Below are 56005 nucleotides of genomic sequence, written 5' to 3'. Positions count from 1 at the left end.
GTACGACGCGCACTGGGAGGAGTTGGCCCAGGTGCAGTGCCCGGCGCTTGTCGTGCGCGGGCTTGATGGGGAGTTGGGGCGGGCCGAGGCGCAGGAGATGGTGCGGGTGTTGCCTCTCGGGGAGTATGCGGAGGTGGCTGATGCCGGGCATCTTGTCCACTATGACCAGCCGGAGGGGTGGCGCGCGGCGATTGAGCCGTTTCTGAACGCGCTGTGAGCTTCGGGCGCCTTCTCGTCTGCTGGGTGCTGTTCATTGGCGACTGCGGGTTGTCTGTGGCTTGTCGCGCAGTTCCCCGCGCCCCTTAGGTGCGCTGCTCCGCCGCGTCCTTTCAGGTCCCCTCAGCCCTTGCTCACCGCCGTCAGGATCTCCGGCAGTCGGGCCGCCGTGCGCGGTGCCGCGAGCCGTAGCCCGAGCACGGTGATCGCGGCCCCGTACGCGACACCCACCGGCAGCAGCACCCACGTCCAGTCGCCGCCGTCCGCGCTCACGTTCAGCCAGATCGTCACGGCGATGACCGGAGCGCACAGCAGCGCGGCCGCGACCATGCCGCCGAAGATGGCGATCCAGGCGAGCCCGGCCTGTCCGGGGGCGACGTTCTTGTAGCCCTCCTGCGGGATGGAGTACGGGAAGCGCGCCGACGTCCACGCCCCGGTCGCCAGCATCGCGCCGAGCAGCGCGAAGGACAGGCCCAGCACCTCGGGCAGCTTGGCCCAGTCGCCGAGCAGCGCCGTCGTCAGCACGGTGACCAGCGCGGCGTACGGCAGCGTGATCACCAGCAACGCGAGGGCACGCGCGCGCAGTTCGACGTACGCATCCTTCGTGGACGAGATCGTCATCGCGACCATCCAGAACGCGGAGGTGTCCTGCCCGAACTGGTTGTACATCTGGATGCCGAGCATCCCGGCGGCGAAGCAGGCGAAGTAGATCGAGCCGGTGCCCTGGAGGGCGTTGAACACCGGCACGATCAGACCGATGGCCAGCGAAGTCACCCAGGCGGCCTTGGTCTTGGGGTCGCGCCACACATAGCGCAGGCTGCGCTCCATGACCGTGCCGGTCCGGCCGACCGGCAGGAAGCGTGACAGTCCGGTCGAGGTCCGCTCGCGGGCGGCGCCCTCGGCGCTCTGGAGGGTGGACCCGTCGGGCGCGGTCATCAGCCGGTTCAGATGCCCCGACCACTGTCGCAGCAGCAGCCACAACGCCATGGCGCTCAGGGCGAGTTGGAGGAGAGCGATCCCGTACGAGCCCTCGCTCGCGGAGTCCGCCGCCCCGATCGCCGACGCGGGCGGCACCCACTTCAGCACATCCGCGAACGGGTCGAGCTGCCCGAGCCCGGCCGAACCCAGCCGCTGCGCCCCGAAGTTGACGAGCTGCGCCCCGATGGCGATCACCAGACCACTGAGCACCGCGAGATCACGGCCCCTGCGGCTGGTCAGCAACCGGATGTTGGCGGCGGCGACGGCCCGCGCGAGGGCCACGCACACCAGCAGCGCCAGCACCACACCGACGACTCCGACGACGTACGCCACACCCCCGTGCGCCACCGCGACGACGGAACCGGCGAGCATGCACACCGTGAACAGCGGCCCGATGCCCACCAGCGAGGCCACCAGCAGCGCCCGCACGAGCGGCCCGGGACGCAGCGGCAGCATCACCAGGCGGGTGGGGTCGAGGGTCTCGTCGCCGCTGGGGAAGAACAGCGGCATCACCGCCCAGCCCAGCGCCAGTACCGCGACGAGGAGCACGACCACCGACGTGGCGTGCTCGTTGCCGCGCAGCAGGATCAGCCCGAGCAGTTGCAGCACGGCGAAGAGCAGCGTGACGACGGCGGACGCGATGTAGGCGGCCTTGCGCCCACCGGACTGCCGTAGCCCGTTGCGCAACAACGACAGCTTCAGCCGTACGACGACCGGGGTGATGTCGGCGGTCATCGCGCCCCGCCGCCCAGCCAGTCGAGATCGGACCCGGTGTTCCGCCCGTTCGCCCCCACGAGCTCCAGAAACGCCTGCTGGAGCGAGGCGGCGTCGCCCCGCACCTCGGCCAGCGGCCCGTGCGCCCGGATGCGCCCGGCGGCCATCACGGCCACCCAGTCGCACAGCGACTCCACGAGCTCCATCACATGCGAGGAGAAGACGACGGTCGCCCCGGAGCCGGTGTACCGCTCCAGCACACCCCGGATGGTCTGCGCGGACACCGGGTCGACACCCTCGAACGGCTCGTCCAGGAACAGCACTTCGGGATTGTGCAGCAGTGCCGTCGCGAGCCCGATCTTCTTCCGCATCCCGGTCGAGTAGTCGACGACCAGCTTGTGCTGGGCCCCGGCAAGATCCAGCACATCCAGCAACTGCGTGGCCCGCTTGTCCACCTCGGCACCGGGCAGCCCCCGTAACCGCCCGGTGTAACCGAGCAGTTCCCGCCCCGACAGCCGCTCGAACAGCCGCAGCCCCTCCGGCAACACCCCGATCCGCGCCTTCACCTCGACGGGGTCACGCCAAACGTCGTGCCCGACGACCTCGACCGAGCCCTGATCGGGCCGGAGCAGCCCGGTGACCATGGAGAGGGTGGTGGTTTTCCCGGCACCGTTCGGGCCGACAAGCCCGATGAACTTCCCCGCAGGCAACTCCAGATCAACCCCGGCAACAGCAACCTGCTGCCCGAACCGCTTCCAGAGCCCACGCACACTTACAGCCGACGTCATGGTGCCAACCTAAGGGGCGCGGGGAACTGCGCGACAAGCCGCGACGAACCCGCAGCCGCCGTCGGCGAATGTGAGGCAGATCAGTAGGCGCTACCGATCCCGCCCACACGCATAGGCGAGCGGCGAGATCAATTCCTCCGCATCCGGCAACCACCGATTCGCCGGCGTAGGCCGACAGGCCCACTGCACAGCCCCCCGAGACCCGAACCGCGTAGGCGGCGCAGCCACCCACGCCCCCTCCCCGAGCGCCACCAGATCCAGCGAAGCGACCGCCCACCCCAGCTTGCGCACCAGATCGGGAACCTTCACCGCGGCCCCCGGCAGCACGAAGAACTCCATCCGCCGGTCCGGAGTCAGCGTCACCGGCCCCAGCGACAGCTCCATCCGCTCCATCCGGGCCAGCGCCAGAAACCCCGCCGTCTCCGGAACGGAAATCGCGTCGAACGTACGCCCCGTCGGCAGCAGAATCGACGACGTCGGCTGCTTCTGCCACATCCGGCGCGCAACGGTCGCACTGCCCGTCGCCTGCGTCGCCCAGTCCGGCCGCGTCGGATGCGCGCCGGGCGCGGCGCACGCGACGTCGCCGCACGAGCAGCGCTGCACCCCGTCGACGGCTTCCAGCCAGGCGCCCGGGAAGACGTCCCAGTGGCGCTCCTCGGCGTAGCGAACGGCGGTGTCCAGCAGCGATTCCCCACGCTGCTGCGGAATCTGGGCGGCTTCGGTGCTCGCGATCGTCTCTTCCACGCTCATCACAACTCCCGCACCCACCTCCGGTTACGGCTGTAGCGCGCGCGGGGGAGGAGCACTGATTCCGCAACTGGGGCGCATGGGTGCATGTGTGGGGGCGCGCAGGAGGATCCATGGCCTCAGCTGGGTAGCCAGGAGTGGGGTCGGCTTCGGCCTTTACCCCGGCAATCCTCGCAAGCCTCGCATTTTCGTCATGTCGGCGGGGCATTGATCTTCACGGCCGGATTCTTTCGCTCACCGGAAGGCGTCCGGCCGGGGAAGACACATCAACTCGGTGCGTGGGCAGGCACCGCAGCCACAGGGGGTACGCCATGGCCGCAAGGCCTCTCGTCGCGCGGCAGCCGAACGAACGGCTGCAGGCGCTCATTCAAGAAGCGGGTTGCTCGAACGCCGGGCTGGCCCGCCGAGTGAACATGTGCGGTGCCGAACACGGCCTCGACCTGCGCTACGACAAGACGTCCGTCGCCCGCTGGCTGCGCGGACAGCAGCCACGTGGACGCGCTCCGGCGATCATCGCCGAGGCGCTGGGGCGCAAGCTGGGCCGTACGGTCACGATCGACGAGATCGGCATGGCCAACGGCAAGAACCTCGCCTCGGGCGTCGGCCTCCAGTTCTCGCCGACGGTACTGGGAGCCATCGAGCAGGTCTGTGAGCTGTGGCGCAGCGACGTCGGCCGGCGGGACTTCCTGTCCGGCTCCTCCGTCGCCGCGTCCGCGCTCGTGGAGCCGAGCCGGGACTGGCTGATCTCCTCGCCCGACTCGCAGGTGGCGCGCTCGGCGGGCCCGCGGGTGGGGGAGTCCGACGTGGCGGCCGTGAAGGCCATGACCCAGGCGCTGGTCGACCTGGACCACCAGTTCGGCAGCGGGCATGTGCGCCCGGTGGTCGTGCACTACCTGAACAGCGTGGTCTCCGGTCTGCTGGCGGGGTCGTACCGGGAGGCCGTGGGGCGTGAACTCTTCGCCGCGGTGGCCCGTTTGACGGAGCTGGCGGGCTACATGGCCATCGACACCGGGCAACCGGGTCTGGCCCAGCGCTACTACATCCAGGCGCTGCGGCTCGCGCAGGCGGCGGGCGACCGGGCGTACGGCGGGTATGTGCTCGCCGCGTCCATGAGCCATCTCGCCGCGCAGCTCGGGAACCCGCGGGAGATCGCGCAGTTGGCGCGGGCGGCGCAGGAGGGGGCGCGGGGTCGCGTGACCCCGCGCGCGGAGGCCATGTTCTACGCGGCCGAGGCCCGGGGGCACGCGTTGATGGGGGACGCGCGGGCCGCCCACGCGGCGTCCGGGCGTGCGGTGAACGCGCTGGAGTCGGCCGACCCGTCCTCCGGCGACGACCCGGCCTGGATCGCCCACTTCGACGAGGCCTATCTGGCCGACGAGTTGGCGCATTGCCACCGTGACCTGGGACAGGCCGAGGCGGCGGCACGGCGGGCGGAGGAGTGCCTGTCCGGGCTGCCCGAGTCGCGGGCGCGGCGCCGGGCGATCGGCTACGTCCTGCTGGCCACCGCGCAGGTCCAGCAGCGCGAGGTCGAACAGGCCGTGCATACGGGACTGAAGGCCGTGGAGCTGCTGGAGACCCTGCGCTCCAACCGGGGCGCCGAGTATCTGGAGGACTTCCAGCAGCGGCTGGAGCCGTTCCGGGACGAGCCGGTGGTAAGGGAGTTCGGGGCGCGGCTGGATGTGCAGGCGGCGGCGTGAAAGACGCGGATACGCGCGAGTGAACGGGTGGGAAACGAAGGCGCTGGTGGTGAAGGAGGGGCGTATATAGCGGATGAGGGCCCGGTTTTGTTACGGCGGTCACAGGGAAGGAGGTCAGGTCCTGTGCTGCATGGCACCGGGCTCTGGGGACCCGGTAGCGTGAGCCGACGATTCCGAAGGTCCCCCATTCGTAGGAGTCCCGGTGACGCAGAGTGGACAGGGCGAGGAGCCCTCGCCGCGGCAAGCGCGCGAAGGCATCGTGCTGCCATCGGACGGTGGCGAGCCCCTGCTGCCGGGCACGACGAACGGACAGGGCGGTCCGCAGTACGGCCGCCCCGTACCGCCGACTCCGGCCCCGCCGCCCGAGGGCCAGGCCTGGGGCACCCCCTGGGGCCCCGACCAGCACCAGCCCCCGCCCCCACCGTCGGGCCAGGGCTGGGGCTCCGGCCCCGCCGAGCCCTGGGGCTCCCCGGAGCCGTACCAGCAGCCGGCACCGCCCGCCTGGGGCACACCGGACCAGGCGAACGCCATCCCGGCCCAGCCGCAGCCGACGCAGGAGGCGGCATACGGCGGTGAGGCGCTGCCGGGATCGGGCGCGCAGCCGACGTATGCGCCGCACGAGCCCGCACCTCAGCAGTCGTACACGTCACACGCGCAGGCACCCCAGACACCGGGCGTGCAGCAGCCGTCGTACACCTCGCAAGCCCCGTCCGCCGAGGCGTCGTACACCTCTCACGCGCCGACCGCCCAGTCGTCGTACGCGCCGAACGGCCAGGCCCCGAGCGGCAGTCAGGGCCGGCATGCGGCAGGAGGCGCTCTGCCGCCCGCGGAGACCGGCGGATACGGTGCCTCCCCTTCCGGGTCGATCCAGCCGCCCACGCCCGGCTACGGCCCTCAGGCGGCCGCGCAGCCCCCGGCCGCAGCCGATGGCTACGGCAGCCCGGCCCCCGTCGCGTACGGCTCCGGTGCCGCCGCGCCTCTGCCGCCTGCCGGATCCGGCAGCTTCGGGGCGCCGTTGCCGCCCGCCGACGACGGCGCGACCCAGTACATACCGCCGGTTGCCGGTGGGGGTGCGCCCGCGTATGCCTCGCCGGACGGGGCGACGCAGTACATACCGCCCGTCGCCGCGGCGCCTTCCGGCCCCGGCGATGAGGGTGCGACGCAGTACATCCCGCCGGTGGGGCCCGGTGCGCTGCCGCCCGAGGTGCCTGCCGGGGCGGCCGGTGAGGAGACCCGCTATCTGGGGCGGGCGCAGCAGAACCCGGGCCCGTTGCCGCCGGCCAATCCCGATGCCGAGGCGACGCAGTACATCCCGCCCGTGGCGGCCGGGCAGGACCGGAAGCCGCCCGCCGAGTTCGACAGCCTCTTCCGCAGTGAGCCGGGGGCGGAGCATCCCGCCGCGGCCACCCAGCAGTTGCCCCGCTTCGAGCCGCCGCAGGCGCATGCCCAGCCCGCCTACGTCCCGCCGGGCGCCGACGACCACCGCGGGCACGGTGGCCGCGGCGGCCGTACCGGCTCGCGGGTGCCGCTCATCGCGGCCGTCGGGGTCGGCATCGCCGTCCTCGGCGTCGGCGCGGGCGCGCTGCTCGCGGGCGGTGGCGGCGACGACCAGGGCGACGACAAGAACCAGACGGTGTCCGCCACCGCCCCGGCGACCGAGGGTTCCGCCTCGCCGTCCGTCGACGCGGCCAAGCAACAGGCCGTCGCGCTGGACAAGTTGCTGGCCGACAGCGGCGACAGCCGGGCCACCGTGATCAACGCGGTCGCCGATGTGAAGACGTGCAAGAACATGGGGCAGGCGGCGGCTGACCTGCGCGACGCGGCCAAGCAGCGCGCCGGCCTGGTCACGAGCCTGTCGAAGCTGTCCGTCGACAAGCTCCCGAACCATGCCGCGCTGACCTCGGCCCTCAACAGCGCGTGGCAGGCGTCGGCGTCGGCCGACAACCACTACGCGGCGTGGGCCGACCAGGTCGCGGCCAAGAAGGGCAGCCTCTGCAAGAAGGGCCAGGCCCGCACCACCGGCCAGACCGCGGCAGGCAACACTGCGAGCGGCACCGCGACCACGCAGAAGGCCAAGGCGGCCCAGCTGTGGAACGCGATCGCCAAGACGTACGGCCTGACCCAGCGCCAGTCGACCCAGCTGTGACGGCCGGAGCCGGCCGGCTCGTGTGGGAGTGGCGCACACGAGCCGGCCGGCTCCACCGGTCAGCTCACATCCGCCCGCTTCAGCGTGTCCGTCATGTCGGTGGAGCCCTTGCGCGCCGCGACGAGCTGGCCCTTGCGTACGACCTGGAGAGTCACATCGGCGTTCACCATGCGCGGGAGGCCGATGGAGGCGAGCTTGTCCTGGAACTGCCAGCGCAGGGTCGGTGTGAGCCCGTCCGTGGAGACCTTGAGGCCGCCGTCGAGGGCCTTGCGCACGGAGTCGGCGCTCACCTCGCCGTCGCCGAGTGACTCCACGACCGCCTTGAACACGGTGTAGGCGATCCATGTGGTCTGCACGCCGACATCCCCGACGTCGATGCGGTTGTCGCCGAACGCGTGCTTGTTGATGACCTGCTTCATCTCGTCCCACCGCTTGTCGGTGGAGACCGGGTACCAGCCCGTGATGAAAGACCCCTCGTACGGCGACGAAGCACCGCCGCTCTGGTTGATCACCGACTGGTCGACGCTGCCGAGCACGGTGCCCGCCCGTACGTCGGGGTAGTCCGCGCGGGCGCGCCGGAAGGAGTCCATGAAGGTGCTGGTGCGGTCGCCGAGGGCAGGCACCACGCAGCCGGTTTCCGTCGAGTCGGCGGTCGCGTACTCGAGGGCCCGCTCGGCCGGCACCGAGTACTCGGTGGCGTCGTCCTTGGCCAGCTGGTTGCCGGCCGACGCGTGTCCGCCCGACTTCAGGCCGGAGTTGAGCATCGCGGGCAGTTCGTCACCCGCGATGGTGTCGGGCCGGACCAGGGAGACGCGTCCGCAGTTCTTGGCGAGCGCCTGCCCGAGGCCGGCCAGCAGGGCGGGCTGGCCGCCGTTGACCGGGTAGGACAGCGGGCTGGTGAACTCGGACTCGGTGAGGCCGTAGCCGCCGATGTACGGGATGCCCGCGCCCTCCAGGGGAGGGAAGAACGAGTCGGAGTACTGGCTGTAGGAGCCGACGACCGCGACGACGTTCTCCTTGACCGCGCGCCGGCCGCAGTTGGCCGCGTCCACGGTGTCGTTGTGGTCGTTGCAGATCAGGACCTTGAGCTTGTGGCCGTTGATGCCGCCGTTGGAATTGACCCAGCGCGCGTAGGCGAGGGCGAGGGCTGGCATGCCGGGCTTGTTCGTGGCGCCCGTCTCACTCGGCGCCCAGGTCATGACGGTGATGGTGTCGTCCCCGGCGCCCCCCGAGACACCGGGGACGACCCCGCAACCGACGGCGAGCGACGCACACGCGACCAGGGCCGCCGCTCTGCGAACGGTGGTTTTGACGGGTCGGGTGAGCGTGGGGAGGTTGCTCTTGCGGTGGTGGCGCCTGCCGGTCATGGACACGCACGATTCCGCCACATCGCTAACCCGGGAGTGACTCTCGGTCAACGGTGGGTGACGTAAAGGTGAATTGCGGGGGTCCCTGAGAGTCGTATGAGAAAGAACGTACGATCGGTGACCGTGCAAGGTTCGGAGAACTCTTCCCGTCGCGGCCGTCGCTCCTCCACCATGGGCGGCATGCCACTGAACGACATGCCGTGGTGGCGCTGGCGCAGCAATGTGCGCTCCGCGCTGCACATGCTCTCCGATCCGGTGTTCCAGCGAGAGGTCTGGCTCGCCGGAGTCGACGGGTACGGAGACGTCACCGACGCCGTGTACCGCCTGGTCGAGGACACCTGGCTGGACAACTGGTCCGCCGAGAAATACGTGGGCACGATCTTCCGGGACTCCCAGGAGGCGGCGCTCGTCGACACCGCCGTCCTGCGCGTGCTGCGGATCATGCACCAGGTCGGGCCGGACGCCCCGGTCTCCGCCTACGTCGAGAACCAGGCGTGGCCGGAGGCGGTACGGGCGGCCCGGGACGCGCACGTGCGCCTCTCGGTGAGTGACGGGGACGACCCTGACGCCCCTCCCCGGAGTCTTGAGGTGCTGCAGATCATGACCAGGTCCGCGTAGCGGACGGGGTCCGCCTGGGCTGGGCCGATATGGGACCCTGTCCTGCATGAACGAGCAGTCCAACCGACCCGCGGTCGCGCCCGACCAGTACGTCCTCACCCTGTCCTGCCCCGACAAGCAGGGCATCGTGCACGCCGTGTCGAGCTACCTCTTCATGACCGGCTGCAACATCGAGGACAGCCAGCAGTTCGGCGACCACGACACGGGACTGTTCTTCATGCGCGTCCACTTCTCGGCGGAGGCGCCGGTGACCGTGGACAAGCTGCGGGCGAGCTTCGCGGCGATCGGTGACGCCTTCCACATGGAGTGGCAGATCAACCGGGCCGACGAGAAGATGCGCGTCGTCCTGATGGTCAGCAAGTTCGGCCACTGCCTGAACGACCTGCTGTTCCGGGCGCGGATCGGGGCGCTGCCGGTGGAGATCGCCGCCGTGGTGTCCAACCACACCGACTTCGCCGAGCTGGTGGGCTCGTACGACATTCCCTTCCACCACATTCCGGTGACGAGGGACAACAAGCCGCAGGCCGAGGCGCAGCTGCTGGAGCTGGTGCGCGAGGAGAACGTCGAGCTGGTGGTGCTGGCCCGCTATATGCAGGTCCTCTCCGACGACCTCTGCAAGGCGCTCAGTGGCCGCATCATCAACATCCACCACTCCTTCCTGCCGAGCTTCAAGGGCGCGAAGCCGTATCACCAGGCTCATGCGAGGGGCGTGAAGCTGATCGGGGCGACCGCGCACTATGTCACCGCGGATCTCGATGAGGGGCCGATCATCGAGCAGGAGGTCGAGCGGGTGGGGCATGACGTCACGCCGGATCAGCTGGTGGCGGTGGGGCGTGATGTGGAGTGCCAGGCGCTGGCGCGGGCGGTGAAGTGGCATGCGGAGCGGAGGATTCTGCTCAATGGGCGACGGACGGTTGTGTTCGCCTAGGAGCTCGGGGGTTCGGTTTCAGGGGCGGCTGCGGGTAGTCGTGGGCTGGTCGCGCAGTTCCCCGGGCCCCTAAAGGGGCGTCCACTGCACGTACTCAAGGGGCGCGGGGAACTGCGCGAACAACCCCCACACACCCGCAGCCGCCCACGAAGCCCCAACCAGCCCCTACATCCGGCTCAAGCTCGCCGCAGCAAACAGCACATCCCTGATCGCCTCCCGGTCCCCCACCTGCCCCGCCGCAGCCTCCTGCGGCGACACATGACCCGCCGCCAACCGGCAGAACTCCACCCCGTCCAGCGCGACATGGGCGACCTCATGCTCGGCGGAGCCCACGGCCCCCAGTGAATCCAGCGGAATCAACCACTCCCCGCCGCCCAGCCCCTCGATCTCCAGCCGCAGGCTGCGGCCGGGCTCGCCCACCGGAACCAGATGCCGGCGGCCGTCACGGCGACGTGCGGCCAGCACCGCCGGCAACATCCGCGCCGCGAGGTCGATCATGCCGTGCAGATGACGCGGCGCGGGCGGCTCGTACGGGTAGTCCACCGCCTCGGCGATGTCCTCCGCGTGGACCCAGCACTCGAACGCCCGGTCCAGCATCGCGTCCCGCAGCGGCAGCTCGAACGCGCCGTACGACACCGGAAGCGAGCCGGAGCTGCTGCCGGTGAAGGACACGGTCCGCACGAGGTCATGGCTCTGCTCCCGCCAGGGACCCCGCACGGACCGGGTGGGCGGGAAGTGGGAGGCCGCCCAGTACGCCTCCGTGCGCTCGGCGGGGGTGGGTGCCGCGGACGGGATGTCGCCCAGGGGGTCGTCCAGGCCGAGGGCGAGCGCGACGAGGCCGTCGACGGTGAGCAGGTGCGCGATGACCCCGGCGACGGTCGTACGCCGGGTCGTCTCCTCGTCGGCCTCGAACCACCGCAGCCGCACGGGCGCGTGCCACTCGGCGTCCCCTATGTCCTGCAGCAGCGCGTCGAGACGGGCGGTCTCGGCGTCGTACGGACCGGCCCACTCGGGCACCGGGATGCGCGGTGGCCGCCGGTCGAAGGAGACCGTCAGGACGCGGGTGCGCAGGCCCGGGTCGAGGTCGAGGCTCTCCGCGGGGTGCAGCAGTCCGACGGCCTCCCGCAGCCGCAGCGCCTCGTCGGCGCAGGTGCCGCAGTCGCCGAGGTGGTCCTCGACGGCCGCCGTCTCCTCCGGTGAGCAGGCGGCCAGCGCCCACGCGCCGAGCAGCGCCTTCAGGACGTGGTGCTCCAGCGTCAGCGGGGCTGGCCGCGGCGCCAGGTCGCCCAGTTCCTCCAGCGACGGCAGCGGCCGTCCGTTGTCCTCTACGGAGGAGCGCGGCAGGGGTATGCGGGGCGGGTGGCCGGGCTCCTGCCCACGGCCGGGGTCCTCTCCGCCGCCGTTGCCCGGGCCGCCGGGCTCGGTCACCTCCGGGCGGCCCTCGTCGTCCGGGATGCCGTGCTGCTCCTTGTCGTCGCCGGGGCCGTCGTAGCCGCCGTACCCGGCGTCGCCGTATCCCTCGTGGTCGTCGAACGCCTCGAACCGCTCAGGCCCGGTCACACGGCACCCCCGTAGCCCGGCGGCGCCCCGGGGGCGCCGGCGTCATGGGCGGTGGACAGGAGTTGCAGGCCGAGGCGTAGGCGGCGGCGGGCCTCGTCCTCGGTGACGCCGAGGTCGGCGGCGGTCTGGCGGTAGTCGCGGCGCTGGAAGTAGGCCAGCTCCAGAGCGGTGCGCAGGGGGACGGGCATGGCCTGGACGATGTAGTCGGCGCGGGCGGCGACGGAGGCCTGGCGGACCTTGCGCTCCAGGTCCTCGGTGGAGCCGCCGCCCTGGGTGAGGGCGGCGGTCTCGGTGGCGCGCAGCCGCTGCACGGCCAGGCGGTGGGTCAGCGTGGCGACCCAGGAGCGCAGCGGGCCCTGCTTGGGGTCGTACGCCTCCGGATGCTGCCAGACATGGGCGAACACGTCGCTGGTGATGCCGTCGGCCGCGTGCTCGTCGCCGAGGACGCGGTGGGCGAGGCCGTGCACGAGCGAAGCGAAACGGTCGTACAGCTCACCGAGGGCCGCCGCCTCTCCGCGTGCGAGCCGCTGCTGCATCTTGCGGTCCCAGCGGGGCGGTGCGTCCTTCTTCGCCATACGGCCCCCTCACCCTGCTCTTCTCCGGTCCGGCCCGCGTCCACCGTCATCTCGAATGTAGTCGGCGCCTCTGACAACGCACGCCCCTTTGTGGCAATGGGCGCTCCCCGCGGAGGCGCAGGTGGTAGTGGACCTTCCCGGCCCGTTCCGGCCCTTGTGTCATCGCGTGCCTACCCACTCCCGGGGCGACCAGACTCGATCGAACAGGATCGAATACGACTGAAACAAGCCTCTTCTGATTGGTTTCCGTTTCCAGTACCTGGTTTCGGGGAACGGCCGCTGGGCAGCCGCGCTGCAAGGAAGCGTAGGTGGGGCTTCCGTTTCCGGCGAGCGAAGGGCTTGGTGGTGGCGTTCTACGTGACCGGCGACAAGCAGGGCGAGTGGGCCGTGCTCCAAGTGTCGGGCGAGCTGGACCTGGTGACGTCGCCCGTGCTGCGTCAGCGGGTGCACGATGTGGTGGCCGAGGGTCGGCACAGTCTCGTCCTCGACCTCTCCGAGGTGCTGTTCTGCGATTCCAGCGGCGTCGGCGTGCTCATAGCCTCCCGCCGCCTCATCCGCTCCTGCCAGGGCAGCCTGCGCCTGATACTGCCCGCTCAGGGGGCTGTGGACGGCTCCCACGTCAACAGGGTGCTCGGCGCCCTCGGCGTACGCCGCCTGTTCGAGGTGTACCCGGACGTGGCGGCGGCGGTCGACGAGGGGACCGAACCGCTCTCGGCGTGACCCGCCGCTACCGGACCTCCGCACTCGGTGCACGTCACACCGCCGCTCTGCCACGTCGTTGTCGCAAAATTAGCCCGGTCTTGGCACAAGCGACGTTTTCCGCGCCAAGGCCGCCCCGGGCGTCGTACGCTCCGTGCCAGTACGCACCCCACGTGACGTAAGGCGGCACGAAGAGACATGGTCAGCAGCGAGTACGAGCGCAGGATCGCCGCCCGGTTCGCCACCTTCGACCAGGACGGCAACGGCTACATCGACCGTGAGGACTTCAGCGCGGCGGCCAAGAGGCTGCTCGCGGAGTTCGGTACGGCGGCCCGCTCCGACAAGGGACAGGCCCTGTACGGCGGAGCCGAGGCGTTCTGGCAGGGCATGGCCGGCATAGCGGACCGGGACGGCGACCAGCGGATCTCCCGGGACGAGTTCGTCGGCGGCGCGGTCAAGCGCCTGCGCGACAACCCGGACCGGTTCGCCGAGATCGCCCGCCCCTTCCTGCATGCCGCGCTCGACCTCGCCGACCGGGACGGCGACGGTGCGGCCACCGTCGGTGACACCGCGCGCGTGCTCACCGCTCTCGGCGTGAGCCAGGACGTGGCCGCGACGGCCACCGCCACCCTCGACACCGACGGCGACGGCAAGATCGGCGAGGCGGAGATCGTCTCTTCCTTCGCCCGCTATTTCACCGTGCCCGAATGACGTCACCTGTCTGAGTCGTCATCTGTCTGAATAGCGCTCGCGCAGCTTGTACTTGAGCACCTTCCGCAGAGTCTCGTTGCGCGGAAGGGCGTCGACCACTTCGAGCCGCTCCGGCAGCTTGTGCACCGACAGCCCTTCCGCGCGCAGGTACGAGGACACCGCCTCCAAGGTCAACTCCCCGGCGCCCGGCGGCTGTTCCACCACCGCGCACACCCGCTCCCCGCGCTCGGCGTCCGGCAGCCCGATCACGGCCACGTCCCCGACGTCCGGGTGCCGGTGCAGCAGATCCTCGATCTCCTTGGCGGAGATGTTCTCGCCCTTGCGGATGATCACGTCCTTCAGCCGCCCCGTCAGCACCAGATGCCCGCTGTCGGTGAGCCGCCCGAGGTCACCGGTCCTGAGGAACCCCTCCCCGTCGAACGCCTCCGCCGTCTGCGCCGGATCCAGATACCCCCGGCACACCGCCTCCCCGCGCAGCCGCACCTCCCCGTCCACGATCCGAATCTCCATGCCTTCCGGTGGCCGCCCCTCGGTCGTCGCCAGGTTCTCCACCGTGTCGTCCGGCGCCCCCATCGTGATCATCGGCACCTCGGTCATGCCGTACCCATGGGTGAGCTGCACGCCCATCTCGCGCACGACGGCGTGATAGACCTCCGGCGGCTTCGGCGCCCCACCGCCCGCGAGCAGCCGCAGGCTCGGAATGAGCTTTTCCTCCGGCTGCTTGCGCTGCTCGGCGAGGAACATCGAGTAGAACGCCGTCGACCCGCCCGCCACCGTCACCCCGTGCTTGCGATACCCCTCCAGCGCGTCCGGCAGCGCGAACTGCTCGAACATCACCGCCGGGAAGCCGTACAGCAGGAGCATGACGGTGTAGTCGGGGCCGGCGATGTGCGCGTATGGAAAGGCCATCGAGCCCACGTCGCTCGCCGACAGGTGCAGCGCGTGCGCGAGGCACGACCCGCCCGCGATGAGTGAACGGTCCGTGTGGAGAACGCCCTTGGGGTCGGAGGTGGTTCCCGAGGTCCAGTAGATCCACCGGACGGAGGTGCCGTCGGTGGGCGGGGCGGGCAGTACGGCCGGGTCGCCGTCGGGGAGACCGTCGTACGCCTCGAAGATCCCCCTGGCGCCGAGCCGCCGCGCCATCTCCGTGTGGTCGAAGCCGCGCCAGGTGCCCGGCACCGCGAAGAACTCCGCCTTCGACTCGCGCAGGGCGAAGCCGACTTCGCGGTCCCGGTAGAACGGGATGACCGGCGACTGTACGGCGCCCAGGCGGGCCAGCGCGAAGGACAGCAGGGCGGTCTCGATGCGGGTGGGCAGCTGCCAGGCGACGACCGTGCCGGGGCGTATGCCCATGGCGTGGAGGCCGGCCGCCACCCGCTCGGCACGGTCATGCAGCTCACCGAAGGTGAGCGTGCGGTCGTCCTGGAGGAGGACGGGGTGGTCGGGGGTCAGTTCGGCACGGCGTGTGACCAGTTCCCAGAGCGTGCGCGAGGAACCCAGGGCGTGTGCGGTGTCGTTCACGACGACCCCCTTGGCTGACGGTGTGTCAGATCGTGCGGAGAGCGTAGGGCTCGATGCCTTGTCGGTCCAGGGGTGCGGGGCTAGCCTGCTGCTGAATCTGACGGATCGTCAGGCAGGTGATGGATGGACCTCACGTACACGCCCGAAGAAGAGGAGTTCCGGGCGCGGTTGCGGGAGTGGCTGGGGAAGGTCCTTCCGACGCTGCCGCCGAAGCCGTCCCCGGCCGACTGGCCCGCGCGCAGGGCGTACGACCTCGGCTGGCAGCGCATGCTGTACGACGCCGGGTACGCGCACGTGCACTGGGACGCCTCCCCGACCGTGCGGCTGATCTTCCTGGAGGAGACCGAGAAGGCGGGCGCGCCCTATGTGGGGGCGGGCTTCGTCGGGCTGCTGCACGCGGGCCCGACGATCGCCGCCGAGGGGACCGAGGAGCAGCGGGCGCGCTGGCTGCCGCCGATCCTTCGGGGCGAGGAGGTCTGGTGCCAGGGCTTCAGCGAACCGGACGCCGGATCGGACCTCGCCGCGCTGCGCACGCGCGCGCGTAGGGACGGCGACGACTACGTGGTGAGCGGGTCCAAGATCTGGACCTCCCATGCCGAAGTGGCCGACTGGTGCGAGCTGTTGGTCCGCACGAACCCCGCCGCGCCCAAGCATCGCGGCATCACCTGGCTCGCCATGCCCATGGACGCCCCCGGCATCACCGTACGTCCCTTGCGCACGCTCGCCGGATCCGCCGAGTTCGCCGAGGTGTTCCTCGACGAGGTCCGTATCCCGGTCGCCAACCGTGTCGGTGACGAGGACGACGGCTGGCGCGTGACGATGGTGACCCTCTCCTTCGAGCGCGGCACGGCCTTCGTCGGCGAGGTGGTCGCCTGCCGCCGCGTCCTGCGCGAACTCGCCGGTGAGGCACGGAAGAACGGCCGCTGGGACGATCCCGTGCTGCGGCGCGGGCTGGGCCGGCTGAACGCCGAGTTCCGCGCGCTGTGGCGGCTGATCCAGTGGAATGTGAGCGAGGCGGAGAGTGGAGTCCCCGGAGTGGGGAGTTCGATTTTCAAACTGAGGTATTCGCAGGCACGGCAGGAGCTGTACGACACCGCGGCCGACGTCCTGGGACCGGACTGCCTCGACCTCGACCGGCCGTGGACGCTGGACCGCCTGTCGTCCCTCTCCTACACCATCGCCGCCGGCACCTCGCAGATCCAGCAGAACATCGTGGCCGAGCGCATCCTCGGGCTGCCGAAGGGACGGTGACTGCGCGTATGAAATTCCAACTCACCGAGGATCAGCAGGCGTTGCGGGACGGCGTACGACAGCTGCTGGCACGGCGTTTCGACGCCGAGGCGCTGCGGGCTGCCGTGGACGCACCCGCGCTCGACCGTGGGCTGTGGCGGGCGCTCGGCGAGGCCGGGTTCTTCGCGCTGCGGCTGCCGGAGGCGGACGGCGGAGTCGGACTCGGGCTGCCCGAGGCGGTGTTGGCCTTCGAGGAGACGGGCCGGGCGCTGCTGCCGGGACCGCTGATCGCCACACATCTGGCGGCGGGGGAGGTGGCGGGCGCCGCGGACGGGGAGACCGTGGTCGCCGCCGTGGACGGCAGCGGGCTCGTGGAGTGGCTGGCCGAGGCGGACGTCGTACGAGGGGACGCCGCCGGGGCCGTACCGCTGCGGTCGGTTGATCCGCTGACTCCACTGCACCGGGTGGGTGAGGGCGGGGCGGCCGTGGACCCCGTCGCCGCACTCCTGACCGCCGCCGAACAGGTGGGCACGGCCGGGCGGGTGTGCGAGCTGGCGGTGCAACACGCCCGGACCCGTGAGCAGTTCGGGCGGCCGATCGGAGCCTTCCAGGCGGTCAAGCATCTGTGCGCCGGAATGCTGGTGCGGACGGAGGTGGCCCGGGCGGCGGTATATGCCGCCGCCGTCACCGCCGACCGGACGGACATCGCGGCGGCCCGGCTGCTCGCCGACGAGGCCGCGGTACGCGGCGCCCGTGACTGCCTTCAGGTGCACGGCGGAATGGGCTTCACCTGGGAGTCCGAGGTGCATCTCCATCTGAAGCGGGCCTGGCTGCGTGCTCGGCGTGGTGGAGCGAGCACGGAGAGTGAGGAACTGCTTGCGGCGGATCTGGTGGCCTGAGCGGCAAAGTGGGCGCTGGGCTGCGGTGTCGCGCACACAGTCGGCACGGATGTCGCGGATTGTGGCATACCGGAATTACGGAGCGTTGATATCGGGTTGTGTCCTAAGAGTGACTCGTCACGGCCTGGAGTCGCTGCGTTGCTCCGGTACCTTCTGTGGGATGCGAGCGGGTGCGAGCACAAATCATGTCGGTGTTGCCCTTGAGGCGGCCCCGGATCCGGCGATGTGCCCCTGTTCGACTCGCCACAACGAGCGTCGCACAGTATGCCGCACGGGTACTCCTTCGCGCTGGAATATGCCCGAAGCGCTTGTTGGGGTGACTGTACGTCAACCATGCTGTCTCGTAAGGGATTCACGTTCTGTGAACCCGGCTCTGACCATTGTTCTGGTCATGCAAAGAATGGCTACGATCGTGGCGCTCGTGTGGCGCGAGGTCATGTGTCCGCCGGTTCGGATGGTGTGAGCGGTGCAGGTGCTTCAAGTGCAGCTGGAGATCCGGCCCGACCCCGCAGAAGTGGGGCGCGCCCGGCGGTGGGCCCGCTCGCGGCTCGCCGGGTCCGGGATAGGGGCCGATGAGCCGCTGGCCGAGACGCTGATCCTGCTCGTCTCCGAACTTGTCACCAACGCCGTCGTGCACACCGGTTGCCCGGCCGTGCTCCGGCTGTCGCTGCCCGGAGAGGCGGCGGAGCCGGCTGCTCCGGTCCGGCTGGAGGTGGCCGACGCCAGCGACCGGGCCCCCGTCCCCCGGTGCGTGGACGGCGAGCAGACGGGCGGCCGCGGTCTCGCTCTCGTCGACGGCCTGGCCGACCGCTGGGGCTGGAGCCCCGAGGGTGCGGGCAAGCGCATCTGGTGCGAACTGGACCGCTGCACGGACCCGCCCCAGGCGGCGACGGCGTTCGGTGGCGGTGCCACGGCCTATGAAGGGTATGAGGGGCTGGCGTACGAAGCCGTATAGCCACTCGTGAGTGTGCCCCGGCGCATGGTCACGGGCATGGCGACAAACGCTTACCGCCCTTGTCCGGCCGACAGGGCGCATGCGCCCGGATGTGCTTCTGTGCGCGGCCAGCGAAATCGGGGCGTAAGTGATGAATCCCCTTTCGGGTGTTGACGCGACGTGACCGTTTGATCACGCTGGTGGTCAGCGATTCGCCGTGAGGGGACGACGAGGGTTCCGGTGACGGGAGCCCTCGGCGAGTGTGGGTCGTGATTCGGCGTCGGTTCTGCTTGGGGCCATGAGGAACCGGGGCGGGTGCGCCGAAGCCGGATGGCGGCGCGCGACACCGTGCTCGGGGCGGGCGCGGCGCGTCGCCAGCCGGCCGCGCCCGGGGAGGCGGAAGCGTGGCCGGCGACTAGAGAACGGCCACTGGGGCCACCGGAGTTCCCGTGGCGCCGACGAACGGCTCGGGCATCGCCGACAGCAGGAAGTCGTAGTGGCCCGCTTGTCCACAGGCTGTGGACAACTCTTCGAGATTCCAGTTCTGGCCCTGCAGCATCCCCATCTCCACGAGGTCGAGCGCATGCACGGGCAGCCACAAATCCTCGATCTCCGGCGGAAATATCTCAAATGTGAGGGTGTCGTTCGCGACGGCGGCCACATCGCGCGCGTGGAACCACTCCGGGGCGCGGATCGACAGCCCGGGTGACGGATAGGCGTACGCGTGCTTGTCCCCGGCCAGATACACCTGCACCTGTCCGGTCCGTACGAGCACGATGTCACCGGCACGCACGCGCGTGCCCGCGAGTTCCTCGGCGGCTTCCAGGTCCTCCGGGGTCACGGCATGCCCCCCGTCGAGGCGGTCGACGCCGTGCGCCTTCGCCACATCGAGGAGCACTCCGCGCGAGACGATGTGCCGCGCCTTGTCGATGCCGCTGAACTCGGCGCCGCCGTGCGGGGTGACGGTGTCGGCCGGGCGGCCGTTGTAGAGCCGGCCCGAGTGCGAGACGTGGGTGAGCGCGTCCCAGTGGGTGCCGGCCTGGAGCCCCATGGTCACCGCGTCGTCGCTGCACGCGACCGTTCCGGGGCCGAAGATCTCCTGGTTGATCTGCACCATGGCGTGCAGTGGATTGACGCGCCCCGGGATCATCCCGGTCTGGACGCCGTCCTGCCTCAGGGGGAGCGCGAGCGGAATCCTGCGCCCGCTGCGGACGCAGGCGGCTGCCTCCCGTACGACCTCGTCGGTGATGAGGTTGAGGGTCCCGATCTCGTCGTCGGCTCCCCAACGGCCCCAGTTGTTGACCCGCTTGGCGATGTCGTGGAACTCGGCCGGTAGTGACATGCGAGCCTCCCCGGGGCTTGTGTCCAGGTGTCTGACGGGACTTAAAATCTAACGGTCCGTCAGAAATCGCGGGAAGGGGCCGGGCGTGGGGAACTTCTTGGCAGGCAAGGTCGTCGCCGTGACCGGCGCCGGACGGGGCATCGGCCGGGCGGTCGCGCTCGCGGCGGCTGCCGAGGGAGCGAAGGTCGTGGTCAACGACTACGGCGTGGGGATCGACGGCGCCTCCCCGACCAGCGAGGTCGCCGAATCCGTCGTCAAGGAGATCGAGGCGGCGGGCGGTGATGCGGTCGCCGTGGCCGACGACGTCGCCACGATGGCGGGCGGGCAGCGCGTGGTCGACACGGCGCTGGAATCGTACGGCCGGCTCGACGGTGTGGTCTGCGTGGCCGGGATTCTGCGTGAGCGGATGCTGTTCAACATGACCGAGGAGGAGTGGGACCCGGTCGTGGCCACGCATCTCAAGGGAACGTTCACGGTGTTCCGGGCGGCGTCGGCGGTGATGCGCAAGCAGCGGGCCGGGACACTGATCGGCTTCACCAGCGGCAACCATCAGGGGTCCGTGTCGCAGGCCAATTACAGCGCCGCGAAGGGCGGGATCATCTCGCTGGTGCGGAGCGCCGCGTTGGGGTTGCACAAGTACGGGGTGAGCGCCAATGCGGTGGCGCCGGTCGCTCGTACGCGGATGTCGGCGAACGTGCCGATGGAGCTGGCGGAGATCGGGGAGCCGGAGGATGTGGCGGCGCTGGTGGTCTACCTGTTGTCGGACCGGGCTCAGGAAGTGACCGGGCAGGTGTACACGATTGCCGGGCCGAAGATCGCGGTGTGGGCGCAGCCGAGGGAACTGCGTTCGGCTTATGCGGAGGGGTCTTGGACGCCGGAGCGGATTGCGGAGTTCTTGCCGGGGTCGGTGGGGGTGGATCCGATGCCGATGCTCTCCGAGGTGGCGGGGATGGAGAGGGCGGCGGTTTCTGGGGTGCGGCCTAACGCCCAGTAACTCGGGGGGTGTCCTTGGTTGGCGGCTGCGGGTTCGTTGTGGCTTGTCGCGCAGTTCCCCGCGCCCCTGAAGGGGCGCTCTAACACACCGGTGATTTTGAGGGAGGCCCTCATGGACTTCGGTTTTGCGGCGGAGGATGAAGCATTCCGTGTGGAAGCGCGCGCCTGGCTCGCCGATCACGCCAACGGCCTGCAAGATCGGCGTAGTTGGGAACGTGTCCTCGGAGAGGCCGGGTGGATTGGGCTTTCCTGGGGGGAGACCGGGTACGGCAATCGGTCTGCCACGCTTACCCAGCAGGTTGCCTGGGCGGAGGAATACGCGCGTTCGGTGGCGCCTCCGCGGTCGGGGCATATTGGTGAGAATCTGCTTGCTCCCACGCTGATTGCTCATGGCACCGACGAGCAGAAGGGTCGGTTTCTGCCGGCGGTTGCCGCGGGGGAGGAGCTGTGGTGTCAGGGGTACAGCGAACCGGGCGCGGGATCGGATCTGGCTGGGATACGGACCGTGGCGACACGGGAGTCGCAGGGGACGTATCGCATCACTGGGCAGAAGATCTGGACGTCGCTCGCGCATGAAGCGGACTGGTGCTTCGTGTTGGCGCGGACGGATGTGAACTCCCGTCGTCACCAGGGGCTCAGTTTTCTGCTTGTTCCCATGGATCAGCCGGATCACATCGATGTGCGGCCCATTCGGCAGATGACCGGCACCAGTGACTTCAACGAGGTCTTCTTCGACGGGGCGCACGCGCGCGTGGAGCACGTGGTCGGGGGTGAGGGCAATGGCTGGCGGGTGGCGATGAGTCTTCTCGGCTTCGAGCGCGGTGTTTCCACCCTTGCCCAGCAGATCGGCTTCGCGCGGGAGTTGGAACGGATCGTGGCCACTGCCGTGGAGACGGGGGCGGTCGGTGATCCGGTCGTACGGGATCGGCTTGTGCGGCAGTGGGCGGAGCTGCGGGTGATGCGGTGGAACGCCCTGCGCACGCTGGGGAGTTCGGGCGACGCGGGAGCGCCCAGTGTGGCCAAGCTGCTGTGGGCCGGGTGGCATCAGCGGCTCGGGGAGCTGGCGATGCAGGTGCGGGGAGCGCGGGCGGGCGTGGGCCCTGCGGACTGGTCGGCCTCGGCGCCGTACGAACTCGACGAGGCGCAGCATCTGTTCCTGTTCTCGCGGGCCGACACCATCTACGGCGGCTCGGACCAGGTTCAGCGCACGATCATCGCCGAGCGGGTGCTCGGGCTGCCGAGGGAACCCAAGGGGGTTGTGTGATGCGCGGCGTGGTGTTCGACGGGAAGCGGGTCGAGGTCGCGAACGACCTGGAGGTGCGGGATCCGGGGCCGGGCGAGGTGCTGGTGTCGATCTCGGCGGCGGGGTTGTGCCACAGCGATCTGTCCGTGGTGGACGGCACCATTCCGTTCCCTGTTCCCGTGGTGCTGGGGCATGAGGGGGCGGGGGTGGTGGAGGCCGTCGGCGCGGGGGTCACGCATGTGGCGGCCGGTGACCATGTCGCCCTGTCCACGCTGGCCAACTGCGGTACCTGCGCGGAGTGCGACCGAGGGCGGCCGACCATGTGCCGGCAGGCGATCGGGCGGCCCGGGCAGCCGTTCGCCCGCGGTGGGCGGCCCGTCTTCCAGTTCGCGTCCAACTCCGCGTTCGCCGAGCGGACCGTGGTGAAGGCCGTGCAGGTGGTGCGGATCCCGAAGGACATTCCCCTGCCCTCCGCCGCGCTCATCGGGTGCGGGGTGCTGACCGGGGTGGGCGCCGTGCTCAACCGGGCGAAGGTGGACCGTGGGGACAGCGTGCTCGTCATCGGTACGGGGGGCATCGGGCTCAATGTCCTTCAGGGGGCGCGGATCGCGGGTGCGCTGCGGATCGTCGCCGTCGATGCCAATCCGGCGAAGGAGGCGGTGGCGCGGCAGTTCGGGGCGACCGACTTCCTGACCTCGACGGAAGGCGTGCGGGAGCTGCTGCCGACGGGGGCGGACCATGCCTTCGAGTGCGTGGGGCGCGTCGAGTTGATCCGTGCGGCCGTCGATCTGCTCGACCGGCACGGGCAGGCGATCCTGCTGGGCGTACCGCCGGCCGGCGCCGAGGCCTCCTTCGTCGTGTCCTCGATGTATCTGGACAAGTCGATCCTGGGGTGCCGGTACGGGTCGTCGCGCCCGCAGCGGGACATCGCGCTGTACGCCGAGCTGTACCGGAACGGGCGCCTGCTGCTGGACGAGTTGGTGACGCAGACGTATCCGGTCGAGGAGTTCGAGCGGGCGGCGGCGGACGCGGAGGCGGGGAAGGTGGCTCGCGGGGTGCTCACATTCTGAGTTCCTCGGAGTTCTCACGATGTGAGTTCCTCGGCGCTCGGCCGGTGTCCCGGCGGAGTTTTCCACAGGCCCGGAAATCGGCTGCCGCGTTGTCAGTGCCGCCGCCTACCTTCATCTCATGACCTACCGCGATGTCGCCTCCAAGCAGGTCCTGATCTGGGCCTGCACCGCCGTCGGCTCCCGCATGCCGGTCGCCATGGCGCCGTTGGCGCTGGTGTTCCTGGTGCGGGAGCGGCCCGGCGGCTACACGCTGGGTGCGGCGCTCGCGGCGGCCTATGTGATCGGCGAGATCATCGGGGCGCCGGTCCTCGGGATGCGGCTGGATCCTGCGCGCGGTCGGCGACATCTGGCCGTGGGGCTAGCGGGCGGGGCGGTGGGGTTTGCGGGGCTCGGGGTGCTGCCCGGTGCGCACCCTGTCGTGCTGGGGGCGTTCGCGTTTCTGGCCGGTGCCGCTCCGGCGGCCGTCGCGGGCGGGCAGCGGGCGCTGCTGACCTCGCTGGTCCCGGAGCGCGCGGTGACGCAGGCTCTGTCGGCCGAGTCGATGCTGATGTCCGGCGTGTGGGCCGTCTCCCCGGTCGCGGTGGCCGGCCTCGCCCTCGGGGTGGCGCCTCGGGTGCCGCTGCTCCTCGGGGCCGCCCTGATGGCGTCGTCGACAGCCGGCCACTGGCTGCTTCCGGCGGGCTGGGCCAAGGGGGATGAGGACGGTGAGGCAGGCCGGGGCAAGCTCCGCGTGCTGATACGCGCCTGGCCGGTGTACGTCACGGGCGCGGCCAGCCTCACCCTGCTCGGCCTGGCCGAACTCACCCTGCCCGCCCTGCTGGAGCAGCGCGGCATCGGCGTGGGCTGGTCCGGCCCGATGCTGGCGGGACTCGCGGTGGGGGCGGGGATCGGGGCGTTCCTGTACGGCGTGCGGTCGTGGCCGGGGCGGCTTCGTACGCGGAGTGTGGTGCTGATGTGCGGCATGTCGGCCTTCGTGAGCCTCACCGCGCTGATACCGGGCGCGGCCGGGATCGCGATCGCCCTCACCCTGGCGGGCACCCTCCAGTCGGGTGCGCTCATCACCCGCAACCTGTCCCTCCGCGAGGCCCTGCCGCCGGGCGCCCTGGCGGCCGGCTACTCCGTGATGTACGCCGCCGCGGGCGCGGGCTACGCCGCGACGGGTTCCCTCGCCGGTGGCCTGCTCCAGGTGGTGGCGCCGTCCACGGCCATGCTGGCCGGTGTGGTGCTGACCCTGCTGCTGACGGCGCTCGGCTGGTGGGGAGAGGCCCGCCGGGACGGCTCAAGTGCGGCTGGGGACCTGGACGTCGGCGTTGCTCCCGGCGCGGAAGGTGCGCCGATAGCTGGTGGGTGTGACGCCGAGCGCCGCCTGTAGGTGCTGCCGCATCGACTGGGCCGTGCCGAAGCCGGCGTCCCGGGCGACCTGGTCGACGGAGAGATCGGTGGACTCCAGGAGGTGGCGGGCGCGTTCCACCCGCTGCTGGGTGAGCCATTGGCCGGGGCTGACGCCGACCTCCTCGCGGAAGCGGCGCGTGAAGGTCCGTACGGACATGGCCTCCTGCTCCGCCATGTCGCGCAGCTGGATCGGCTCGTGGAGGCGGCCCAGGGCCCAGACGCGGGCCGTGGTCGTGGTCGCCTGCTGCGGGTCGGGGACCGGGCGGTGGATGTACTGCGCCTGGCCGCCGTCGCGGTGGGGCGGTACGACCGTGCGGCGGGCCACGTCGTTGGCGATCGCCGTGCCGTGGTCGCGGCGGACCATGTGCAGACACAGGTCGATGCCGGCGGCGACGCCCGCCGAGGTCAGCACCTCGCCGTCGTCGATGAACAGCACGTCCGCGTCGACCTTGATCCTCGGGAACAGCCGCTGGAAGCGCTCGGCGTCGGACCAGTGCGTGGTGGCCGGGCGGCCGTCGAGCAGGCCGGCGGCGGCGAGGACGTAGACACCGGTGCAGATGGAGGCCACCCGGGTGCCGGGGCGGATGCGGGCGAGCGCGGCGGCCAGTTCGTCGGTGAGCACGCCCTCTTCGAAGACCGGGCCGAGCTCGTACGACGCCGGGACGATCACGGTGTCGGCGGTGGCCAGCGCCTCCGGGCCGTGTGCGACGTGGATGGAGAAGTCGGCGTCGGTCTGGACCGGGCCCGGCGGCCGGACCGAGCAGGTGACGACCTCGTACAGATGCCGCCCCTCGGCGTCCTTGGGGCGTCCGAAGATCCGGTGCGGGATGCCCAGCTCGAACGGGAGCAGCCCGTCGAGGGCGAGGACGACGACGCGGTGCGGGCGGAACCGCGACCCACGCTCATGGCGTTCCGGCTCACTCACGCTCACGGCACTCCGGCTCATGCTCATGGCCCGATCATAACGAATGATGTCCTTCGGGCCAATGGATCTGTGGGCGCGCAGGCCCGAAGCTCGTTGTCGTGACGCAGACAACCGAAGCCACCGGCGTCGACCGGACCCCGCAGAAGCCACGCCGTACCCGCATCCATCGCGCGTGGTTCGTCGCTGCCGTCGCCTTTGTGACGATCCTCGGCGCCGCCGCCTTCCGCTCCCTGCCGGGGCTGCTCATCGACCCGCTGCACCAGGAGTTCGGCTGGTCACGCGGCACGATCGCCGCCGCCGTCTCGATCAACCTCGCCCTGTACGGACTGACCGCGCCCTTCGCCGCCGCCCTGATGGACCGCTTCGGCATCCGGCGTGTGGTCGCGGCGGCGCTCACCGTGATCGCGATCGGCTCGGGCCTGACGGTGTGGATGACGGCGGCCTGGCAACTGCTGCTGTGCTGGGGCCTGCTGGTGGGTCTCGGCACCGGTTCGATGGCGCTGGCCTTCGCCGCGACGGTCACCAACCGCTGGTTCACCGAGCGGCGCGGCCTGGTCACCGGCATCCTCACCGCCGCCTCGGCCTCGGGCCAGCTGATCTTCCTGCCCGTGCTGGCCCTGATGGTCGAGGCGGGCAACTGGCGCCCGGCCGCCGTCACGGTCGCCCTCGCGGCCCTCGCGGTCGTCCCCTTCGTCTGGCTGCTGCTGCGCGACCACCCGGCCGACGTGGGCGTGAAGCCATACGGCGCGAAGGAGTTCGTACCGAAGCCGGATCCGGTGCCGGGCGCCGCGCGCCGCGCCGTGACCGTCCTTTTCAAAGCGGCCCGCACCGGCCCCTTCTGGCTGCTCGCCGGCACCTTCGCGATCTGCGGCGCCTCCACCAACGGCCTGATCCAGACCCACTTCGTGCCGGCCGCCCACGACGAGCACATGCCCGTCCCGGTGGCGGCTTCACTGCTCGCGGTCATCGGCGTGTTCGACGTCATCGGCACCATCGCCTCCGGCTGGTTCACCGACCGCTACGAACCACGCCGACTGCTCGCCGTCTACTACGCGCTGCGCGGCATCTCGCTGCTGTTCCTGCCCATACTGCTCGCGCCCAGCGTCCACCCGCCGATGATCTTCTTCATCGTCTTCTACGGCCTCGACTGGGTCGCGACCGTCCCGCCCACCGTGGCCCTGTGCCGCGAGCAGTACGGCGACGACAGCGCCATCGTCTTCGGCTGGGTCCTCGCCTCCCACCAGGTCGGCGCCGCCCTGGTCGCCTTCATCGGCGGTGTCGTACGCGATGTCTCCGGCTCGTACGACATGGTCTGGTACGCGTCGGGCGCGCTGTGCGCGGCGGCGGCGCTGATGTCGCTGGTGATCCGGCGACGGCCGACCGCCGACGAGCCGGTGGCCGCTTAGAGGAACTGGCCCCGGTGGAACAGCAGCGGCGCCTCAGGGGTGTCGGCGGTGCCGAGGTCGTCCACCCGGCCCACCACGATGAGGTGGTCGCCGCCGGTGTGGACGGCATGGATGGTGCAGTCGATCCACGCGAGCGCGCCCGCGAGACGCGGTGACCCGGATACCGGAGCCGCGTCGTAGGCGACGCCCGCGAACTTGTCCCCGCCGCTCACCGCGAAGCCGCGGCACAACGTGCCCTGGCCGGCGGCGAGCACGTTCACGCAGAAGGCGCCCGCGCGGGCGATGCGGGGCCAGGTCGTCGACGTACGGCCGACCATGAAGGCGACGAGGGGTGGGTCGAGGGAGAGGGAGGAGAAGGACTGGCAGGCGAAGCCGGCGGGGCCGGATGCGCCATCGGTGGCTGGTGAGGTGACAACGGCCACGCCCGTCGCGAAGTTCCCGAGCACCCGCCGGAACTCGCCCTGCTCGACCGGCGCCCGCTCGTCCTCACCCACACACCGCAACTCCGGGCGCGGCAGCGCCTCTACGGGCCGGGCGGGCCCGGACCTGAGATAACGGACGGCTGCTGCCGCCATTCCTGCGTGTCCCATCACGCCATCCATTGAAGCTGACGGTGTGTCAGATGGGAAGGGGTGCGAGGGGCCTGCGCATCCTGAAGCGGGACGGACGGCCCTCAGCGCCCCTGGTATTCCGGACTCCTGCGTTCCACGAAGCTCGCCACGCCTTCCCTCGCGTCCGCTGTCGTCATGTTGATCTCCTGCGCGGCCGCCTCCGCGGCGAATGCGGTGGTGCGGTCGGTGTCGAGGGAGGCGTTGACGAGCTGTTTGGTCAAAGCGATGGCTCGGGTCGGGCCGGTGGCGAGGCGGTCGGCCCACTCGCGGGCTGTTTTGTCCAGCTCGGCGTCCGGGACGACGCGGTTGACCAGGCCCAGGCGTTCGGCGTCCGCGGCGGTGAGGGCGTCGCCGAAGAACATCAGCTCTTTGGCGCGTTGGGGGCCGATGAGGCGGGGGAGGAGGTACGCGCCGCCGCCGTCCGGCACGAGTCCACGCCGTACGAACACCTCGATGAACTTGGCGGATTCGGCGGCCAGTACGAGGTCGCAGGCGAGAGCGAGATGCGCGCCGAGCCCGGCCGCCGTGCCGTTCACGGCGGCGATCACCGGCTTCTCGCAGTCGAGGACGGCGCCGATCAGCCGCTGAGCGCCGAGCCGGAGGGTGCGGGCGACGTCACCGGCGATCCGCTCCCCGCCGCCCGACGCCCCGCCCCGCAGGTCGGCGCCGGCGCAGAAGCCGCGGCCGGTTCCGGTGAGGACGACCGCTCTCACGGTGGGGTCGGCGGAGGCGTCGGAGAGAAGTTGGATCAGGTGATCTCGCAGGTCAGGGGTGATGGCGTTGAGGGCCTCGGGGCGGTTGAGGGTGATACGGCGGACGTGACTGTCAGTGGTGTGCCGTATCAATGACTCAACGGAATGTCCGGACTCACGGGGGGAATCGGGGATGTTCGGTTCATTGGGTGGGTTCATGTCAGCGACACACCGCCAACGCGTCCAGCGCCACCGCTCCCTGCCCCCTGGGCAGCACCATCAGCGGATTGATGTCCAGATCCGCGAGGTCGTCCCCGAGTTCCAGTGCCATGCGCTGCACCCGCAGGACGACTTCGACGAGCGCGTCGAGGTCGGACGGGGGGCGCCCCCGGACCCCGTCCAGCAGGGCCCGCCCGCGCAGTTCGCCGAGCATGTCCCGCGCCTGCTCCTCACCGAAGGGCGGTACGCGTACGGCGGCGTCCCGCAGCACCTCGACGAGCACACCGCCGAGCCCGACGGTCACGGTCGGTCCGAAGAGTTCGTCGTGGGTGACGCCGACGACCATCTCGACGCCCCGCTCGACCATCTGGCACACGAGGACTCCGTCCAGCGAGACGTCCTCGTAGCGGGCGATGTCGGTCAGCTCGCGGTAGGCGTCGCGGACTTGGCTGGCCGAGGTCAGTCCGATCTTGACAAGACCCAGCTCGGTCTTGTGGGCGATCTGCGCGCCGGACGCCTTCATCACCACCGGGTAGCCGACGAGCCCCGCCGCGCGCACGGCCGCCGCCGCGCTGGTCACCAACTGCTCGCGCGGCACCCGGATTCCGTAGGCGCGAAGGAGCTGTTTCGCCGCGTGTTCGCTCAACTGCTGTCCTGGGCGCATCAGGGCCTGGGCCTTGCGGAAGGAGGGCGAAGGGCTGCGCGGTGCCTCGTCGAAGGGAGAGCGGTAGCCGGTGACGAACCGGTGGTGGTCGAGGTGGGCGCGGACTGCGGTGAGACAGTTGGTGACCGTACGGAAGGTGGCCACGCGCGAGGAGCCGAGCAGTACGTCGCGGTACGCCGGCTCGGTGCCGACCGGCGACCCCCACACCACGCACACCAGCTTGTCGGTCCGCTCGGCCGCGTCCACCAGGTCCTGCACGAGCCGGTCGCTGAGCGGCGGGAAGGGTCCGGTGACCGGGCAGATCAGCACGCCGACCTCCGGGTCGTCCAGGATCGCGTCGATGATCTTCCGCCCGCGCCAGTCCCCGACCGGATGCCCGCCGTTGTCGACCGGGTTGGCCACGCTGAGGTACTCCGGTATCCACTGATGCAGCTCGGCCTGCCGGGCCTCCGACAGCTCCGGCAGCCGCAGGCCCGCCTCGCTCGCCAGGTCGGCCACGTGCGCGCCCGTGCCGCCCGAGATCGAATAGACGACGACTCCATCGGCGCGGGGCGGACGGGCGCGGGCCAACAGGGCGGCGGTGTCCTGGAGTTCGTCGAGCCCGTCGACCCGGATCACCCCGAACTGCCGCATCGCGGCGTCCACCACCTCGTCCGCGCCGGTCAGCTTGCCGGTGTGTGAGGCGGCTGTGCGGGCGCCGGTCTCGGTGCGGCCCACCTTGACCGCGACGACCGGCACCCGGCGCCGGGCGGCCCGGTCGGCGGCGAGCAGGAAGGAGCGGCCGTCCTTCAGCCCTTCGATGTAGCAGGCGATGGCACCGACTTCGGGCTGCTCGGCGAAGTAGGAGATGAAGTCGGCGGTCTCCAGGTCGGCCTCGTTGCCGGTGGGCGCCCAGTGGGAGAGCCGGATGCCGAGTTCCTGGAGGGCGAAGACGGGGCGGCCCTGATGCCCGGACTGGGTGATGAGCGCGATGGAGGGACCGTCCAGGTCGTCCCGGAACCGCTCGAAGGCGTTCAGGTTGGTGTTCGGCCCGAGCAGCCGCACCCCGGCCCGCTCCCCGGCGGCCGTCAGCTGCCCCTGTACGACGGCGCCCTCGTCCCCCGTCTCCGCGAACCCGGAGGCGAAGACGACGGCGAACTTCACCTTTGCCTCGCCCAGTTCCTCGATCACGGGGAGCGGGTCGGCGACCAGCAGTACGGCGAGATCGACCTGCTCGGGCAGGTCGCGGACGGAAGGAAAGCAGGAGATGTCGAAGACGGAGGCACGCGAGGGATGCACCGGATACAGCCGGGCCCCGACCCGCTCGGCCCAGGACAACAGCTGCCGGGTGACGCCGGTGTTGGGTCGGCCCTCCCCGTCCGAGGCGCCGATGACGGCGACGGACTCGGGCCGGAAGAACCGGTCCAGATCAGGGACGCCGGCGTACAGCGGACGCCCGCTGACGTCGTAGTCGTCCACGTCGGCCGGGCGGCCGTGGACGGCGGGGGCGGGCTGTTCGCCGCAGGCGACGACCCGGCCCCGGCGGGAGTCGGTGGTAAGGGTGCCGTGGGTTGATCCAAGCATCGGTCGCCCCGCTCCTGTGTGACAGCAACTAACTGACGCAGTGTCAGATTACTGAACTGACGCTCCGTCAGGAAGCCGTCGGACCGAGGCGGTCCTGCGGCGGCGTGCCCATCACTGTGCGTTGGTACCCACTTCTCACTGTGCGTTGGTACCCACTTCGCCACACACTCCGGCACCCGACCCACCGGAGCGGGAGGGTCCCCCCGGCGTCAGACCGGCAGCCGTGACACCGAACCCGCCCCGTTCTTCGCGATGGCCTTTGCGATCTTCTCGGCGTCGATGGCCAGTTCGCGGAGCATGCCGCTGATGGGGTTGGTGAAGCCGGTGAAGTACAGGCCGGGGGCGTGCTGGGGGGTGCGGGCGCCGTGGACGAGCGGTTTGCCGCGGGCGTCGAGGACGTCCAGGTGGCCGATGAGGCCGTCGAGTGCGCGGGCATAGCCGGTGGCGGCGATCACGGCGTCCGGGCCGACGCGGTCGCCGTCGGTGAGGACGACCTTGCCGTCCTCGAAGCCGTCGACGGCGGCCACCACCTCGACGGCGCCCTTGCGCACGGCGTCGATGAGGCCGACGTCCTGTACCGGGATCGAGCCCTCGTTGACCCGGCTGTAGAGGCCGGTGTCGGGGCGGGACAGGCCGTGTTCCGAGAGGTCCGGCACGCTGACCTTGGCCAGCGGACGGGCGAGCCGGTCGACCAGGCCGACCGGGAGGCGTCGGCACAGTACGCCCGTGTACTGGGCGGCCCAGCCCGCGGTCGACCGGCGCACGATGTGTGGGGCGGTGCGGACGGACAGTCGTACGCGGGAGGCGCCGCCCTCGGCGAGGTCTACGGCGATCTCGGCGCCGGTGTTGCCGACGCCGACGACGAGGACGTCACGGCCGGCGTAGGGCTCGGCGTTGCGGTAGTCGGAGGCGTGGAGGAGGTCCCCGGTGTAGGAGTCGCGGCCGGGCCAGTCGGGGAGGTGGGGTGTGTGGTTGTAGCCGGTGGCGACGATGACCGCGGCGCCGGTGAGTTCGCGGCCGCCGGTGGCGTGCAGCAGCCAGCCGGAGCCGTCGGGCGCGCGGTCGACGCGGGAGACCTCGACGCTGGTGACGATCTCCAGCTCGTGGTGCTCGGCGTACTTCTCCAGGTACCGGACCACGTTGTCGCGGGACACCCAGCGCCCGAAGCGGCGCGGCATCGGCAGACCGGGCAGACCCGAGAGGCGACGGGTGGTGTGCAGGTGCAGCCGGTCGTAGTGGCGCCGCCAGGACGCGCCCACCCGGTCGGACTTCTCCAGGACGACCGCGCGTATGCCGCGGGCGCGCAGGGCGTACGCGGCGGCGAGTCCGCCGGGACCGCCGCCGATGATGTACACGGGGCGGTCTGCGGGGCTGTGCGCCGCGGGGTTCGCGGGGCTCTGCGCCGCTTGGTTCGCGGGAGATGCGGACGCTGTGGAGTCGGCCATGGGCGCGAGCGTAATCACGTGTCTGTTTGATGGGTCTCGGTCAAGACCGGAATTGGTTGCGGATTGATCACGCATGTAGGAGGAATGGGTGGGACCGGTGGCGTAGGGCGACTGGTTGTGGTGCTTTCACGGGCCTGTAAACAGGCCGCGACGCCGAACCCGAGGTGTGCGGAGGGGCTCGACGTCGCGGTGGGGCGGCGCGCGCTCTGTTACCTCTCGCGCTGGTTCTTGTATCCGGTGACCTTGGCGATCCAGGTGATGAAGTCGCCGAGGCTGCCCGCGGCGGCGGCGATGTTGGCGGAGACCGTCAATTCGAGGCGGGCCCACAGGTTCGCGGCGGTTCGACGGGTCGTCGACAGCCTCTTGCGCGACCGCGCCCGGCGCTGCTGAACTGACGTACCGTCAGATTCTGTAGCCATCACGGGGAGTGTGCATGGACGTCCCGGAGATCGACGCGTTCACGAGGACGTACTGGGACGCGGCCGCGGAGGGGCGTCTGCTGATCCGCCGCTGCGGGGCGTGCGGCCGGGCCCATCACTACCCCCGCGAGTTCTGCCCGCACTGCTGGAGCGAGGACGTCACCTGGGAGCCCGCGACCGGCCGGGCCACCCTCTACACCTGGTCCGTCGTCCACCGCAACGACCTGCCACCCTTCGGCGAGCGCACACCGTACGTCGCCGCGGTCGTCGACCTCGCGGAGGGGCCGCGGATGATGACGGAGGTCGTGGGGGGCGGGGAGCTGCGGGTGGGGATGGAGCTGGAGGTGGGGTTCCGGGAGGGGGTGCCGGTGTTCCGGAGTGAGCGCGATCGTGTAGCACGATGAGACACGCAGGGCTACGTCGCAGTCTGATCGCCGGGCTTGGTCCCGGAGTTCACGGCCACAGCAACTCCTTGTCCCAGCCCCCCTCCACCCGCCGATAGTTCAGCCGCACATGCCGTCGCTCCGCGTCCCCCTGGAAGAACTCCACCGTGTCCGGCTGGAGGTGGTACAGCGTCCAGGACGGGACCGGCGTGTCTGGGTCGCGCTGGGCGCGTTGCCAGGCCGCTGTCGATTCTGTCGCCAGCTCCTCCAAGGAGCCCAGGACTTCACTCTGGTGGCCGGTGAGGGCGGCGGCGAGGGCGCCGGTGGAGCGGGCGTGGAGGTCGGACTGGGCTTCCTGGGAGGGGGCGGTCGTGACGGGGCCGCGGATGCGGATCTGGCGGCCGAGGGCCGGCCAGTAGAAGCCGAGGGCCGCGTACGGGCGGGCCGCGAGGTGGCGGCCCTTTCTGCTGTGGTCGTGCGTGGCGAAGGACCAGCCGTCCTCGTCGGCGCCGTGCAGCATGACCGTCCGTACGTCCGGCAGGCCCTCCTCGTCCGATGTCGCCAGCGACATGGTGTGCGGCTCCGGCTGGCCCGCCGCCACCGCCTCCGCGAACCAGGTGGTGAAGAGCGGGAGAGGGGAGGCGGGTGCGGTGGCCGGGTCGAAGGGGCGGAGTTCGGTGACTCCCGCCTCCCAGACACGGGACGACCGCAGCAGACGTAGAAACTCGGAGTCCATGCTCCGATTGTCCCGCCCGATGGCCTTGCCTGGTGGTGGCTACGCCCGTCCCCGCTCCCCCGATGGTCGCTAAACCGTGCCGAGGTCGGACGACACCCAGCGCTCCGGGCGCATCCGGATGATCACCATCTCGCCGTGGTTGTTCCAGGAGTAGTCGACATAGCCGTCGACCTTCTCGGCGGGGAGGTAGCGGGCCGAGAGCTCGCGGAGTTTCTCGATGGTGGCGGGTGTGGTGTCGAGGACCGGGCCCTCCACCGACACGTAGCGGATCGTGGGTTCCAGTCGGTCCACCATCAGGGAGAACCTGCCGGCCTTGCTGATCAGCTGGTGTTTGCGGGAGTCCAGCCCGGTCAGGATCCAGACCGTGCCCTCGGGCTCGACCTGGTACCAGATCGGGACGCTGAGGGGTGCGCGCCCCTCCTCGGCGTCCACCGCCAGCGCGGCGATGTGCGGCTCGGCCAGGAACTGCTCGCGCTCCTCGCGGGTCAGGGCCATGTCGGGATCCTCCAGCGACTCGAGTCGTTCGGCTCGTTCGGCGGTCTTCCTGTGGTCCTTCTGTGACGCTCCTCTGTTCACAACGTCCGCCGACGGGTACCTGTTCCCCCACCGGCCGGCCGTCGCCTGCCGTTGGGCCGTTCGTCACCACGTGTCCCTACTGTGCCCGCCATGAGAAGAATCTCGATCATGCTCAGCGCCGTCGCGCTGACCGTCGGCCTCACGGCGACCGCCGCCCTGGCCGGCGAGAAGACCGGTGCGAAGACCGACGACTTCGGCCAGGCCACGCTCACCGGATGGGCGTCGCTGCCCGCTCAGACGTTCGTGCCGGGCAGCGAGCCGTCCGGGGCCGCGATAGGAGCGGGCCCGTTCAACGGGATCGCGGCGCCGTTCGCGGGGCAGCCGGTGCAGGGCTTCAGCGGCATCGTGAACCGGCACGACGGCACCTACGACGTGCTGTCGGACAACGGCTACGGCAACAAGGCCAACAGCGCCGACTTCCTGCTCCGCGTCCACCGCGTCAAGCCGGACACCCGCACCGGGAAGGTCAAGGTGCTCGGCGGGTTCAACCTGACCGACCCGTACCACAAGGTGCCGTTCGCGCTCACCCGCGCCGACCGCACCCTCACCGGCGCCGACTTCGACGTCGAGTCGATCGTGCGGGCGTACGACGGGACGTACTGGATGGGCGACGAGTTCGGCCCCTTCCTGCTGCACTTCTCGCGCACCGGCAAGCTGCTGGAGGCGCCGATCCCCCTCGACGGCGTGAAGGCACCCGAGAACCCGTACCTGAACGGCGGCACGCCCAACCTCGGCAGCAGCAAGGGCTTCGAGGGCATGGCCCGTTCTGTCGACGGACGGCACCTCCACCCGCTGCTCGAAGGCACGGTGACCGGTGACACCCCCGGCGACCTGCGCTTCAACGACTTCGATCTGAAGGCGGGCACGTACACCGGCAAGCACTTCACCTACCGCCTGGAGTCCGCCTCCCACGCCATCGGTGACGCCATCGCCGTCGACAAGCACCGCTTCCTGGTCATCGAGCGGGACGGCGGACAAGGCGAGACCGCCAAGTTCAAGCGGATCTACCTTGCCGACACGCGGGACCGCAACGGCGACGGCGTGATGGACAAGACCCTCGTCGCCGACCTGATGAACATCGCCAACCCGAAGAAGCTCGGCGGCTTCGGCGAGACGTTCACCTTCCCGTTCCAGACGATCGAGGACGTCGTCCTGCTCGACGACCGCACCCTCGCCGTCCTGAACGACAACAACTTCCCGTTCTCCACCGGCCGCACGGCGGGCAAGGCGGACGACAACGAGTACATCACCATCAGGCTCGGCGACCGACTGCACGCCGACTGGCGCGCGTTCCTCTAACGCCCTAACTCCCCAGCACCACCGTCCCCGACGAGCAGAACCACCCGCCCGTCCCGGACGCCACCGCGAGGCGCGGCAACCGCCCATCGGGCTTACGCACTTGCCGCGCCTCGCCCACCTCCCCCCGCAACTGCCGCACCGCCTCCACCAGCAGGAACAGCCCCCGCATACCCGGGTGCTGAGCCGACAGCCCACCCCCGTCCGTGTTCACGGGCAATTCCCCGCCCACGACTTTCAGCCGGCCCTTCTCGACGAACGCCCCGCCCTCGCCCTTCCCGCAGAACCCCAGATCCTCCAGCGTCACCAACGTCATGTACGTGAACGCGTCGTAGATCTCCGCGAAGTCGATCTCCTCCGGCCGTACGCCCGCCCGCTCGAAGGCGAGCCGTCCGCTCACCGCCGCCGGGGAGACGGTGAAGTCCGGCCACTCCGACATCGTCGTGTGCGAGACGTGCTCCCCGGTGCCGAGCACCCACACCGGCGCGGTACGGCAGTCCCGTACGTACTCCTCCGCCACCAGCAGCACCGCCGCCCCGCCGTCGGACCGTATGCAGCAGTGCAGCTTGGTGAAGGGGTCCGCGATCATCGGGCCGTCGAGGACGTCGTCGACGGTGATCGGCTCCCGGAACATGGCCTCCGGGTTCAGGGCGGCGTTCGCCCGCGCCTGCACCGCCACCTCCGCCAACTGCTCGATGGTCGTGCCGTGTTCGTGCATATGGCGGCGGGCGGCCATGGCGTACTTGGCGATGAGGGTATGGCCGTACGGGACCTCGAACTGGAGCGGACCGCGCGCGCCGAAGGACAGGTTGCCGGTCCGGCGGCCCGCCTTGATGTCGGCGCGGGCGGTGGAGCCGTAGACGAGCAGGACGGCGTTCGCGTGCCCGGCCGCTATCGCGTCGGTCGCGTGGGCGGCCATCACCTCCCAGGTGGAGCCACCGACTGAGGTGGAGTCGACCCAGGTGGGGCGCAGGCCCAGGTATTCGGCCACCTCCGCCGGGGCCAGGGTGCCGAGGCCGGCCGACGCGAAGCCGTCGATCACGGACTTGTCGAGGCCCGCGTCGGCCAGGGCGCGGCGCGCGGCCTGGGCGTGCAGGGCGTACGGGGTGGTGTCGTCCACGCGGCCGCAGTCGGAGAGGGCGACGCCGACCACGGCGACTTTCCGGCTCTCGGGAATCATGAGAGGCCTCCTGCCCCTGGGCATATCGTTCGTGGGCTCCTAATATGACGGCCCGTCAGATCGGGAGGGAAGAGCCATGGACGCCAGCTTCACCACCGAGCAGGACGAGATCCGCCGCACCCTGCGCGAACTGCTCCACAAGCGGTGCGGACCGGAGGAGCTGCGCGCCGCCGTCGATCAGCCGGCCGGCCACGATCCCGCACTCTGGACCGCCCTCGCCGACCAACTCGGCCTGCCCGGGCTCGCCCTTCCCGAGACCTACGGCGGTGTCGGCTGCTCGGTCACCGAACTCGCCCTCGCGGCAGAGGAGACGGGCCGGGCCCTCGCCCCCTCACCGCTGCTCGCGACCACCGTCCTCAGCGCGCCCCTGCTGCTCGCCCTCGGCACCGACGCCCAGCGCGCCGAGCTGCTGCCCCGCCTCGCCGCGGGCTCGCTCACCGCGGCCCTCGGCGTACCCGGCGCCGCGCTCGCCACCGCGCTCGGGCTGACCGGCGACAACGGCGGCGACTGGGCCGGAGGGGGGCGCGCGGGGGGCGTCCAGGCGCGGCGCACGGAAGACGGGGGCTGGCGGCTGTACGGGCAGGTCGACCAGGTCCTCGACGGGCACAGCGCGCAGCTGCTGATCGTCGCCGCCCACGCCGGAGGCTTCGCCCGCTCGCGCACGCTGCTGTTCCTCGTTCCCGGGGACTCGGCACGGCTCGTCCGCACCCGGCTGACCGCCCTCGACGCGACCCGCCCGCAGGCCCGCCTCCAACTGCGGGACGTCGACGCCGAGTTGCTGGGGGACGAGGGCGGCGACGTCCTGGGGACCCTCGCCCGCGTCGGCGACCACACCGCCGCCGTGCTCGCCTGCGAGGCCGTCGGGGCCGCCGACCGGGCGCTGGAGCGGACCGTGGAGTACGTGGGGCAGCGGGAGCAGTTCGGGCGGGCGATCGGGTCGTTCCAGGCGGTGAAGCACGGGTTGGCCGACGTGTACGTGCAGATTCAGGCGGCGCGCTCGGCCGCGTATTACGCCGCGTGGTGCTCCGCGGGAACTGCCGCAACGGGCCGTCCGTCGTCTGCGGGACCGCTGGGGCTGGTCGCGCAGTTCCCCGCGCCCCTTCCGGGCGCTGCCGAACCGCAGCCGGCTTCATCGGAGGCGCTCAGGGTGGGTGGGCTCGCGCTCGCGCAGGCCTTGGAGGCCTTGCGGGGTGCGGCCGCCGAAGGGATACAGATGCACGGCGGCATCGGGTTCACCTGGGAGCACGAGGCTCACCTGTACTTCAAGCGGGCTGCGGGTGACGAGCTGCTCTTCGGGCCCGTGCATCGGCTGCGGGCGCGTGCCGCCGACGCGGCGCGGCTCTTCGCGGGCGGGGAGGTGACCGTCTGATGGGCGTCAAGGATGTCGGGGTGCGGTTCGTGCAGAAGGTGTCGTCCACGCCGGGCTTCGCCAAGGTCGCGCCGCATGTCGTCCCCGCGCTGGACCGCGCCGTCCACCGGCTCACCCGCGGCAAGGTGCTGCTGAGCGCGCAGATGCTGCCGGGGGTGATCCTGACCTCGACGGGGGCGAAGAGCGGGCTCGCCCGCCGTACGCCGCTCGCCTGTATGCCGGAGGAGGACGGGCGCAGCTGGATTCTCATCGGCTCCAACTTCGGGCGCCCCGGCCATCCCGCCTGGACCCACAACCTCCTCGCCCGTCCCGACGCCGAGGTCAGCTGGAAGGGACGGGACATTCCGGTCCGGGCCCGGCTGCTGGAGGGCGAGGAGCGGGCGGCGGCCTGGAAGGCGGTGCTGCAGTTCTGGCCGCCGTATGCGGCGTATCAGGCGCGGGTGGAGCGGGAGATCCGGGTGTTCAGGATCGTACGGCGGTGATTCGTACGGCGGTGATCCCTAGAGCGTCCCCAGCCGCTGCGCCAGCAGAAACGCGCCGATTCCCAGCATCGCCGCACCCGACGTGCGGGTGACCGCGCGGGCTGCGGCCGGGCGGGCGCCGAGGACCGCGCGTGCCAGGAGGCCCACCGTCAGATAGACCGCCGCGCAGCACGCCATGTGCAGGACGCCGAGCGTGGCCGTCTGCACCGGCACCGGCAGCTGCCCGGTCCCCGTCACCAGGAACTGCGGCAGCACCGACAGATACAGCAGCAGCCCCTTCGGGTTCAGCCCGCTGATCGTGGCGCCGCGCAGAAAGACGCGGCCGCGATGCGTCTCGACCGCCTGGTCCGCCCCCGGCACCCCCGGATTCCGCAGCACTCCCCATCCCAGCCACACCAGGTACGCCGCTCCCGCCACCGTCAGTGCGGTCAGCAGGCCCGGCGACCCGGCCACCAGCACCGCGAGGCCGGCCGTCGCCAGGGCGGTGTGCAGGGCATAGCCGGCGACCAGGCCCGCGACCGCCGGCAGGGGGGAACGGCCGCGCAGGCCCGCCGAGATCACATACGCCCAGTCGGCGCCCGGTACGCACACCAGCAGCAGGTCGACGGCGAGGAAAGAAATCAGCGTTCCGGAGTCCATGGTGGTGACATTAGGCGGGAATGAGCCGAAAGTGTTCCCTAAGTTTGCCCATGATCGCGGAATGTGAGGGAAGATCTGCCTCATGGACGACGTGGACCGGAAGATTCTTGCCGAGCTGCAGCAGGACGGGCGGCTGACCGTGACCGAGCTGGCCGGGCGGGTGCGGCTGAGTGTCTCGCCGTGTCACCGGCGGCTGCGGGAGCTGGAGCGGGCCGGGGCGATCCAGGGGTACCGGGCCGTCGTCGATCCGGCGGCGGTGGGGCTGACCTTCGAGGCGCTGGTCTTTGTGTCGATGCGGCAGGAGGACCGGGACACGGTCGCCGAGTTCGAGCGGGCGCTGAGCGAGGTGGAGCACGTACTGGAGGCGCAGCGGCTGTTCGGCGAGCCCGACTATCTGCTGCGGGTCGCCACGGCCGACCTGGCGGCCTTCCAGCGGCTGTACGACGAGCGGCTGGCGACGCTGCCGGGGGTGCAGCGGCTGACGTCGACGCTGGTGATGAAGCACGTCGTCAAGGACCGGCCACTCCCTGGATAGCGCGACAGGCGGCGGTCCACCTGAGTGGGCCGCCGCCTGCCAGACAGGACTTGGGACCTGAGAAAGGAACTGAGAAGAAAAGGAGCCAGCGCTACTTCGTCGGCTTCTTCCCCGTCACGCCCAGGTGCACCAACAGCGCCAGATTCGGCTTGAGTTCAGCCTGTTTGACGCCCCACGTCTGGAAGCCCTTCTGGTGCGAGGCGACGGCCGCGAGCATCGCGACCAGTGAGCCGGCGATCGCGGCCGGGTTCACGTCCTTGTCGACCCGGCCCTTGGACTGGAGTTCGGCGACCGCGTCCACCAGGGAGTTGTTCACCGAGTTGAGGATCTTCATGCGGAGCTTGTAGAACCGTTTGTCTCCCTCGGCGGCACCGAGGTCGACGACGCGCAGGATCGCGTCGTTCTTGCGCCAGAACTCCAGGAAACCGTCCACGAGTTCCTGCGCGGTCTGCCAGCCGGCCTTGCCGACCCATGACCGGCCTTCGAGCAGCTCGGTCAACTGGCCGCCCTCGGTGGCCATTTGCTCGGCGATCTCCAGGACGGCGCCTTCGACGTCCGGGAAGTACTGATAGAAGGTGGCGGGCGAAGTGCCCGCTTTCCGGGCGACATCGATGACTTTGACGTCCCGGTACGGGGAGGAGCTGAGCATCTCGCTGAGGCAGTCGAGCAGCTTCTGTCGGGTCGCCTGCCCACGCCGGCCGGCCACGCGGCCGTCGACGGTACGCACTTGTCCTGTCATGCCGTCAGCTTACCGAGGGGTGATCGGAGCGCGATTCGGCCGACTGCAAATGGGGTGCACGGGGGTGGAGCGGGTGGTGTGCCTGGTCTGCGCGGTGCGGGCGACCCCGTTACGTTGACGGCATGGCCGAAAACAGGGCATCCGCGGGCGAAGAGGCATACGGCGAGGGCGTCGCGTGCTGGGTGGAGGCCCAGCTGCCCGACGTGGCGGCGGGCAAGCGGTTCTACGGGGAACTTTTCGGGTGGACCTTCGAAGACCAGCCGGAGGCGTACGGCGGCTCCGTCCGGGCCCTTCGCGACGGCGCCCCCGTCGCCGCGCTCGCGCGCAAGGCGGACGGCCGTATGCCCACCGTGTGGACCGTGTACTTCGCGACGCCGGACGCGGAGGCGCTGGCCGTGCGGGTCCAGATGGCCGGCGGTCAGATCGTCACCGCGCCCCTGCCGGTCGGCGACCTGGGCAGGGCCGCGCTGGTCGCCGACCCGGAGGGCGCCGTCTTCGGCCTCTGGCAGGCGGGCTCGCACCGGGGCTTCGGCAGGCGGCACGAGCCCGGCACCTTCGCCTGGACCGAGCTGTACACACGGGACACGGAGGAGGCGAACAACTTCTACGGCGGTCTGTTCACCGACGCCCTGTTCGGGCCGGACGCCGAGCCCGACTTCGGCCGCGCGCCCGTCTCCGACGTCTTCCCGCCCGAGATGCCGCCCCACCTCCTCGTCCATTTCGGTGCCGACGACTGCGACGCCGTACTGGAAACGGTGCGGCGGCTCGGCGGACGGGTACAGGCACCCCCATTCGACGCGTCATACGGCAGGGTGGCCGTTGTCACGGACAATCAGGGGGCGTCCTTCGCGCTGCTGCAACGCTGATCCCCAGCTGAGATGGCCCGTCCAGCATGCGAAAGGGGCCTTTGCGCGGAGCGGAACCTGTGTTTTTGTCCCAGGGCACTGTGTTTTTGTCCCAAGACACCCCGATCCGCCCCCGGGTTCGCAACCAGTGCCCGGGACAGGAAGAATCAGGGTGCGTGCCGCCAAGGCGGTGCGGTGGTGAGACGCTGCACGGGGTCGCGTACATATGTGGAATGACGCGGCTCGTACGGGGAGGTGGCAGGCAAGTGGTGGATCAGCTGACGCAGCACGATCCGCGGCGGATCGGGCCGTTCGAGGTGCTGGGACGGCTGGGTGCCGGCGGCATGGGGCTGGTCTATCTCGCGCGCTCGGCTTCGGGCCGGCGCGTGGCGATCAAGACGGTCCGGACGGAGCTGGCAGAGGACCAGCTGTTCCGGGTCCGCTTCACGCGTGAGGTCGAGGCGGCACGGGCGGTCTCCGGTTTCTATACGGCGGCCGTGGTCGACGCCGACCCGCGGGCGGCCGTGCCCTGGCTGGCCACCGCGTATGTGCCCGCGCCCTCGCTCGAGGAAATAGTGAACGAGTGCGGGCCGATGCCGGCGCAGGCGGTCCGCTGGCTCGCGGCGGGTGTGGCGGAGGCGCTGCAGTCCATCCACGGCGCCGGTCTTGTCCACCGCGACCTCAAGCCGTCGAACGTCCTCGTGGTCGAGGACGGCCCTCGGGTCATCGACTTCGGTATCGCCTCCGGCGTCTCCAACACACGTCTGACGATGACCAACGTCGCCGTGGGGACGCCTGCCTACATGTCGCCGGAGCAGGCCAAGGACTCACGGAGCGTGACCGGCGCGAGCGACGTCTTCTCGCTGGGCTCGATGCTCGTCTTCGCCGCCACCGGCCACGCCCCCTTCCACGGCGCCAACCCGGTCGAGACCGTCTTCATGCTGCTGCGCGAGGGCCCGGACCTGGAGGGCCTCCCGGAGGAGCTGCGCCCCCTCATCGAGTCCTGTATGCAGATGGAGGCCACCGGCCGCCCCAACCCGGCCGACCTCCAGGCCCAGCTGGCCCCCCACCTCTTCGGTTCCGGCTCCGACGACAGCGGTACGGCGTCGGCGTGGCTGCCCGAGCGGGCGGTGAGCCTGATCGAGGCGCGCCGCAACGGGCGCCCGCCGAGCAAGTCCACGCCGGGTTCCGGCCGCAGCGGCGGTCGGGCCGCCGTGCCGCATCCGCCCCCGCCCCCGCACGACCCGGTCGTCCCGGCGCCCGTGCCCGCCCCCGTCGGCGCCCCCGACACCGGCCCGGTGCGGCTGGCCGGCGGCGCGGTGCCGATCGGGCCCGGTCCGCGCGTGGCCGACGCCCGCGCCGCCGCCGTGAAGGCACCTCCTCCAGAGGCCGGCCTGGTCGCCTCCTGGTCCCGCCCCCGCCCCGGCGTCAACGGCACGGAGCCTGCTGTGGGCCCTGCCGTACCCGCACCACCGCCCGCACTCCCGGAGACCGCGGCCGGCTGGCGCCCCTGGCGCTTCCGTATGTCGAACGACGTCTGGGGCACCCCCTCCGTCTCCGACGACCTCGTCTACGTCACCTCCTTCGAGGTACACGCCCTCGACGTGGCCACCGGCCGCCGCCGCTTCAAGACGAGAGACGTCGCCTGGTCGATGGCGGTCGCGGACGGCCGTATCCACGCCTCCGACGGGCCCACCCTGTACGCCCTCGACGCCCGGGAGGGCGCGGACCTGTGGCGCCTGTCCACCGACGCCTGGGTGTACTCGCTCAAGGCCGACCGCGGAACCGTCATCACCGGGACACGTGGCGGCGGCGTCCAGGCGTGGGAGGCCTCGAACGGGCAGAAGCTGTGGGAGATCACCGGCGCCCAGACCGACTTCGAGTCCCCTGAGGCCGGGCCCGCCCTGTACGACGGCACGGTGTTCGTCTGGCAGGACGCCCGGCTGCGTGCCCTGGACGCCCGCACCGGCGACGAGCGCTGGTCGTACCCGATCGGCGACGCGGCCTCCTGCGGCGGCGTTCCGGTACGGGTGGCGCAGGCCCACGACGGATTCGTGTACGTCTGTGCCGGGACGCGCGTCCTCGCCGTCGACGTGACCTCCGGCCATGTCCGCTGGCACTTCGAGGCCCCGGCGGTCTTCCTCTGCCCGCCGACCTTCGTCCCCGGCCCGGCCGTCACCGGCGGCGGGGTCTACCTCGCCGACTACCTCGGCACGGTGTACGCCCTCGACGCCACGGACGGCCGCGACCGCTGGCGCATCGCGACGGAGTCCCGCGCGTCCATCGAGCCGGTGCTGGTGGCCGCGGGGCATGTCCATGTGGGGAGCGGCAAGGGGCTCTACACCCTTGACGCGGTCACCGGTACGCCGAAGTGGCGGTTCCAGGCGGGCGGAGACATCGTCGGTTCGCCGTCCGTGGCGGAGGGGCGTATCCACTTCGGGTCCACGGATCACCTGCTGTACACGCTCAAGGCCGATGACGGGCGGTTGAGGTGGAAGCTGGCGACGGGTGGGGAGATCACTGGGTCGCCGGTGGTGCGGGATGGCGTTGTGTACGCGTGCAGTAAGGATCGGTGCGTGTACGCGTTGGACGCGGAGAAGGGGACGGGGACGGCTCGGACCGCGTGAGGCCGGTGTGTGTCTGCGGGCCGGTGGGGGCTTGTCGCGCAGTTCCCCGCGCCCCTGTCGGGGCGCTGTCGCACAGGCCTGATTTTCTGGGACGGCCGTCGTTCCTGGCGCACGGAAGGGGCGTTTTGGACGGCGGCCGTCATGGCAGACGCTACGCCCGGTCGGCGGGCACCGCCATGTGGCGTCGGCTCAGCGCAGCCGGAAGGTCCCGCCCCGCCGCCCGGCGAACAGCTCCGCCTGCCGGTCACCCGGCAGATTGCCGAGCGCGACGAGATGCGGCGCCTGCGCGAACCCCTGGGCCACGGCTCCCTCCCGTGCCGCCCACAGCGCCCGTACGGTCCCCTGTACCGCCTCCGTCGGATACCCGGCGATCACCGTCGCGCACTCGGTCGCTGCCGCCAACGCACCGCCGGGCTCCGTGAGTTCGGAGACGAGGCCGATGTCGTAGGCGCGCTGGGCCGAGATTCGTTCCGCCGTCCCCATCAGTGCCATCCGCGCGGCCTCGCCGTACGGCATCCGTTGCGCCATCAGCACCGACTCGTAGGCGCTGACCATCCCGTAGGTGGTGTGCGGGTCGAAGAAGGTGGCGGTCGGGTCGGCGATGAGGAAGTCGGACTCGCCGAGGAGGTAGAAGGCGCCGCCGCAGGCCATGCCCCGCACGGCGGCGATCACCGGTTTCCACAGGTCGTTCGCCTTCGGCCCGATGCGGAGCAGTGGATCGTCCGTCATGTACGGCGAGTTCGGCTGCGGCACGACGGAGTCCCGGTCGATCCCCGTGCAGAACGCCCGCTCCCCGGCCCCGGTGAGGACGACGGCCCGTACGGAGTCGTCGAACCGCAATTCGCGCCAGGCGTCGTGCAGTTGGGCCGTCGTCGTCAGGTCGATCGCGTTGAGACGGTCCGGGCGGTTGAGGGTGACGACCGCGACGCCGGTGTCCTTGTCGGTCGTGAGATCGAGGGTCATGGACGCTCCAGGATCCACTGCGGAAGGCCGGTGTCGGTGAACACGACCTGCACCCTGGCGCCGATGCGAACGCGGTCGGGGGAGAGGGAGTCGAGCGGCGCCCCGGCCTCCGTGACCAGGTTCCCCACGAGGCGTATCCGGGGGGCGTCGGCGAGTTCGACGACGATGACGTTGTACGGCGCCTGCGCCGCGTAGTCGGGCAGCAGGGGCGGGTGGGGGACGACGTACGACCAGATGCGGCCGTGCCCGCTGACCTGCCGCCACTCGCTCGCGAAGGACTGGCAGTGAGGGCAGCAGGGGCGGGGCGGGAAGCGGAGTTCGCCGCAGTCGGCGCAGGCCTGGATGCGCAGTTCCCCCTGGGCGGCGTACTGCCAGAAGGGGGAGCCGTCGGTGTCGGTGACGGGGGCCAGCATGGTCTCAACTCCTCAGCAGCAATGCGGACGTCGGAACCCCTTCGCCCGCCGTGACCAGGCAGGTGGCGGCCCCCGGCACCTGGGCGGTACTCGTCCCGCGCAACTGCTTCACGCCCTCGTTGATGAGGTTGAAGCCGTGGACGTATGCCTCGGAGAGCCCGCCGCCCCCGGTGTTCAGCGGCAGCCGTCCGCCGATCTCCAGGGCGCCGCCCTCCGTGAACGCCCCGCCCTCGCCGCGCCCGCAGAAGCCGTAGCCCTCCAGGGAGAGCGGGATGAGGGGCGTGAACGCGTCGTAGATCTGGGCGACGTCGATGTCCTGGGGCGTGAAGTCGGCGTGTTTCCACAGGTGTCGGGCGGCGGTCCAGGCGGGGCCGGTGAGCGGGTCTTCGTTCCAGTAGTTGACCATGCCGTGGTGCTGGGCGGGCAGGCCCTGGGCGGCGGAGTGGATGTAGGCGGGGGTGTGGCGGCAGTCGCGGGCCCGCTCCCTGCTGACGATCACGCAGGCCAACGCCCCGTCCGTTTCAAGGCAGTTGTCGAAGAGGCAGAGGGGTTCGCTGATCCAGCGGGACGTCATGTACATCTCGCGGGTGAGGGGGCGGTCGTACATGATCGCGGCGGGGTTCTGGTTGGCCCGGTTGCGGCAGGCGAGGGCGACGTTGAAGAGGTGGTCGCGGGTCGCGCCGTACTCGTGCATATAGCGGCGGGTGAGCATGGCTATCTCGTCGGCGGGCCGCAGGAGGCCGAAGGGGCGGGTCCACTGGGCGGGGGTGGGGAGTTGTACGGCGGTGTTGGTCCAGGGGCGGGGGCCGGACCCGCGCTTGCGTGACCGCCAGGCCACGCCCACGGTCGCCTGCCCGGTCGCGATGGCGGCGGCGAGATGGGCGACGGTGGCACAGGAACCGCCGCCGCCGTAGCCGACCTTGCTGAAGAAGGTGAGGTCGCCGAGGCCGACGGCCTTCGCCAGCTCCACCTCGTCCGTCTCCTCCATCGTGTACGAGGCGAGCGCGTCGACCTCGCCGGGCGCGATACCTGCGTCGTCGAGAGCGGCGAGAACGGCACGGCAGGCAAGGGTCCGCTCGTCGTCGGGGAGGTGCTTGGCGAAGGGGGTCTGTCCGATGCCGACGATGGCGGTGGCGTCCTTGAGTCCGGCCATGTGCACACCTCCACGCTGCTGAAGGGCTGCTGACAGGTCGTCAGGGTACAGCTAATCTGACGGGTAGTCAGCTACGAGGTTTGGGAGGCGTGCTGTGCGCGGTGACTTGGAGTGGGGCAGCATTCCGGGACTCGTCCGGTCCGCCGCCGAGCGGTACGCGGACGACGAGGCGGTGGTGGAGGGCCGCACCCGGATCTCGTACGCCGAACTGGGCGCCCGCGTCGAACGGTCGGCGGCGGCCTGCATGGCGAACGGGATCGAGCCCGGCGACCGGGTCGGGATCTGGGCCCCGAACTCCCTCGACTGGATCGTCGCGGCGCTCGGCGCGGTGTCGGCCGGGGCGGTGCTGGTCCCCGTCAACACCCGCTTCAAGGGCGTGGAGGCGGTGGATGTGCTGCGCAGGAGCGGGGCGCGGCTGCTGTTCGTGACGGGGACGTTCCTGGGGACGTCGTATGTGGCGTCACTGCGGCGGGCGATCGCGGAGGGGCCGGGGCTGCCGGAGCTGGAGCAGGTGGTCGTGCTGTCGGACGACGCCCCCGCCGACTACCGCACCTGGAAGGACTTCCTGGCCGGCGGCGAGGGGGTGGAGCCGTCCGACGTGCGAGCACGCGCGGCGGCGGTGGACGGTTCCTGGCCCTCGGACATCGTCTTCACATCCGGTACGACGGGTCGGCCCAAGGGCGCGGTGATCACGCATGCGCAGACGCTGCGGGCGTACGAAGTCTGGAGCGATCTCGCCGGGTTGAGGCGCGGCGACCGCTACCTCATCGTGAACCCCTTCTTCCACACCTTCGGCTACAAGGCGGGCGTGATCGCGTGCTTGATGCGCGGCGCGACGATGATCCCGCAGCCGGTGTTCAACGTCGACACGGCCCTGGCGAACATAGCGGCGGAACGGGTCTCGGTCCTCCCGGGCCCGCCCACCCTCCACCAGTCCCTGCTGGACCACGCCTCCCGGGACGCTCACGACCTCTCGGCGCTGCGGCTGGTCGTGACGGGCGCCGCGGTGGTGCCGTTGCGCCTGGTGGAGCGGCTGCGGGGCGAGTTGGGCGTGGAGACGGTGCTGACGGCGTACGGCCTGTCGGAGGCGAGCGGCATCGTGACGATGTGCCGACGGGGAGATCCGCTGCCGGTGATCGCGTCGACCTCGGGCCGGGCGATCCCGGGCACGGAGGTGCGCGTCGAGGCACCGGTCGGCGAGCCCGGCGAGGTCCTGGTCCGCGGCTTCAACGTCATGCGCGGCTACTACGAGGACAAGGCGGCGACGGCCGAAGTGCTGGGCGCGGACGGGTGGTTGCGGACAGGCGACGTGGGCGTGCTGGACGACGCGGGCAACCTGCGCATCACGGACCGCATCAAGGACATGTTCATCGTCGGCGGCTTCAACGCGTACCCGGCGGAGATAGAGCAACTCCTCGGCCTGCATCCCGATGTGGCGGACGTCGCGGTGATCGGCGTACCGGACGCGCGACTCGGAGAGGTCGGGAAGGCGTACGTGGTGCGGCGGCCGGGGGCGGTGGTCACCGGCGACGACCTGATCGCGTGGGCGCGGCGGGAGATGGCGAACTACAAGGTGCCGCGGGTGGTGGAGTTCGTGTCGGAGCTGCCGAGGAATGCTAGCGGGAAGGTGGTGAAGGGCGAGCTGCGATCGGGGTGAGCGGCTGCGTCTGCTCCGGCCGGGGTTCGGGGAGCGGCTGCCGCTGTGGCTGGACGCTCTGGCGGTGCCGGTTGCCGGAGACGGTGGCCGTGGTGCTCGCCCGGTCCGGCGTCTCGGCCATGACGACGGCGAGGACGACCCAGAACAGGATGTCGATCCGGTCCAGGTTGGCCGGGTGATCCATCATGCTGATCAGGAAGAACCCGGTCAGCGAGGCCAGCCCGACGGTGCCGAGGACCGACTTCGCGCGGGCGATACGGGCCGCGTGCAGCCAGGCGACGACGGTCACGGCGAGCATCGCCAGCAGACCGAGGGCGCCGGTCTCGACGAGCCAGTTCAGCCACATGTTGTGCGCGTGCACGAAGATACGGTCGCCGGGGGCGGTCGCGGAGATGACGGCACCGGAGCGGCCGAGGCCGACACCGAGGGGGTTCTCCTTGGCCAGCGTGAGCGCGGCGTCCCAGGCCTGCCCGCGGACGCCGAGGGAGTTCCCGGCCCGCGACACGGCCCAGATGGCGGCAGCGGCGGCGGCGAGCCCCAGCGCCCCGAGCGTGGCGACGATCCGGCGCTGCGCGCGGTCGGCGAGCCGGGGGGCGAGCCAGTAGGCACCGGCGAGGACGAGCAGGCCGGCGGCGCCGGCGACGTAGCCCGCGCGGGAGAAGGTGGTCAGCAGCGCCGCGTATCCGACGACACCGACGAGGATCACGGCGGTACGGGCGGTGCGCTCGTCGACGGAGACGGCGGCGAGCAGCACGAACGGCACGAGCAGGACGAGGAAGGCGGAGAGCAGATTCGGGTTGGCGAAGGTGCCGATCGCCCGGATCAGGACGTCGCCGCCGGTGTCGTCGCACGAGATGTCCGTGAGCAGCCCGGTACGGCAGAAGCCGGTCGGCGTGTCATTCGTGAACTGCGAGAAGGCGGCGGTCGCGGCGGCCCCGACGCCGACCAGCGCCAGCACCCCGATCGCCCGCCACGACTCCGGTTGTGTGCGGCGTACTCCGACGACGAGGTAGTAGCAGGCGAGCACCGTGATCAGACCGCGGAGCGGGGCGGTGGGGTGGCCCCCGTGGAAGGTGGACGCGGTCGCGGCCAGCACCAGCACGCCGATCGGGATGTCGAGCCGGGTACGGAAGTCCCGTATTCGGGCCCGCGCCGGACCGGGCAGCAGCAGGGCGACGAACCCGACGACGACAAGCAGCCGCAGCGGTGTCACGATCCCGACGAGCGGATCGTCGGGGAAGAAGTCCGTCGCCGCGTCGACCAGGATGGTGGCCACCACACCGAGCGGCACGAACTGCGCGAACTTCTGAAAGGCCCCCGGCAGCCCCTGGCCTGGCGTTGCCGTCGTCCGGTCGTATGCCATGACACCCGAGCGTGGCGGTGGGGGGAGTACGGGGGGTGTCGATGGGGCGAACGGGGTGGAGCGGGTGTGGGGACGGACGCCGGCGGGTCCTCACATGGGGGTGACTGGGTCGCGATGGACGCCTGCAGCCAGAAGCGCTTGCCCGGGAGCACAGTGGGTCGCTGCACCGTGTGCGGCGAGAAGAACTCGCCGTAGCCCAGCGGTCGTCACCTGCCGCACGCGTCGGCCGCGGCGGCTCCCCTCCGCGCCGCCGCGGCCGATCCCCGTGTGGAGTTGGTCTGTTCAGGCCTCTTCGCCGGTCGCGTGGTTGTCGAGCGGCTTCACCGTGCCGCCCGTCGCGTGGTTGTCGAGCGGCTTCACGGTGCCGCCCGTCGCGTGGTTGTCGAGCGGCTTCACGGTGCCGCCCGTCGCGTGGTTGTCGAGCGTGGTGATCTCTTCGTCGGTCGCGTGGTTGTCCTGCGTGGTGACATCCGTGGCGTGGTTGTCGAGCGGCTTCACCACGGTGTCCTTCTTGGCATCGCTCATGGACTGGCAACTCCCGTTCATCGATGGGCGATGCCCGTCCGGCAACTCCCCCGCGGGCCGCCGGACGGGCATGTCAGGGTCGTACACCCTAGCGGTGATGATCACCGCTGACCCGTCTGCCCCCCGACGCGACGGATCGACAACGCACAGACTGCCGTGGCGCGATAAACGAACGATGAACGCTCTGCCGGGGATGTGACACAGGCTCTCAGGCGGCCGCCGCCGGGCTGAGCAGTTGCCGCACCTCGGCGGCCTCCGGCGAGTCCAGCGAGTCGAAGATGGAGAGGGCCTCCTGCCAGCAGGCCCGCGCCCGGCCGGTCTGGTTCAGGTCGCTCAGCGCGCGGCCGAGGACGGTCAGTATGTTGCCCCGTCGCCATTCACCACCGATGCCGCGCAGGACGGCTTGTGCCTGCTCCGCCAGCGCCGCGGCCTCGGCGGGCTTGCGCGCCGCGAGATGCGCTTCCGCCATCCGGAAGAGCGTCATGCCCTCCCAGAGCCGCTGCCTGCTGTCGCGGAACACCTCCAAGGCTTCGGTGAGCCGATCGACAGCCGCACTCAGTGCGCCCTGGCCGGTCAGAGCCATCCCCAAGGCGTAGCGGCCGTTGGCGCCGCGCAGCGTGTGGCCCAGGCGGTCGTATATGGCGATGCCCTGCTGCGCTAGTTCCACCGCGCTGCCGACCCGGCCCAGGGCAAGGTGGATACGCGAGAGGTTGCAGAGCGCGCTGGCCTCTCCGGCGAGGTTCTCGTCCTGGCGGAAGCTGTCGATGGCCTGCCGGAGATACGCCTCACCATCGGCGTAGCGGTTCTGGTAGAGCGCGATGATGCCGCGGTCGTTGGCGGCCCAGCACCTGGGTGCCAGGTCGTCCGCCAGGTGGGCCAGCTCCATGGCATGTCGTGCTTCTTCGTCCGCCTCACTGAAGCGTCCGGCCACGAGATGGACATTGGTGAGCGTCGTGAGCGCCCGGCTCAGAGCCTGTGGATCCCGGGCCCGATCGGCCGCACCTCGCAGTGTGACGGCGACCGTCTCGTACTGCTTGGAGTTGGCGCCCGACTCGGCGAGATCCTTCGCCGCCCACAACAGATCCACCGCCCGCCGAAGCACGGCGAGCTGGGTGCACTGCTGGGTGAACGCGAGCAAGGCATGCGCTTCGGAGTAGAGCCAGTCCTGCGCCTCGTGCCGGTCCTCGAAGCGCAGTCCCGGGTAGTTCGTGGCCTCAAGGTGATCCACCAGCCGATCCCCGGGCCGCTCCATCGCATAAACGCCCGCCGCGGTGGCCAGGTAGAAGTCCAGCAGCCGGGACATCGCCGCGTCCTGCTCGCTCGGCGGCCACTCGTCCCGTTCCGCGCAAGCACGCGCGTAGAGCCGTACGAGGTCGTGGTACCGGTACCGCCCGGGCGCCGCCGATTCCAGCAGCGAGGTGTCGACGAGGGCCTCCAGGAGGTCCTCGGTGTCCTCGACGGGGAGGTCCAGTACCGCCGCGGCCGCGGCCAGCGAGATGTCCGGGCCGTCGGCCAGGCCCAGGAGCCGGAACGCCCGTGCCTGGGCCGGCTCCAGTGCCCCGTAGCCCAGCTCGAAGGTCGCCTTCACCGCCAGGTCGCCGGCCTGAAGCTCGTCCAGCCGCCGCCGCTCGTCCGCCAGCTTCGCCGCCAGCACCGACACCGTCCAGGTGCGCCGTGCCGCCAGCCGGGATGCCGCGATCCTGATCGCCAGTGGCAGGAAGCCGCACGCCGCTACGACGTCCAGCGCGGCCTCCCGCTCGGACGCGACGCGCTCCTCGCCCACGATCTTCGTGAAGAGCAGCAACGCCTCCTCGGGGGACATCACGTCCAGGTCGACCAGGTGGGCGCCCGCCAGGTCCACCATCCGTACCCGGGACGTCACGAGGGCCGCGCAGCCCTCCGTCCCGGGCAGCAGGGGACGTACCTGTGCCGCGTCCCGTGCGTTGTCCAGCACGACCAGTACGCGCCGGCCGTCCAGGACGGACCGGTACAGCGCCGAGCGTTCCTCCAGGGAGTCCGGAATCGCCGAGTCCGCGGTGCCCAACGCGCGGAGGAATGAGCCCAGTACCGTCTCCGGCTCCGCCGCCCGGTTGCCCGCGCCCTGGAGGTCCACGTACAGCTGGCCGTCCGGGAAGGCCGCCCGTGCCTGGTGGGCCACGTGCACCGCGAGGGTCGTCTTGCCGACGCCGCCGATTCCGGCCAGGGCCGAGACCGCCATCACGCGGCCCTCCGCCGAGGCCAGGACCTCGCTCAGCTCGGAGACGAAGGAGGCCCTTCCGGTGAAGTCGGGGACGGTGGCGGGGAGTTGGGCCGGGCGGACCGGCACGGCCGGGGGTTCGGCCACCGGTGTCGACGGTTCCGCCAAGCCGGGGTCCGCCCGCAGGATGCGCTGCTGGAGTTCGCGGAGGCCGGGGCGCGGGTCCACGCCCAGTTCGTCGGCGAGCAGGCGGCGCGTGTCGGCGTACACCGCGAGGGCCTCCGCCTGGCGGCCCGAGCGGTACAGGGCGAGCATCAGCAGCTCACGCAGGCGCTCCCGGAGGGGATGCGCCGCCGTCAGGGCGGTCAGTTCCGACACGGCCTCCGCGTGGCAGCCCTGTTCCAGGTCCATGTCCAGGCGGGATTCCAGGAGTTGGAGGCGCCATTCCTCCAGGCGTACGCGCTGCGCCTCCGCGTACGGGCCGGGCACGCCCGCCAGGGCCTCGCCGTCCCACAGGGACAGGGCGCGGCCCAGCACCTCCCGCGCATGGCACACGTCACCGGCGTTGCGTGCCTTCTCCGCCTCGGTCGCCAGGTCCTGGGCGGTCGTGAGGTCCAGGGAGCCGTCGGGCAGGCCCCGGATCGCATAGCCGCCGGATTCGCTGACCAGGACGCCGGGGGTCAGCACCTTGCGCAGGCGGGAGGCGTAGGTGCGCAGCGCCGCCAGGGCCTGGGACGGGGGTTCCTCGCCCCAGAGGGCGTCGATCAGTTCCGCGGCGGTCGCGGTGCGGCCCTCGCGCAGGAGGAGGGCGGCGAGCAGGGCGCGTTGCTGGGGGGAACCGGTGGTCAGCGGTTCCTCGCCGCGCCAGGCGCGCACCGGTCCGAGCACGCTGAAGCGCAGCGCCGCCTGTTCCTCGGCGGGGCCTGGACTCCGCTGCTGAGGCACCCGCGGTACTCCGTCCATGCAGTCCCCCTAGCCAACCCGACAACTAGGTCAGTTTGCCTTGTCATTGCCGGGCGCGTCAGCTGTGGGGACCACGATCACAGGTGGGCACGCGGGATACCACAAAGCCCACACACCCTCTCCGCACACTTCCGCACAGACCCCACCATCATCGACCCGTCACCGCATAGCTGACGGGTCGTCAGATCAGCGCTACCGTGAGCGTCATGGAGACCACACCGGCATTTCCGAAGATCATCTCCGTCGACGACCACACCGTGGAGCCCGCGGACGTGTGGCAGAACCGGCTTCCGAAGAAGTACCTGGACATCGGACCGCGCGTAGTCCGCGCGCCCCTGAAGGAGATGTCCTTCCTCGGCGGCCGCTTCAAGCCCGTCATGGGCACCCCCGGCAGCGACGACGGACCGATCGGCGACTGGTGGATCTACGAGGATCTGCACCGGCCCCTCACCCGCCTGGACACGGCGGTCGGCTACAGCAGGGACGAGATCAAGCTCGAAGTCATCACATACGAGCAGATGCGCGTCGGCTCGTACGACGTCCCCGCCCGCCTCGCCGACATGGACGTCAACCACGTCCAGTCCGCCGTCTGCTTCCCCACCTTCCCCCGCTTCTGCGGGCAGACCTTCACGGAGGCGAGCGACCACGAACTCGGCCTGCTCTGCGTCCAGGCCTACAACGACTGGATGGTGGAGGAGTGGTGCGGGCCCGAGGCCCAGGGCCGGCTCATCCCGCTCATCCTCATTCCCCTCTGGGACGCCGAGCTGGCGGCGGCGGAGGTCCGGCGCAACGCGGCCCGTGGCGTCCGTGCCGTCGCCTTCTCCGAGATACCCCCGCACCTCGGCCTGCCCTCCGTCCACACCGACTACTGGGACCCCTTCCTCGCCGCCTGCGCCGAGACCGGCACCGTCGTCGCCATGCACATCGGCTCCAGCAGCCGTATGCCCTCCACCTCCGCCGACGCCCCGCCCGCCGTCGGCTCCACCATCACCTTCGCCAACTGCTGCTTCTCGATGGTGGACTGGCTGATGAGCGGCAAGTTCGAGCGCTTCCCGGGGCTGAAGGTCATGTACGCGGAAGGGCAGATCGGCTGGATCCCGTACATCCTCGAGCGCGCCGACATCGTCTGGGAGGAGAACCGGGGGTGGGGCGGGGTCGCGGACAAGGTGCACCGGCCGCCGTCCGAGCTGTTCGCCGAGCATGTCTACGGCTGCTTCTTCGACGACGCCTTCGGGTTGCGCAACCTCGACGCCATCGGGGTCGGCAATGTGCTCTACGAGACCGACTACCCCCACTCCGACTCCACGTGGCCCGAGTCCCGCAAGGTCGGCGAGACACAGATGGGACACCTGGACGCGGACGTCGTCGAGCGGATCGTACGGCGTAACGCGATCGAGCTGCTGGGGCTCACGGACGACGGGCTGTGGGCCGGCCCCTGAGCCGGCTCAGGGGCGGATCCGCGACGACGGCGACACCCTGGGCGTACGACGGACGGAGAGCTGGTTGCCCTGGGTGGCCAGCATCCGGCGGACCACGGGCTCCGGCATGCGGACCACCACCGGACGGGCCAGGGTGGTCTCCCGTACGGCCGTACTCGTACGGCCGTTGCGGACCCGGTTGGTCACCTGAGCCACCACCCTGACGTCCAGCGTGAACTGGACCAGGACGGACTTCATCTTGGGCTTGTGCATCGGCATCGAGCCGGAGGAGTTCGCCGTGGCGTCGGTCGCGCCGCCGGAGCCGCCCGTGTTGCCCATCAGCTGGTTGAGGCGGAACTGGTCGGCGTTGAGCAGGCCCGCGCCGAACATCGGGCGGGCCGCCCTGCTGTGGTCGGTCGAGCTCTGGCCGTCCGCCTGGGTGGGGCGGGGCGCGTCCAGATCGCTCTGGCCGATCGTCTCGAAGGTCATCTTGTCGCCGACGCCCAGCACCAGGCCGTTGCGCAGCCGTGCGTGCAGGGAGGCGTTCAGATTCTGGCCCTCCGCGCCGGAGGCGTGCACCGGCGGCAGGTCGACCCCGGCGGAGGTGAGCAGCGGCAGCGCGGCGATCATCCACTCCGTGGAGACCGCCTCGTTCAGGGCGTACGCGGCGGCCTGCCCCTTGTCGCGGAACCGGTCGCCGCCGCCCGCCTGCCGGACCGCGTCCGTCACCAACTGCCGGACCTGCGGGGCCCCTTGGAAGCCGTTGACCTGCGCCTCCAGCGGCAGCCGCACTCCACCCGCATGCCAGACGTCCAGGCCGACCGAGCCGTCGTCGCGCGTGCTGCCCTGGGCGACGCGTGCCACGTCCTGAGCCGGAAGCTCCACATGGGAGAGGGCTTTGAGGTCCGCGTTCAGGACGCGATGGGTCAGCGCCAGCTTGTCCAGCACGGCCAGCCCCACCCGGGAGTTGCCCCGGTACAGCTCCAGGCTCGCCCGGACCGGCACCCGCATCTTCGACGACGGCGCCGCGCCCGCCTCCGCGACCGTCTTCATGCCGAGCTGGCCCCGGCTCGCGGCACCGCTGCGCCGCGAGGTGCCGGACGAGAGTCCGAGGCCTCCCGCACCGCCGGTGCTCTTCAACTGCCCGGCCCCGCCATCCGGTTTGCCCGATCCCGCGAGGATGCCCTCGACGCCGGTCACCACGCCCTCGTCGTGGGAGTCGGCCTGCTGGGCGACGGCCGAGGTGATGTACTCCATGTCCCGCTTGTCGTCCGCCTCGCCCAGGAACGTGCCGTCACCGACCCGGTCGACCTTGAACACGGCCCAGTACGGCGTCTTGCGGCCGTCGAACAGCTCGACGGTGACCCCGCCGTCCATGGCACTGGCCAGCAGTCCGGCGGAGCCGTCGCGGTCCAGGACACGCAGCAGCCGCTGCACGTTGTCGTTGCGGTCGTCGAGCTGCCGGCGCGGCAGCAGGTCGTCGGCGAGGTCCTGCCGCCGGTTCGCGACGAGGCGTGCCCGTAGCTGGCCCAGCAGCGGGACGAAGTCCGGGAGATCCTCGATCATGCCGAACCCCAGCGGCAGTTCGCGGCGCAACGACGGGCCGGTGCCGGCGGGCGGCGCCGACGAGGACG

General features: G+C 70.9%; 50 protein-coding genes (2 of these 50 cut by a window edge). 24 read left to right on the top strand and 26 right to left on the bottom strand.

Annotation, left to right across the window (positions count from 1 at the left end; genetic code table 11):
• On the top strand, window positions 1-217 hold the 3' end of the coding sequence (locus ACTWQO_RS25575) for an alpha/beta fold hydrolase (RefSeq protein ID WP_443239695.1). It extends 698 nt beyond the left edge of the window; 217 of the gene's 915 nt are visible here — the last part of the coding sequence; its start codon lies beyond the left edge, outside the window; its stop codon occupies window positions 215-217.
• Between the two features lie 122 nt (window positions 218-339).
• Here ACTWQO_RS25575 and ACTWQO_RS25570 read toward each other — a convergent pair whose 3' ends face one another.
• The 3 genes from ACTWQO_RS25570 to ACTWQO_RS25560 all read right to left on the bottom strand — a co-directional run bounded on the left by ACTWQO_RS25570 (window position 340) and on the right by ACTWQO_RS25560 (window position 3449).
• Window positions 340-1929, bottom strand: a complete 1590-nt coding sequence (locus ACTWQO_RS25570; protein WP_443239694.1) for a transporter — start codon at window positions 1927-1929, stop codon at window positions 340-342.
• On the bottom strand, window positions 1926-2696 hold the full coding sequence (locus ACTWQO_RS25565) for an ABC transporter ATP-binding protein (protein ID WP_443239693.1): 771 nt from the start codon (window positions 2694-2696) through the stop codon (window positions 1926-1928). The genes ACTWQO_RS25570 and ACTWQO_RS25565 overlap by 4 nt, the downstream gene beginning before the upstream one ends.
• 90 nt (window positions 2697-2786) lie before the next feature.
• The gene (locus tag ACTWQO_RS25560; protein WP_443239692.1) at window positions 2787-3449 is read right to left on the bottom strand and encodes a bifunctional DNA primase/polymerase; all 663 of its coding nucleotides are present in this window, start codon (window positions 3447-3449) and stop codon (window positions 2787-2789) included.
• 305 nt (window positions 3450-3754) lie between these two features.
• Between ACTWQO_RS25560 and ACTWQO_RS25555 the strand changes: the two genes are divergently transcribed.
• Both ACTWQO_RS25555 and ACTWQO_RS25550 read left to right on the top strand, forming a co-directional pair.
• Window positions 3755-5140: a transcriptional regulator gene (locus tag ACTWQO_RS25555; protein WP_443239691.1), complete on the top strand. Its 1386-nt coding sequence runs from the start codon at window positions 3755-3757 to the stop codon at window positions 5138-5140.
• Between the two features lie 202 nt (window positions 5141-5342).
• Complete coding sequence (locus ACTWQO_RS25550; RefSeq protein ID WP_443239690.1) at window positions 5343-7286, top strand: hypothetical protein; 1944 nt, start codon at window positions 5343-5345, stop codon at window positions 7284-7286.
• Between the two features lie 59 nt (window positions 7287-7345).
• Here ACTWQO_RS25550 and ACTWQO_RS25545 read toward each other — a convergent pair whose 3' ends face one another.
• Window positions 7346-8653, bottom strand: coding sequence for an ABC transporter substrate-binding protein (locus ACTWQO_RS25545; RefSeq protein WP_443239689.1), 1308 nt, complete (start codon window positions 8651-8653; stop codon window positions 7346-7348).
• A 117-nt stretch (window positions 8654-8770) separates the two neighbouring features.
• On the opposite strand from ACTWQO_RS25545, the gene ACTWQO_RS25540 reads away from it, so the two are divergent.
• Together ACTWQO_RS25540 and purU are read left to right on the top strand one after the other, a co-directional pair.
• Window positions 8771-9271, top strand: coding sequence for an SCO4402 family protein (locus ACTWQO_RS25540; protein WP_443239688.1), 501 nt, complete (start codon window positions 8771-8773; stop codon window positions 9269-9271).
• Between the two features lie 46 nt (window positions 9272-9317).
• The gene (gene purU / locus ACTWQO_RS25535; protein WP_443239687.1) at window positions 9318-10199 is read left to right on the top strand and encodes a formyltetrahydrofolate deformylase; all 882 of its coding nucleotides are present in this window, start codon (window positions 9318-9320) and stop codon (window positions 10197-10199) included.
• Between the two features lie 165 nt (window positions 10200-10364).
• On the opposite strand, the gene ACTWQO_RS25530 is transcribed toward purU, so the two are convergent.
• Together ACTWQO_RS25530 and ACTWQO_RS25525 are read right to left on the bottom strand one after the other, a co-directional pair.
• Window positions 10365-11759: an MDMPI N domain containing protein gene (locus ACTWQO_RS25530; RefSeq protein WP_443239686.1), complete on the bottom strand. Its 1395-nt coding sequence runs from the start codon at window positions 11757-11759 to the stop codon at window positions 10365-10367.
• Window positions 11756-12334, bottom strand: a complete 579-nt coding sequence (locus ACTWQO_RS25525) for a sigma-70 family RNA polymerase sigma factor (RefSeq protein ID WP_443239685.1) — start codon at window positions 12332-12334, stop codon at window positions 11756-11758. Before ACTWQO_RS25525 ends, ACTWQO_RS25530 begins: the two co-directional genes overlap by 4 nt.
• A 339-nt stretch (window positions 12335-12673) precedes the next feature.
• Between ACTWQO_RS25525 and ACTWQO_RS25520 the strand changes: the two genes are divergently transcribed.
• Window positions 12674-13054: an STAS domain-containing protein gene (locus tag ACTWQO_RS25520; RefSeq protein WP_443239684.1), complete on the top strand. Its 381-nt coding sequence runs from the start codon at window positions 12674-12676 to the stop codon at window positions 13052-13054.
• Between the two features lie 177 nt (window positions 13055-13231).
• A complete protein-coding gene (locus ACTWQO_RS25515) occupies window positions 13232-13744 on the top strand; it encodes an EF-hand domain-containing protein (protein WP_443239683.1) in 513 nt (170 codons plus the stop codon).
• Window positions 13745-13762: 18 nt separating this feature from the next.
• On the opposite strand, the gene ACTWQO_RS25510 is transcribed toward ACTWQO_RS25515, so the two are convergent.
• Window positions 13763-15265, bottom strand: coding sequence for a class I adenylate-forming enzyme family protein (locus tag ACTWQO_RS25510; protein WP_443239682.1), 1503 nt, complete (start codon window positions 15263-15265; stop codon window positions 13763-13765).
• A 123-nt stretch (window positions 15266-15388) separates the two neighbouring features.
• On the opposite strand from ACTWQO_RS25510, the gene ACTWQO_RS25505 reads away from it, so the two are divergent.
• The 3 genes from ACTWQO_RS25505 to ACTWQO_RS25495 all read left to right on the top strand — a co-directional run bounded on the left by ACTWQO_RS25505 (window position 15389) and on the right by ACTWQO_RS25495 (window position 18349).
• Window positions 15389-16516: an acyl-CoA dehydrogenase gene (locus tag ACTWQO_RS25505; RefSeq protein ID WP_443239681.1), complete on the top strand. Its 1128-nt coding sequence runs from the start codon at window positions 15389-15391 to the stop codon at window positions 16514-16516.
• Window positions 16517-16524: 8 nt separating this feature from the next.
• Entirely contained in the window at window positions 16525-17394 is an 870-nt protein-coding gene (locus tag ACTWQO_RS25500) for an acyl-CoA dehydrogenase family protein (protein WP_443239680.1), read from the top strand.
• A gap of 481 nt (window positions 17395-17875) precedes the next feature.
• A complete protein-coding gene (locus ACTWQO_RS25495) occupies window positions 17876-18349 on the top strand; it encodes an ATP-binding protein (protein ID WP_443239713.1) in 474 nt (157 codons plus the stop codon).
• A gap of 394 nt (window positions 18350-18743) precedes the next feature.
• On the opposite strand, the gene ACTWQO_RS25490 is transcribed toward ACTWQO_RS25495, so the two are convergent.
• Entirely contained in the window at window positions 18744-19670 is a 927-nt protein-coding gene (locus ACTWQO_RS25490) for a cyclase family protein (protein WP_443239679.1), read from the bottom strand.
• Window positions 19671-19755: 85 nt separating this feature from the next.
• On the opposite strand from ACTWQO_RS25490, the gene ACTWQO_RS25485 reads away from it, so the two are divergent.
• From ACTWQO_RS25485 to ACTWQO_RS25470, 4 genes are all read left to right on the top strand, one after another.
• A complete protein-coding gene (locus tag ACTWQO_RS25485) occupies window positions 19756-20664 on the top strand; it encodes an SDR family oxidoreductase (RefSeq protein WP_443239678.1) in 909 nt (302 codons plus the stop codon).
• A gap of 111 nt (window positions 20665-20775) precedes the next feature.
• The gene (locus ACTWQO_RS25480; RefSeq protein WP_443239677.1) at window positions 20776-21927 is read left to right on the top strand and encodes an acyl-CoA dehydrogenase family protein; all 1152 of its coding nucleotides are present in this window, start codon (window positions 20776-20778) and stop codon (window positions 21925-21927) included.
• Window positions 21927-22976, top strand: coding sequence for a Zn-dependent alcohol dehydrogenase (locus ACTWQO_RS25475; RefSeq protein WP_443239676.1), 1050 nt, complete (start codon window positions 21927-21929; stop codon window positions 22974-22976). Before ACTWQO_RS25480 ends, ACTWQO_RS25475 begins: the two co-directional genes overlap by 1 nt.
• Before the next feature lie 118 nt (window positions 22977-23094).
• Window positions 23095-24348, top strand: a complete 1254-nt coding sequence (locus ACTWQO_RS25470; RefSeq protein ID WP_443239675.1) for an MFS transporter — start codon at window positions 23095-23097, stop codon at window positions 24346-24348.
• Here the strand turns inward: ACTWQO_RS25470 and ACTWQO_RS25465 are convergent.
• A complete protein-coding gene (locus ACTWQO_RS25465; RefSeq protein ID WP_443239712.1) occupies window positions 24256-25314 on the bottom strand; it encodes a GlxA family transcriptional regulator in 1059 nt (352 codons plus the stop codon). The two genes, ACTWQO_RS25470 and ACTWQO_RS25465, sit on opposite strands and share 93 nt — an antisense overlap.
• Window positions 25315-25391: 77 nt before the next feature.
• Between ACTWQO_RS25465 and ACTWQO_RS25460 the strand changes: the two genes are divergently transcribed.
• Window positions 25392-26699, top strand: coding sequence for an MFS transporter (locus tag ACTWQO_RS25460; protein WP_443239674.1), 1308 nt, complete (start codon window positions 25392-25394; stop codon window positions 26697-26699).
• Here ACTWQO_RS25460 and ACTWQO_RS25455 read toward each other — a convergent pair.
• From ACTWQO_RS25455 to ACTWQO_RS25435, 5 genes are all read right to left on the bottom strand, one after another.
• The gene (locus tag ACTWQO_RS25455) at window positions 26696-27289 is read right to left on the bottom strand and encodes a flavin reductase family protein (protein ID WP_443239673.1); all 594 of its coding nucleotides are present in this window, start codon (window positions 27287-27289) and stop codon (window positions 26696-26698) included. The genes ACTWQO_RS25460 and ACTWQO_RS25455 overlap by 4 nt on opposite strands.
• 83 nt (window positions 27290-27372) lie before the next feature.
• Window positions 27373-28221, bottom strand: coding sequence for an enoyl-CoA hydratase/isomerase family protein (locus ACTWQO_RS25450; RefSeq protein WP_443239672.1), 849 nt, complete (start codon window positions 28219-28221; stop codon window positions 27373-27375).
• A 1-nt stretch (window position 28222) separates the two neighbouring features.
• Window positions 28223-30448 (bottom strand): acetate--CoA ligase family protein, encoded by a 2226-nt coding sequence (locus tag ACTWQO_RS25445; protein ID WP_443239671.1) that lies wholly within the window; start codon window positions 30446-30448, stop codon window positions 28223-28225.
• 209 nt (window positions 30449-30657) lie between these two features.
• Entirely contained in the window at window positions 30658-31893 is a 1236-nt protein-coding gene (locus tag ACTWQO_RS25440) for a flavin-containing monooxygenase (protein ID WP_443239670.1), read from the bottom strand.
• Between the two features lie 209 nt (window positions 31894-32102).
• Window positions 32103-32312 (bottom strand): hypothetical protein, encoded by a 210-nt coding sequence (locus ACTWQO_RS25435; RefSeq protein ID WP_443239669.1) that lies wholly within the window; start codon window positions 32310-32312, stop codon window positions 32103-32105.
• Between the two features lie 14 nt (window positions 32313-32326).
• On the opposite strand from ACTWQO_RS25435, the gene ACTWQO_RS25430 reads away from it, so the two are divergent.
• Window positions 32327-32716: a Zn-ribbon domain-containing OB-fold protein gene (locus ACTWQO_RS25430; RefSeq protein WP_443239668.1), complete on the top strand. Its 390-nt coding sequence runs from the start codon at window positions 32327-32329 to the stop codon at window positions 32714-32716.
• 49 nt (window positions 32717-32765) lie between these two features.
• Here the strand turns inward: ACTWQO_RS25430 and ACTWQO_RS25425 are convergent, their stop codons facing one another.
• Window positions 32766-33431 carry a pyridoxine/pyridoxamine 5'-phosphate oxidase gene (locus tag ACTWQO_RS25425; RefSeq protein WP_443239667.1) on the bottom strand — a complete coding sequence of 222 codons (666 nt, stop codon included), beginning with the start codon at window positions 33429-33431 and terminating at the stop codon, window positions 32766-32768.
• A gap of 69 nt (window positions 33432-33500) precedes the next feature.
• Window positions 33501-33926, bottom strand: a complete 426-nt coding sequence (locus tag ACTWQO_RS25420; RefSeq protein WP_443239666.1) for a pyridoxamine 5'-phosphate oxidase family protein — start codon at window positions 33924-33926, stop codon at window positions 33501-33503.
• Between the two features lie 171 nt (window positions 33927-34097).
• On the opposite strand from ACTWQO_RS25420, the gene ACTWQO_RS25415 reads away from it, so the two are divergent.
• Window positions 34098-35306, top strand: coding sequence for an esterase-like activity of phytase family protein (locus tag ACTWQO_RS25415; RefSeq protein ID WP_443239665.1), 1209 nt, complete (start codon window positions 34098-34100; stop codon window positions 35304-35306).
• 4 nt (window positions 35307-35310) lie between these two features.
• Here the strand turns inward: ACTWQO_RS25415 and ACTWQO_RS25410 are convergent, their stop codons facing one another.
• Window positions 35311-36483, bottom strand: coding sequence for a thiolase C-terminal domain-containing protein (locus ACTWQO_RS25410; protein WP_443239664.1), 1173 nt, complete (start codon window positions 36481-36483; stop codon window positions 35311-35313).
• Between the two features lie 76 nt (window positions 36484-36559).
• Here ACTWQO_RS25410 and ACTWQO_RS25405 point away from each other — a divergent pair, with 76 nt between their 5' ends.
• Window positions 36560-37852 carry an acyl-CoA dehydrogenase family protein gene (locus tag ACTWQO_RS25405; protein WP_443239663.1) on the top strand — a complete coding sequence of 431 codons (1293 nt, stop codon included), beginning with the start codon at window positions 36560-36562 and terminating at the stop codon, window positions 37850-37852.
• Window positions 37852-38334 (top strand): nitroreductase/quinone reductase family protein, encoded by a 483-nt coding sequence (locus tag ACTWQO_RS25400; protein ID WP_443239662.1) that lies wholly within the window; start codon window positions 37852-37854, stop codon window positions 38332-38334. Before ACTWQO_RS25405 ends, ACTWQO_RS25400 begins: the two co-directional genes overlap by 1 nt.
• A gap of 18 nt (window positions 38335-38352) precedes the next feature.
• Here ACTWQO_RS25400 and ACTWQO_RS25395 read toward each other — a convergent pair whose 3' ends face one another.
• Window positions 38353-38973, bottom strand: coding sequence for a LysE family translocator (locus ACTWQO_RS25395; RefSeq protein ID WP_443239661.1), 621 nt, complete (start codon window positions 38971-38973; stop codon window positions 38353-38355).
• 82 nt (window positions 38974-39055) lie between these two features.
• On the opposite strand from ACTWQO_RS25395, the gene ACTWQO_RS25390 reads away from it, so the two are divergent.
• Window positions 39056-39508, top strand: a complete 453-nt coding sequence (locus ACTWQO_RS25390; protein ID WP_443239660.1) for an Lrp/AsnC family transcriptional regulator — start codon at window positions 39056-39058, stop codon at window positions 39506-39508.
• A 91-nt stretch (window positions 39509-39599) separates the two neighbouring features.
• Here the strand turns inward: ACTWQO_RS25390 and ACTWQO_RS25385 are convergent, their stop codons facing one another.
• Entirely contained in the window at window positions 39600-40235 is a 636-nt protein-coding gene (locus ACTWQO_RS25385; RefSeq protein ID WP_443239711.1) for a TetR family transcriptional regulator, read from the bottom strand.
• 134 nt (window positions 40236-40369) lie between these two features.
• Here ACTWQO_RS25385 and ACTWQO_RS25380 point away from each other — a divergent pair, with 134 nt between their 5' ends.
• Complete coding sequence (locus tag ACTWQO_RS25380) at window positions 40370-41113, top strand: VOC family protein (protein ID WP_443239659.1); 744 nt, start codon at window positions 40370-40372, stop codon at window positions 41111-41113.
• Window positions 41114-41358: 245 nt separating this feature from the next.
• Window positions 41359-43719 (top strand): outer membrane protein assembly factor BamB family protein, encoded by a 2361-nt coding sequence (locus tag ACTWQO_RS25375; protein ID WP_443239658.1) that lies wholly within the window; start codon window positions 41359-41361, stop codon window positions 43717-43719.
• A 189-nt stretch (window positions 43720-43908) separates the two neighbouring features.
• Here ACTWQO_RS25375 and ACTWQO_RS25370 read toward each other — a convergent pair whose 3' ends face one another.
• Genes ACTWQO_RS25370 through ACTWQO_RS25360 form a run of 3 tightly spaced genes read right to left on the bottom strand, consistent with a single transcriptional unit; the run spans window position 43909 to window position 46248 of the window.
• Window positions 43909-44682, bottom strand: a complete 774-nt coding sequence (locus ACTWQO_RS25370; RefSeq protein ID WP_443239657.1) for an enoyl-CoA hydratase/isomerase family protein — start codon at window positions 44680-44682, stop codon at window positions 43909-43911.
• Entirely contained in the window at window positions 44679-45095 is a 417-nt protein-coding gene (locus tag ACTWQO_RS25365; RefSeq protein ID WP_443239656.1) for a Zn-ribbon domain-containing OB-fold protein, read from the bottom strand. The genes ACTWQO_RS25370 and ACTWQO_RS25365 overlap by 4 nt, the downstream gene beginning before the upstream one ends.
• 4 nt (window positions 45096-45099) lie before the next feature.
• The gene (locus ACTWQO_RS25360; RefSeq protein WP_443239655.1) at window positions 45100-46248 is read right to left on the bottom strand and encodes a lipid-transfer protein; all 1149 of its coding nucleotides are present in this window, start codon (window positions 46246-46248) and stop codon (window positions 45100-45102) included.
• Window positions 46249-46342: 94 nt separating this feature from the next.
• Here ACTWQO_RS25360 and ACTWQO_RS25355 point away from each other — a divergent pair, with 94 nt between their 5' ends.
• Window positions 46343-47905 (top strand): FadD3 family acyl-CoA ligase, encoded by a 1563-nt coding sequence (locus tag ACTWQO_RS25355; protein WP_443239654.1) that lies wholly within the window; start codon window positions 46343-46345, stop codon window positions 47903-47905.
• Here the strand turns inward: ACTWQO_RS25355 and ACTWQO_RS25350 are convergent.
• The 3 genes from ACTWQO_RS25350 to ACTWQO_RS25340 all read right to left on the bottom strand — a co-directional run bounded on the left by ACTWQO_RS25350 (window position 47865) and on the right by ACTWQO_RS25340 (window position 52953).
• The gene (locus ACTWQO_RS25350; RefSeq protein WP_443239653.1) at window positions 47865-49268 is read right to left on the bottom strand and encodes an O-antigen ligase family protein; all 1404 of its coding nucleotides are present in this window, start codon (window positions 49266-49268) and stop codon (window positions 47865-47867) included. The two genes, ACTWQO_RS25355 and ACTWQO_RS25350, sit on opposite strands and share 41 nt — an antisense overlap.
• A gap of 282 nt (window positions 49269-49550) precedes the next feature.
• The gene (locus ACTWQO_RS25345) at window positions 49551-49793 is read right to left on the bottom strand and encodes a hypothetical protein (RefSeq protein WP_443239652.1); all 243 of its coding nucleotides are present in this window, start codon (window positions 49791-49793) and stop codon (window positions 49551-49553) included.
• Window positions 49794-50001: 208 nt separating this feature from the next.
• The gene (locus tag ACTWQO_RS25340; protein ID WP_443239651.1) at window positions 50002-52953 is read right to left on the bottom strand and encodes a BTAD domain-containing putative transcriptional regulator; all 2952 of its coding nucleotides are present in this window, start codon (window positions 52951-52953) and stop codon (window positions 50002-50004) included.
• Between the two features lie 206 nt (window positions 52954-53159).
• Here ACTWQO_RS25340 and ACTWQO_RS25335 point away from each other — a divergent pair, with 206 nt between their 5' ends.
• The gene (locus ACTWQO_RS25335; protein WP_443239650.1) at window positions 53160-54392 is read left to right on the top strand and encodes an amidohydrolase family protein; all 1233 of its coding nucleotides are present in this window, start codon (window positions 53160-53162) and stop codon (window positions 54390-54392) included.
• A gap of 6 nt (window positions 54393-54398) precedes the next feature.
• On the opposite strand, the gene ACTWQO_RS25330 is transcribed toward ACTWQO_RS25335, so the two are convergent.
• On the bottom strand, window positions 54399-56005 hold the 3' portion of the coding sequence (locus ACTWQO_RS25330; protein WP_443239649.1) for a hypothetical protein. 3472 nt of this gene lie beyond the right edge of the window; 1607 of the gene's 5079 nt are visible here — the last part of the coding sequence; its start codon lies off the right edge, out of view; its stop codon occupies window positions 54399-54401.

It is taken from the genome of Streptomyces sp. 4N124, assembly GCF_052245395.1.
In the GTDB taxonomy this organism is placed as follows: domain Bacteria; phylum Actinomycetota; class Actinomycetes; order Streptomycetales; family Streptomycetaceae; genus Streptomyces.
This window is presented reverse-complemented; position numbering and strand designations above follow the sequence as displayed.

Coding starts and splice junctions, on each gene's coding strand:
- ACTWQO_RS25455 (WP_443239673.1), bottom strand. CDS start 27,289: ATGGGACACGCAGGAATGGCGGCAGCAGCCGTCCGTTATCTCAGGTCC.
- ACTWQO_RS25515 (WP_443239683.1), top strand. CDS start 13,232: ATGGTCAGCAGCGAGTACGAGCGCAGGATCGCCGCCCGGTTCGCCACC.
- ACTWQO_RS25425 (WP_443239667.1), bottom strand. CDS start 33,431: ATGGACTCCGAGTTTCTACGTCTGCTGCGGTCGTCCCGTGTCTGGGAG.
- ACTWQO_RS25430 (WP_443239668.1), top strand. CDS start 32,327: ATGGACGTCCCGGAGATCGACGCGTTCACGAGGACGTACTGGGACGCG.
- ACTWQO_RS25395 (WP_443239661.1), bottom strand. CDS start 38,973: ATGGACTCCGGAACGCTGATTTCTTTCCTCGCCGTCGACCTGCTGCTG.
- ACTWQO_RS25490 (WP_443239679.1), bottom strand. CDS start 19,670: ATGTCACTACCGGCCGAGTTCCACGACATCGCCAAGCGGGTCAACAAC.
- ACTWQO_RS25360 (WP_443239655.1), bottom strand. CDS start 46,248: ATGGCCGGACTCAAGGACGCCACCGCCATCGTCGGCATCGGACAGACC.
- ACTWQO_RS25410 (WP_443239664.1), bottom strand. CDS start 36,483: ATGATTCCCGAGAGCCGGAAAGTCGCCGTGGTCGGCGTCGCCCTCTCC.
- ACTWQO_RS25505 (WP_443239681.1), top strand. CDS start 15,389: ATGGACCTCACGTACACGCCCGAAGAAGAGGAGTTCCGGGCGCGGTTG.
- ACTWQO_RS25565 (WP_443239693.1), bottom strand. CDS start 2,696: ATGACGTCGGCTGTAAGTGTGCGTGGGCTCTGGAAGCGGTTCGGGCAG.
- ACTWQO_RS25570 (WP_443239694.1), bottom strand. CDS start 1,929: ATGACCGCCGACATCACCCCGGTCGTCGTACGGCTGAAGCTGTCGTTG.
- ACTWQO_RS25340 (WP_443239651.1), bottom strand. CDS start 52,953: ATGGACGGAGTACCGCGGGTGCCTCAGCAGCGGAGTCCAGGCCCCGCC.
- ACTWQO_RS25440 (WP_443239670.1), bottom strand. CDS start 31,893: ATGGCCGACTCCACAGCGTCCGCATCTCCCGCGAACCAAGCGGCGCAG.
- ACTWQO_RS25405 (WP_443239663.1), top strand. CDS start 36,560: ATGGACGCCAGCTTCACCACCGAGCAGGACGAGATCCGCCGCACCCTG.
- ACTWQO_RS25350 (WP_443239653.1), bottom strand. CDS start 49,268: ATGGCATACGACCGGACGACGGCAACGCCAGGCCAGGGGCTGCCGGGG.
- ACTWQO_RS25545 (WP_443239689.1), bottom strand. CDS start 8,653: ATGACCGGCAGGCGCCACCACCGCAAGAGCAACCTCCCCACGCTCACC.
- ACTWQO_RS25415 (WP_443239665.1), top strand. CDS start 34,098: ATGAGAAGAATCTCGATCATGCTCAGCGCCGTCGCGCTGACCGTCGGC.
- ACTWQO_RS25370 (WP_443239657.1), bottom strand. CDS start 44,682: ATGACCCTCGATCTCACGACCGACAAGGACACCGGCGTCGCGGTCGTC.
- ACTWQO_RS25445 (WP_443239671.1), bottom strand. CDS start 30,448: ATGCTTGGATCAACCCACGGCACCCTTACCACCGACTCCCGCCGGGGC.
- ACTWQO_RS25390 (WP_443239660.1), top strand. CDS start 39,056: ATGGACGACGTGGACCGGAAGATTCTTGCCGAGCTGCAGCAGGACGGG.
- ACTWQO_RS25420 (WP_443239666.1), bottom strand. CDS start 33,926: ATGGCCCTGACCCGCGAGGAGCGCGAGCAGTTCCTGGCCGAGCCGCAC.
- ACTWQO_RS25500 (WP_443239680.1), top strand. CDS start 16,525: ATGAAATTCCAACTCACCGAGGATCAGCAGGCGTTGCGGGACGGCGTA.
- ACTWQO_RS25345 (WP_443239652.1), bottom strand. CDS start 49,793: ATGAGCGATGCCAAGAAGGACACCGTGGTGAAGCCGCTCGACAACCAC.
- ACTWQO_RS25465 (WP_443239712.1), bottom strand. CDS start 25,314: ATGAGCCGGAGTGCCGTGAGCGTGAGTGAGCCGGAACGCCATGAGCGT.
- ACTWQO_RS25365 (WP_443239656.1), bottom strand. CDS start 45,095: ATGCTGGCCCCCGTCACCGACACCGACGGCTCCCCCTTCTGGCAGTAC.
- ACTWQO_RS25480 (WP_443239677.1), top strand. CDS start 20,776: ATGGACTTCGGTTTTGCGGCGGAGGATGAAGCATTCCGTGTGGAAGCG.
- ACTWQO_RS25435 (WP_443239669.1), bottom strand. CDS start 32,312: ATGGCTACAGAATCTGACGGTACGTCAGTTCAGCAGCGCCGGGCGCGG.
- ACTWQO_RS25470 (WP_443239675.1), top strand. CDS start 23,095: ATGACCTACCGCGATGTCGCCTCCAAGCAGGTCCTGATCTGGGCCTGC.
- ACTWQO_RS25400 (WP_443239662.1), top strand. CDS start 37,852: ATGGGCGTCAAGGATGTCGGGGTGCGGTTCGTGCAGAAGGTGTCGTCC.
- ACTWQO_RS25555 (WP_443239691.1), top strand. CDS start 3,755: ATGGCCGCAAGGCCTCTCGTCGCGCGGCAGCCGAACGAACGGCTGCAG.
- ACTWQO_RS25475 (WP_443239676.1), top strand. CDS start 21,927: ATGCGCGGCGTGGTGTTCGACGGGAAGCGGGTCGAGGTCGCGAACGAC.
- ACTWQO_RS25525 (WP_443239685.1), bottom strand. CDS start 12,334: ATGGCGAAGAAGGACGCACCGCCCCGCTGGGACCGCAAGATGCAGCAG.
- purU (WP_443239687.1), top strand. CDS start 9,318: ATGAACGAGCAGTCCAACCGACCCGCGGTCGCGCCCGACCAGTACGTC.
- ACTWQO_RS25450 (WP_443239672.1), bottom strand. CDS start 28,221: ATGAACCCACCCAATGAACCGAACATCCCCGATTCCCCCCGTGAGTCC.
- ACTWQO_RS25380 (WP_443239659.1), top strand. CDS start 40,370: ATGGCCGAAAACAGGGCATCCGCGGGCGAAGAGGCATACGGCGAGGGC.
- ACTWQO_RS25335 (WP_443239650.1), top strand. CDS start 53,160: ATGGAGACCACACCGGCATTTCCGAAGATCATCTCCGTCGACGACCAC.